General features: G+C 73.7%; 31 protein-coding genes (1 of these 31 running past the window's edge). 5 read left to right on the top strand and 26 right to left on the bottom strand.

The features are described from left to right. On the top strand, positions 1 to 6 hold the final stretch of the coding sequence (locus ACIO1C_RS33700) for an alpha/beta fold hydrolase (RefSeq protein ID WP_401871029.1). The gene continues 993 nt to the left of window position 1, outside the view; the window shows 6 of its 999 coding nt (coding positions 994-999); the start codon falls outside the window, past its left edge; its stop codon occupies positions 4 to 6. A gap of 118 nt (positions 7 to 124) precedes the next feature. On the opposite strand, the gene ACIO1C_RS33695 is transcribed toward ACIO1C_RS33700, so the two are convergent. The 3 genes from ACIO1C_RS33695 to ACIO1C_RS33685 form a co-directional block, all read right to left on the bottom strand. Beyond that, positions 125 to 853, bottom strand: a complete 729-nt coding sequence (locus tag ACIO1C_RS33695; protein WP_401871088.1) for a DUF305 domain-containing protein — start codon at positions 851 to 853, stop codon at positions 125 to 127. Next, positions 853 to 1,773, bottom strand: a complete 921-nt coding sequence (locus ACIO1C_RS33690; protein ID WP_401871026.1) for a DUF1996 domain-containing protein — start codon at positions 1,771 to 1,773, stop codon at positions 853 to 855. The genes ACIO1C_RS33695 and ACIO1C_RS33690 overlap by 1 nt, the downstream gene beginning before the upstream one ends. A 657-nt stretch (positions 1,774 to 2,430) precedes the next feature. Then, entirely contained in the window at positions 2,431 to 4,245 is a 1,815-nt protein-coding gene (locus ACIO1C_RS33685; RefSeq protein ID WP_401871023.1) for a SpoIIE family protein phosphatase, read from the bottom strand. Positions 4,246 to 4,638: 393 nt separating this feature from the next. Between ACIO1C_RS33685 and ACIO1C_RS33680 the strand changes: the two genes are divergently transcribed. Beyond that, complete coding sequence (locus tag ACIO1C_RS33680) at positions 4,639 to 5,058, top strand: nuclear transport factor 2 family protein (protein WP_401871021.1); 420 nt, start codon at positions 4,639 to 4,641, stop codon at positions 5,056 to 5,058. Positions 5,059 to 5,135: 77 nt separating this feature from the next. Here ACIO1C_RS33680 and ACIO1C_RS33675 read toward each other — a convergent pair whose 3' ends face one another. From ACIO1C_RS33675 to ACIO1C_RS33600, 16 genes are all read right to left on the bottom strand, one after another. Next, positions 5,136 to 12,773, bottom strand: coding sequence for an amino acid adenylation domain-containing protein (locus tag ACIO1C_RS33675; RefSeq protein ID WP_401871018.1), 7,638 nt, complete (start codon positions 12,771 to 12,773; stop codon positions 5,136 to 5,138). Continuing rightward, positions 12,770 to 27,409, bottom strand: coding sequence for an amino acid adenylation domain-containing protein (locus ACIO1C_RS33670; protein ID WP_401871015.1), 14,640 nt, complete (start codon positions 27,407 to 27,409; stop codon positions 12,770 to 12,772). The genes ACIO1C_RS33675 and ACIO1C_RS33670 overlap by 4 nt, the downstream gene beginning before the upstream one ends. A gap of 444 nt (positions 27,410 to 27,853) precedes the next feature. Continuing rightward, a complete protein-coding gene (locus tag ACIO1C_RS33665; protein ID WP_401871085.1) occupies positions 27,854 to 28,072 on the bottom strand; it encodes an MbtH family protein in 219 nt (72 codons plus the stop codon). Positions 28,073 to 28,625: 553 nt separating this feature from the next. Further along, a complete protein-coding gene (locus tag ACIO1C_RS33660; RefSeq protein ID WP_401871013.1) occupies positions 28,626 to 29,162 on the bottom strand; it encodes a flavin reductase family protein in 537 nt (178 codons plus the stop codon). A gap of 28 nt (positions 29,163 to 29,190) precedes the next feature. Next, positions 29,191 to 30,129 carry an alpha/beta hydrolase gene (locus ACIO1C_RS33655; protein ID WP_401871012.1) on the bottom strand — a complete coding sequence of 313 codons (939 nt, stop codon included), beginning with the start codon at positions 30,127 to 30,129 and terminating at the stop codon, positions 29,191 to 29,193. Further along, positions 30,126 to 31,331: an LLM class flavin-dependent oxidoreductase gene (locus ACIO1C_RS33650; protein ID WP_401871010.1), complete on the bottom strand. Its 1,206-nt coding sequence runs from the start codon at positions 31,329 to 31,331 to the stop codon at positions 30,126 to 30,128. The genes ACIO1C_RS33655 and ACIO1C_RS33650 overlap by 4 nt, the downstream gene beginning before the upstream one ends. A 3-nt stretch (positions 31,332 to 31,334) precedes the next feature. Continuing rightward, complete coding sequence (locus ACIO1C_RS33645; protein WP_401871008.1) at positions 31,335 to 32,603, bottom strand: acyl-CoA dehydrogenase family protein; 1,269 nt, start codon at positions 32,601 to 32,603, stop codon at positions 31,335 to 31,337. Beyond that, positions 32,600 to 35,059 (bottom strand): molybdopterin-dependent oxidoreductase, encoded by a 2,460-nt coding sequence (locus ACIO1C_RS33640; RefSeq protein ID WP_401871006.1) that lies wholly within the window; start codon positions 35,057 to 35,059, stop codon positions 32,600 to 32,602. Before ACIO1C_RS33640 ends, ACIO1C_RS33645 begins: the two co-directional genes overlap by 4 nt. After that, a complete protein-coding gene (locus tag ACIO1C_RS33635; RefSeq protein WP_401871003.1) occupies positions 35,056 to 36,195 on the bottom strand; it encodes an LLM class flavin-dependent oxidoreductase in 1,140 nt (379 codons plus the stop codon). The genes ACIO1C_RS33640 and ACIO1C_RS33635 overlap by 4 nt, the downstream gene beginning before the upstream one ends. An 18-nt stretch (positions 36,196 to 36,213) precedes the next feature. After that, positions 36,214 to 37,419 (bottom strand): ABC transporter ATP-binding protein, encoded by a 1,206-nt coding sequence (locus ACIO1C_RS33630; RefSeq protein ID WP_401871001.1) that lies wholly within the window; start codon positions 37,417 to 37,419, stop codon positions 36,214 to 36,216. Then, the gene (locus ACIO1C_RS33625; protein ID WP_401870998.1) at positions 37,416 to 38,444 is read right to left on the bottom strand and encodes an ABC transporter ATP-binding protein; all 1,029 of its coding nucleotides are present in this window, start codon (positions 38,442 to 38,444) and stop codon (positions 37,416 to 37,418) included. The genes ACIO1C_RS33630 and ACIO1C_RS33625 overlap by 4 nt, the downstream gene beginning before the upstream one ends. Beyond that, positions 38,428 to 40,194, bottom strand: a complete 1,767-nt coding sequence (locus ACIO1C_RS33620; protein WP_401870995.1) for an ABC transporter permease subunit — start codon at positions 40,192 to 40,194, stop codon at positions 38,428 to 38,430. The genes ACIO1C_RS33625 and ACIO1C_RS33620 overlap by 17 nt, the downstream gene beginning before the upstream one ends. Next, positions 40,191 to 41,273 (bottom strand): ABC transporter permease, encoded by a 1,083-nt coding sequence (locus ACIO1C_RS33615; protein WP_401870993.1) that lies wholly within the window; start codon positions 41,271 to 41,273, stop codon positions 40,191 to 40,193. The genes ACIO1C_RS33620 and ACIO1C_RS33615 overlap by 4 nt, the downstream gene beginning before the upstream one ends. Next, the gene (locus ACIO1C_RS33610) at positions 41,270 to 42,856 is read right to left on the bottom strand and encodes an ABC transporter substrate-binding protein (RefSeq protein ID WP_401870991.1); all 1,587 of its coding nucleotides are present in this window, start codon (positions 42,854 to 42,856) and stop codon (positions 41,270 to 41,272) included. Before ACIO1C_RS33610 ends, ACIO1C_RS33615 begins: the two co-directional genes overlap by 4 nt. A gap of 679 nt (positions 42,857 to 43,535) precedes the next feature. Next, on the bottom strand, positions 43,536 to 44,447 hold the full coding sequence (locus tag ACIO1C_RS33605) for a DsbA family protein (RefSeq protein WP_401870988.1): 912 nt from the start codon (positions 44,445 to 44,447) through the stop codon (positions 43,536 to 43,538). Further along, positions 44,444 to 44,980: an RrF2 family transcriptional regulator gene (locus ACIO1C_RS33600; RefSeq protein ID WP_401871082.1), complete on the bottom strand. Its 537-nt coding sequence runs from the start codon at positions 44,978 to 44,980 to the stop codon at positions 44,444 to 44,446. The genes ACIO1C_RS33605 and ACIO1C_RS33600 overlap by 4 nt, the downstream gene beginning before the upstream one ends. 171 nt (positions 44,981 to 45,151) lie before the next feature. Between ACIO1C_RS33600 and ACIO1C_RS33595 the strand changes: the two genes are divergently transcribed. Beyond that, complete coding sequence (locus ACIO1C_RS33595) at positions 45,152 to 45,652, top strand: cupin domain-containing protein (protein ID WP_401870986.1); 501 nt, start codon at positions 45,152 to 45,154, stop codon at positions 45,650 to 45,652. Here ACIO1C_RS33595 and ACIO1C_RS33590 read toward each other — a convergent pair. Together ACIO1C_RS33590 and ACIO1C_RS33585 are read right to left on the bottom strand one after the other, a co-directional pair. Next, a complete protein-coding gene (locus ACIO1C_RS33590; RefSeq protein WP_401870983.1) occupies positions 45,649 to 46,065 on the bottom strand; it encodes a hypothetical protein in 417 nt (138 codons plus the stop codon). The genes ACIO1C_RS33595 and ACIO1C_RS33590 overlap by 4 nt on opposite strands. Positions 46,066 to 46,132: 67 nt before the next feature. Further along, positions 46,133 to 46,585 carry a DUF5707 domain-containing protein gene (locus ACIO1C_RS33585; RefSeq protein WP_401870981.1) on the bottom strand — a complete coding sequence of 151 codons (453 nt, stop codon included), beginning with the start codon at positions 46,583 to 46,585 and terminating at the stop codon, positions 46,133 to 46,135. A 253-nt stretch (positions 46,586 to 46,838) separates the two neighbouring features. Here ACIO1C_RS33585 and ACIO1C_RS33580 point away from each other — a divergent pair, with 253 nt between their 5' ends. Beyond that, positions 46,839 to 48,233, top strand: a complete 1,395-nt coding sequence (locus ACIO1C_RS33580; protein WP_401870978.1) for an FG-GAP repeat domain-containing protein — start codon at positions 46,839 to 46,841, stop codon at positions 48,231 to 48,233. 35 nt (positions 48,234 to 48,268) lie between these two features. On the opposite strand, the gene ACIO1C_RS33575 is transcribed toward ACIO1C_RS33580, so the two are convergent. The 4 genes from ACIO1C_RS33575 to ACIO1C_RS33560 form a co-directional block, all read right to left on the bottom strand. Further along, the gene (locus tag ACIO1C_RS33575; RefSeq protein ID WP_401870976.1) at positions 48,269 to 49,747 is read right to left on the bottom strand and encodes a UDP-N-acetylmuramoyl-L-alanyl-D-glutamate--2,6-diaminopimelate ligase; all 1,479 of its coding nucleotides are present in this window, start codon (positions 49,745 to 49,747) and stop codon (positions 48,269 to 48,271) included. Positions 49,748 to 50,388: 641 nt separating this feature from the next. Beyond that, positions 50,389 to 51,726 carry a DUF2510 domain-containing protein gene (locus ACIO1C_RS33570; protein ID WP_401870973.1) on the bottom strand — a complete coding sequence of 446 codons (1,338 nt, stop codon included), beginning with the start codon at positions 51,724 to 51,726 and terminating at the stop codon, positions 50,389 to 50,391. Between the two features lie 72 nt (positions 51,727 to 51,798). Further along, a complete protein-coding gene (locus ACIO1C_RS33565) occupies positions 51,799 to 53,133 on the bottom strand; it encodes a carboxyl transferase domain-containing protein (RefSeq protein WP_401870970.1) in 1,335 nt (444 codons plus the stop codon). After that, positions 53,126 to 54,649 (bottom strand): acyl-CoA synthetase, encoded by a 1,524-nt coding sequence (locus tag ACIO1C_RS33560; RefSeq protein WP_401870967.1) that lies wholly within the window; start codon positions 54,647 to 54,649, stop codon positions 53,126 to 53,128. The genes ACIO1C_RS33565 and ACIO1C_RS33560 overlap by 8 nt, the downstream gene beginning before the upstream one ends. 223 nt (positions 54,650 to 54,872) lie before the next feature. Between ACIO1C_RS33560 and ACIO1C_RS33555 the strand changes: the two genes are divergently transcribed. Continuing rightward, positions 54,873 to 55,985, top strand: coding sequence for a DNA alkylation repair protein (locus tag ACIO1C_RS33555; protein WP_401870965.1), 1,113 nt, complete (start codon positions 54,873 to 54,875; stop codon positions 55,983 to 55,985). A 136-nt stretch (positions 55,986 to 56,121) separates the two neighbouring features. On the opposite strand, the gene ACIO1C_RS33550 is transcribed toward ACIO1C_RS33555, so the two are convergent. Then, positions 56,122 to 57,348: an MFS transporter gene (locus ACIO1C_RS33550; RefSeq protein ID WP_401870962.1), complete on the bottom strand. Its 1,227-nt coding sequence runs from the start codon at positions 57,346 to 57,348 to the stop codon at positions 56,122 to 56,124. Positions 57,349 to 57,671 lie beyond the last annotated feature (323 nt).

The following is a 57,671-nucleotide window of genomic DNA, read 5'->3' as shown; positions in this document are numbered from 1 at the left end:
CCGTGAACCGGGCCGAGCCCGGCGCGCGCTCCTGGCGGGCCGCTCCCGGGCGGGGGCCTGATCTCTGTGGCAGGCCCTGGGGGCGTGGGGTTCCCGGCCCGGGAGCGGCGGTCCTCCGTGGAGGTCAGCCGCCGAGCGGCCGCAGCGCCGCCAGCTGTTCCGTGCGCCGCTTCGTCACTTCTCCGGCGAGTTTTTTCGCCTCCGCGGCAGCGCCCGCGCTCTGTTCGCCCCGCGAGACGAGCACGCTCTGCTCCAGGTGCTCACGGAGGTAGGTCATGGAGAGGTCGTCGAACGCCGTACCGCGCTTCGCGGTGATCGTCCGCAGTTCGTCGTCGGTCACCATCCCCTTCATGTCGTGGCCCTCGTGCGGATTGGCCCCGTCCGCCCCCGTCTTCCTGAGGATCGTGCGGAGCCGGGTGAGTTCCGCCCGGTGGGTCACCGTCGTGCTGCGGGCGAGGTCCGCCAGTTCCGCGTCGCTCGCGCGGTCGGCGACCAGGTCGAGCAGGAGCAGCGTCCGCTCGTCCATGGCCGTCATCAGCTGGGCCCACCCGCGGTCGGTGTCGTTGAACCCGCCCGCCGCGACGGCGGAGGCGGAGGCGGAGGGAGCCGGAGCGGCCTGTCCGCCCTGCTCCTTCACCGCGGCCGTGCGCGCGGGCTCGGTGCCGGACGGTGCCGGCGAGGCACCGCAGCCGAGCGGTCCGAGGACCGCCAGGGCCAGAAGGATCCCCGGCAGTACGGTCCTGCCGGTCCCCCGCGCCGTTCCGCTCGTACGCCCCCGGCCGGGCCCGTCCGGCCGGGAGCCGGGACGGGACGGCGGTCCGCCGGGGTGCGGCCGGCCGCCGCCCCGCGGCATCACGAGGGAATTCCGTTGGCGCCGCACTTGATGATCGGCCGGATGCAGTCCCGCACCCGGCGGTCCATCTCGGCGACCGGCCACGCGTTGAAGAAGTCGCCGTGCATGGTATAGCCGGGCCCGGAGGCCAGTCTGAAGCCGGCCGGGTTGCCGTTCACCGGGTAGCGCAGGACCTGACGCAGCTTAGGAACCGGCACCGGGTGGCTCGCCGGGCATGCTCCGTCGACCGGGTAGGACATGTGGCTCTTGTGGTCGGCCGAGTCGAGGTCCCTGCCGTTCCAGCACTGCGGGAAGTCGAGGTACGACTCCAGCATCGTGCCGGCGGGGCAGTTGACGAAGTCCGTCGACGGGTTGACCTGTCCGGCGTGCAGGCAGGACCAGCGCGCCCGGGTGTTGTCGTTCGGACCGGTGGCCTTGGCGTTGCCCGCCACGATCTTGAGGCCCTCGGGGATGGGCTGGGTACGGGCGATGACGTCGTCGCGTACGCCCTCACCCAGGTAGTAGAACGTCGTGCCGGTGGGCTCGACGGGCTGGTTGTTCACGAACAGGGTCGGTACCCAGTAGGACGAGAGGTCGACCTGCGGGTCGCAGGTGGTCGCCGCCGTCTTGAGGTCTCCGAGGTTCGTGTACGCGTTGGTCGCGTGGCTCCCGAAGAAGCTGTGCATGTGCGAGCCGCCGGGGATGCCGGGCACGACGATGGGGTCGTCGGGCAGGCGGTGGCTGAAATTACATTCGGCGAGGAACTCCGCCACGCGTACGACCTGGGCTCCGGCCGGCTGGGCGGCGGCCTTCTGGGGGACACCGGTGGGCCCGAGCACGAGCTGGGCGGCGACCGCCAACGCCGCGATTAATCCGGCGAGAAGGGCCTTGCGGCGTCCCCCGCGGACGGGGCGGCCGTTCTCGGACCGCGATGATCTCATGGGCGCTCCAAAGGGAGTCGTGGATCCCGCGCCCGGCACACTCCGGCGGCGGGCCGGGGCACCGGCCGGACGGGAAATCCGGTGGTGGGGGGCGAGGGGTTCCGTATCGGTGCCCCTGAGTGCCGGACGTTAGGGCTGTGTAAAGGGGGCGTCAAGGTGCTGCGTCAAGTTCCGGAACTGACGGACCGTCAGGTATTTAACACAAAGGAGACATTGGGACGCCCCGTTGCCGCGCCGACGGGGAGAGCGCTCTCCCTGTCGGGGGGCTTCCGGCGGGGGTGCGGGAGGCGTGGTGTCCGCGCAGGTGGGAGGGGTTGCCTGCGGGGCGGGCGGAGACCTCTTCCGTACGGGCGGAATCGGGGCGCGGAGCCGTCGCCGGGGGCGTTCGGCGCCCTCACGACCGGTCAGGAAAAAACTTTGCGGCCCTTCACTTGATGAACACGCCCGGACGCGGCGTCATGGGCTCACTTCGACAAGCGAATTCCGGCGTTCCGCCGGGTGCGTTCCCGGCCCCCGCTCCAGGCGGCCGATGAGATTCCGTTTCTGGGTCCGGTACCGGTTCCGGGAGCGATTCCGGCACCGGTACCGGGACCGGTCGCGGAACGGCCTCCGGGACGGTCTGCGGGACGGCCTCCCGGACGGCCTGCGGGACCGGTCTCATCTCCGGGGCGGAATGCGCGCCCCGATGAGTGTGATGTCGTCACGCGTGTCGCCCAGGTGCCTGGCCAGATCGATGCACAACCGGTCGAGCGGCTGGGTGTGATGGGCCGCGGTGTACCCGCGCAGCCGCCCCAGTCCGCTGTCGATGTCCTGCGTCCGCGACTCGATCAGCCCGTCGGTGTACAGCAGGAGCGTGGAGCCCGGGGGCAGTTCGGTCGTGACGGTGGGCCGGGCGGTGGCGGGCAGCAGACCGATGAGCATGGCGTGCGCCTCGTCGAGATAGCGGGTCGTGCCGTCCGCCGAGACGACCAGCGGCGGGGGGTGGCCCGCGGTGGACCAACTGAGCCGCCAGGCGCCGTCCTTGCCCGCCCGCAGACGGGCGAGAACGACCGTGGCGGCGTCGGCGAGCCGGAGGTGCGCCTGGGCGCGGTCCAGGCGCTGGAGGATGCTGCCCGGATCCTCCTCGGGCCGGTCGACCGCCAACGCCCGCAGCATGTTGCGCAGTTCGCTCATCCGGGCGGCGGCCTGGATGTCGTGTCCCGTGACGTCGCCGACGACCAGGGCGAGATCGCCGTCCGGCAGCAGGAAGGCGTCGTACCAGTCGCCGCCGACCTCGGCGGTGTGCTCCGCCGGCTGGTAGTGGGCGGCCAGCTCCAGCGTCTCGACGTGGGGCAGGTCGGTGAGGAGGGCACGCTGGAGGGTGGCGGCGATGTCGGCCTGCTGGGCGTGCAGCCGGGCGTTCTCCAGCCCGAGGGCGGTACGGCGGGCGACCTCCTCGGCCAGCACCCGGTCGGCGTCGTTGAACGGCGGGGTGGTGGCGGACCGGGTGAGCGTGAGCGTGCCGAAGGTGCTGTCGCGGAGGCGGAGCGGCACGATGAGCGCCTGGGCGGCGCCGAGGTCGGCCAGCATCGCGGTGGTGGCGCGTCCCAGGGCGTCGGTACGTGCCGCGGCGGCTGGCGGGGGCGGGGCGGCCGGGGGTACGGGGGCGCCGGGCGGCGGAAGGTGGCCCGTGCCGGTGGCCGGGGGCGGCGTGGCCGCGGGCGTGGGGCCGGGAGGTGCGGGGGCCACCGGTACCGGTGCGGAGGGGGACGTACCGGACAGGGTCGTGAGGAAAGGCGCGTTCAGCAGCTGGGTGGGGCCGCCCCGCAGCACCTGGGCCAGCGGGGCCGTCGAGGCGTCGCCGAACAGCGGCGGGTCCGCCTCCAGCACCCCGGCGGGCACGTGGTCCGGTTCCCGGTGGGTCCACGCGGTCCTGCGGACCCGGCCGCGGTCGGCGATCAGGTCGATCACCGCGCTGTCGGCGAGCCGGGGCACCAGCAGCCGGGCCAGGCGCGCCAGCCCCTCCTCCGCCTCCAGCGTGCTCACCAGCGCCAGGGTCAGCTCACCGAGCCAGGTCGCTTCCGCAAGGTCGAATTCGGCCTGTTCCCGGGCGATCTCGCTGTGGGCGTAGCGGTCGGAACGCCGTTCGTTGCGCTCCCCCTCGGCTCCGGTGTCGTGGAAGACCACCACCGTGCCCTGCCCGGGGAGCGGGGCGGACGTCCACCAGACGGGCAGCGGGGTGCCGTCCGCACGGAGCAGGACCGCGCGCTCGCCCGGCTTGATGTCGTCGTGCGACGCGTGCAGGACACGCTCCGCGTCGAGGCCGGTCAGGCCGCCGGGCCGGTGGCCGAGGATCCGTTCCGCCCAGGGATTGCAGGCTATGACGCGGCCGGCGCCGTCCACGGCGTACATCCCCGCGGCGGCATGGGCGAACAGTGTGGACAGCAGCTCGCCATCCGTCGTCCCGGTCAGTGCCGGGGCCCCTTCGGACATGCTCTCTCCCAGACAGTGCGCGCCGGACATCGGCGTCGAGTTCTCGATGTGGTGCGCTGTGCGGCGATCGCCGAGCTGAGCCTCACGGCCGGGGGCCGGGGCCGGGTCGCCAGAGCGGGAGCGGCTGTCATCACCGTACGCGACCCCGTACGGGACACGCGCGGAGTCCGGGGGGAAACAGCACGTACGGGTGGCGGCGAACGGTCCGCGTGTCCGAAAAGACATGGTCCGCCCGACGGGTGATGAGGAGATGTTCCGCACGACTACTCCGGCGGGAGCATCACCCCCTCCTCATCCCGGGGGACGCGCCGGGCGCGGGGGCCGGTGGAGGCTGTGGTCCGGCCGGACCCGCCGGACCGGACCGGCCGGGGCGCGGGAGACGGCAGGACACGGGTGGGACTCCGACAGGGGGAGAAGGACGTGGACGGGACGAAGGACACGCACGCGGACCTGGCGGAGTTCGGCCGGTGCTGGGCGCGTGCGGAGCTGCGCGGTGATGTCGGCTCGCTCGACGGCCTCCTCACGGACGACTTCCGCGGGGTGGGGCCGCGCGGTTTTGTCCTCGACAAACCGCAGTGGCTGGATCGTTACGCGTCGGGGTGTCTCATCCATGACTCGTTCGACTGGGAGGACGTCGAGGTACGCGTCCACGGGGACGCGGCCGTCGCGATCGGTCTGCAACGCCAGCAGAGCGTCAACGACGGCCGCGACGCGGACGGTTACTTCCGCCTGACCCAGCTCCTGACAAAACACGACGGCCGCTGGAAACTCGCCGCCCTCCACATGGGCCAGGTCGCCGAGCCGCTGCCGTAGGAAGCGGCTCGGCCCTGGGGCGTGTCCGCGAAGTGGCGTCTGGCTCGCGACGCCACTTCGCGGACACGCCCTTGGTTCTAAGGGGTGGGCAGGAAGCCTGTGGTGTGGAAGTAGGTCAGGTAGCGGGTGAGGACCTCGTCCGTCAGGGGTGGCTGGTGGGCGCCCAGGGACGCTGCCGCCTTGGTCGTCTGGCCGGAGTCGAAGCGGCGGTGGTCCCTTGCCTCGGGGCGGGGGCGGGTCTCTTCGCCGAGGAAGAGCTGGGCCGCGTTGTCGGGTTGTGCCGCGACCAGGGACTGCCAGTCGGGGGCGGGGATCGTTCGCAGTGCGTGGCCGAGGCGGGTGGCGGCCTCGAAGACGCGGTCCAGGCCCGGTGCGTCCGGGTTGGTGAGGTGGTACGTCTCCGCGCCGGTCTGGCCCGCCGTGGAGAGCGCCACCACCGCCGCGCTGACGTGGTCCACGGGCACCCAGTCGGTCGATCCGTACGGCAGGTCCGGTACGGCTCCCGCCTGGAGGCATCCCTTGATGAGCCGCCACAGCAGGTCCCGGTCCTGGCAGGCGCCGGTGGTGGTGTCGCCGCTGATGCGACCGGGGCGGTAGACGGTCACCGGCAGGCCGCGTTCGCGGGCCAGGCCGACGAGTCCCTCCGCGACCCACTTGCTGCGCGCGTACCCGTCGGGCAGGCCGGACGCGGGGCCCGCCGGGGTCGACTCCGTGATGGTGAGGGGGTCGGGGCCGGGCGCCGGCGCGTAGACGCCGGTGGTCGAGATGTAGTGCATGCCGGGTGAGGCGGAGTCGGCGAGCAGGCGCAGCAGTTCCTCGGTGCCGCCGACGTTGGGGGCGCGCAGATCACCGTACGGGGCGGCGAAGTTGACGCGTGCGCCGTTGTGCAGGACGGGGCCGAGGCGGCGGACCAGGGCGGTCCTCTCCTCGGGCGACAGGCCGAGGCCGGGGGCGGCGAGGTCACCGGGGACGGGGCGGATCAGGGCCTCGTACCGGGGGCGCCACAGGCCGTAGCGCTCCAGGTTGACCCGCAGCCGGTCCCCCGCGCTCCGCTCGTCCGCGGCCCGTACGAGGCAGTCGACCGGGCCGTCGGTGGTCTCGATGAGGTCCCGCAGGAGGAACGCGCCGAGGAAGCCCGAGGCGCCGGTCAGCAGGGGCCGGGCGGTGGGGCGCGAGAGCCCGCGGGCGGCGGGCGCAGGGGCCGGGCGGAGAACGTTCCGGCCCGCGCCCGTGATGTCCGTGGCCAACCGCACCTCGGCGGTGAGGTCCGGCCCCGCGGTGGTCTCGTCGCTCGTGTCGGGCGTCTCGCTCCCGTCGTCCTCCGTACGCCCCAGGAGACGGTCGACGCCCTCGACCGTGGGCGCCGCGAACAGGGCGCGCAGGGAGACGCGGTGGCCGCATCTCTCCTCGATCCGCTGGACCAGGGTCACGGCCAGCAGGGAGTGGCCGCCCAGGGCGAAGAAGTCGTCCGTGACCCCGACCTCGGGCACGCCGAGCGTCTCCGCGAACGCCTCGCACAGGGTGCGCTCGCGGGCGGTGCGCGGGGCGCGGCCACCGGCCGTCACCACCAGGTCGGGCGCGGGCAGGGCGCGCCGGTCGGTCTTGCCGTTGGGGGTGACGGGCAGGACGTCGAGCCGTACGAAGGCGGCGGGGACCAGGTGGGCGGGCAGGGTGGCGGCGAGGTGGGCGCGCGGATCGGCCTCCGTCCCGCCCACCGTGTACGCGACGAGGCGCCGGTCCCCCGGCCGGTCCTCGCGGACCACCGCGCACGCGGCGGCGACACCGGGCAGGGCGGTGAGGGCGGCCTCGATCTCGCCGAGTTCGATGCGGAAGCCGCGCAGTTTGACCTGGTCGTCGGCGCGGGACACGTAGACGAGCTCCCCGCCGGCCGTCCAGCGCACCAGATCGCCGGTGCGGTACATACGGCCCCCCGCCGGGTCGAACGGGTCGGCCACAAATCGGGACGCGGTCAGGGCGGCCCGGCCGTGATAGCCGCGGGCCAGCCCCGCGCCGGACACGTAGAGCTCGCCGACGACGCCGGCCGGCACGGGCTCCAGCCGGTGGTCCAGGACATGGACCCGGGTGCCGTCGACGGGTACGCCGATGGGCACGGTACGGCCGGGCGCGCCCGGCCCGTCCGCCTGCTGGAAGACGCTCATGGTGGCGCAGACGGTGGTCTCCGTGGGGCCGTACGCGTTGGTCAGGAACCGCTCCCCCGCCCAGGCGTGCACCAGGGCCGGCGGGCACGCCTCACCGGCGAGGACCATCGTGGTCCCGGCGGGCAGCGAGCCGGGCGGCATCACCGCGAGGGCGGCGGGCGGCAGGGTGAGGTGGGTGACGCCCCGTTCGCGGACGAGGGCGGCGAGGGTGGGACCGGGGAGCAGGGCGTCGCGTTCGGCGATCTCCAGGCAGGCCCCGGAGAGCAGTCCCATGCACAGCTCCCAGAACGCGGCGTCGAAGCTGACCGACGCCATGTGCAGCACCCGGCTGCCCGGGCCGACGCGCAGGCGTTCGCTCTGGGTCCTCGCCATGGCGCCGACACCCCGGTGGGTAACGACGACGCCCTTGGGGCGGCCGGTGGAGCCGGACGTGTAGATGACGTACGCGGGATGCGCCGGGAGCGGGGACGGGCCGGGGCCGGTAGGGGCGCCGGGGTGCGCGGACGGCGGGGTGCCGTCCCGGAGGTCGTCGGCGTACAGGCTGGGCACCGGGGAGTCCGGGAGGCCTCGGTGGACGGCCGGTGTGGTGAGGAGCAGCCGGGGCCGGGCGTCGTCCAGCATGTAGGAGAGGCGCGGCGCCGGGTACGCGGGGTCGAGCGGCACGTACGCCGCCCCGGCCTTGAGGACACCGAGGAGGGCCACCACGAGGTCGTGGGTACGGGGCAGGGCGACGGCCACCCGGTCCTCGGGGCCGATGCCCCGGGCGATGAGCCGGCGGGCGAGCGCCTCGGCGCGGCTGTCCAGCTCGCCGTACGTGAGGGTGGTGCCGGCGTCACGGACCGCCGGGGCGTCCGGGGTGCGCCGGGCCCACTGCGCGAAGAGCGCGGGGACCGTGGACGCGGGCCGGTCCTCGGCGGGTCCCGTGCCCCAGGCAGTGAGGCGGGTGCGCTCGGCGCCGGTGAGCACGCCGTACGCGCGCAGCGGGCGGTCGGGGTCGGTGGTGACGGCGGTGAGCAGCAGGACGAGCCGTTCGGCGAGGCCGCGGACGGTGGCCGGGTCGAAGAGTTCCGTCGCGTAGTCGACGGTGGCCCGCATGCCGCTGGGCGTGCCGCCGGTGTCGTACGTCTCGGTGAAGGTGAACGACAGGTCGAACTTGCTGACTCCGAGGTCGACCGGTACCCCGGCGACGGTGAGGCCGGGCAGGTCGACGGGGGCGGTGGGGGTGTGGTTCTGGAGGATGAGCATGGTCTGGAAGAGCGGGTGATGGTTCTGCGAGCGTGCGGGGTTGAGCAGTTCCACGAGTCGCTCGAAGGGGACGTCCTGGTGGGCGTACGCGGAGAGGTCGAACTCCTTGACGCGGTCGAGGAGTTCGAGGAACGTCGGGTCGCCCGTGAGGTCCGTGCGCAGCACGAGAGTGTTCACGAAGAAGCCGACGAGGTCCGAGGTGGCCTCGTCGGTGCGCCCGGCGACGACCGTGCCCAGCGGGATGTCGTCGCCCGCGCCGTGCCGGGAGAGGACCGTCGACAGGGCGGCCTGGAGCACCATGAAGACGCTGCACCCGGCGGCGCGGGCGAGGTCCGCGATCCTTCGGGCGGTGGCGCCGTCGAGGGTGAAGTCGTGGGTGGCGCCGGTGTGCCGGGGCACGGCGGGGCGCGGCCGGTCCCACGGCAGGTCGATCACCTCCGGCAGTCCGTGCAACGCGCCTTTCCAGTGCACGAGTTGACGTGCGACGAGGCTCTCCGGGTCCTTCTCGTCGCCGAGCAGGCGGCGCTGCCACAGGGTGTAGTCGGCGTAGTCGGCGGGGAGCGCGGTCCAGCCGGGTTCCCCGTCGCGGGTCCTGGCGCGGTAGGCGGCGCCGAGGTCCCGGGTGAGGGGGGCGAGGGAGGAGCCGTCGGCGGCGATGTGGTGGATCACGAGGACCAGGACGTGCGCGTCGTCGGCCAGGCGCAGCAGGGTCGCCCGGAGCGGGAGGCGGTGCTCGATGTCGATCGGTTCGGTCGCGGCGGCTCTGACGCGGTCGGGAAGTCCGGTCGCGTCGATGTCCTCGACGGCGAAGGGGAGTTGGACGTCGTCCGGGGCGGTGAGGTGCTGGCGCGGTCCGCCGTCGTCCCCGGGGAAGACGGTGCGCAGGGCGGCGTGCCGGGTGACGAGATCCCGGAGGGCCTGGCGCAGGGCGTCCGTGTCGAGCGGGCCGTCCATGCGGATCGCGAAGGGGATGTTGTACGTGGCGGACGGGCCTTCGAGCCGGTGCAGGAACCACAGGCGCTGCTGCGCGTAGGACAGCGGGAGCACGGCGGGCCGTTCGCGCGGGACGAGGGCGGGGCGGGCGGGCCGGGCCGCGTCCTCCAGGGCGGTGGCGAACGTGGCGACGGTGGGGTTCTGGAAGAGGGTACGGATCTCGCTCTCGGTGCCCAGGGCGGTGCGGACGCGGCCCACGAGGCGGGTGGCGAGCAGGGAGTGGCCGCCCAGGGCGAAGAAATTGTCGTCGGCGCCGACGCGGTCCACGCCGAGGACGTCGGCGAACAGCCCCGCGAGGATCTCCTCGTGGGCGCCGCGCGGCGGCCGGCCCGCCGCGCCGGGCGCGGGGGCGGGGGCGGGCAGGGCCGCGCGGTCGAGCTTGCCGTTGGGGGTCAGGGGCAGCGCGTCGAGCGGCTGGATCGCGGTGGGCACCATGTACGCGGGCAGGTGGCGGCCGATGTGCGCGGCGAGCAGGTCGGGGTCCGGGGTGTGTCCGGGTGCGGGGACGACGTACGCGGTGAGGGTGCGGTCGCCGGGCAGGTCCTCGCGGACCAGGACGCAGGCGCCGCGCACGGACGGGTCGGTACGGAGGACCGCCTCGATCTCGCCGGGTTCGATGCGGTGGCCGCGCAGTTTGATCTGCTGGTCGGCCCGGGCCACGTGGTGCAGGGTGCCGTCGGCGTCCCGGCGCACGAGGTCGCCGGTGCGGTACATACGGCTGCCGTCGCCGGCGAACGGGTCGGCGACGAAGCGGGTGGCGGTGAGGCCGGGCCGCCCCAGGTAGCCGCGCGCCACGCCGGGGCCGGCGACGTACAACTCGCCCTCGGCTCCAGGTGGTACGAGCCGCATCGCCGCGTCCAGGACGTACCCGCGCATGCCGTCGAGCGGCCGGCCGATCGGGGGCACGCGGCCGGGGGTGTCGTCGGGGCGGACGCGGCGCAGGGTGGCGAAGGTGGTCGTCTCGGTGGGCCCGTACGCGTTGAGGACGGCGGTGCCGGGGTGGGCGGCGGCGAGGCGCTGGAGGACGCCGGGCGCGGCGGCCTCCCCGCCGGCGGCGGCCAGCCGCAGCAGGCCGAGGGCGCCGGGGTCGGTCTCGGCGATGACGTTGAACAGGGCCGTGGTCAGGAAGGCCGCCGTGACGCCGTACAGGGCGACGAGGTCGCGGAGCACGGCGGGCTGGAGGGTGCCGTCGGGGGCCACGACCACGCGGCCGCCGTTGAGGAGAGGGGCCCAGATCTCGAAGGTGGAGGCGTCGAAGGCGTACGCGGAGTGCAGCAGGACGGCGTCGGCCGCGCCGTCCCCCCAGGTCCGCTCGGCCGCGAGGGCGGTGATGTCGGCGTGGGTGACGCCGACGCCCTTGGGCAGGCCGGTGGAGCCGGAGGTGAACATCACGTAGGCGAGCCGTGCGCCGCCCGGGACGGCGGGGAGGGTCCGGGGGGTGGCGGGGACGGTCCCGGGGGTGGCGTGGCCGCCGTGCCGGACCCGGCCCGCGGCGTCGACGGTCACCACAGCGACGTCCGGGCCCAGTCGGCCCATCCACGGGTGCGAGCGGGTGGATTCGTCGACGATCAGGGCGCGTACGGCGGCCACCCCGGCGACGCGGACGAGCCGTTCGACGGGCCAGCGCGGGTCGAGGGGTATGTAGGCGGCGCCCGCGCGCAGGGCCCCGAGGGAGCCGGTGACCAGGGCGGCAGAACGGCCGAGGAGAATGCCGACACCGTCCTCGGCGCCGATCCCGAGGCCTGTGAGGGCCCGGGCCAACTCGTCCGACACATCGGTCAGTTGGCGGTACGTCAGTTCCTCGGCGGCCCCGGTCACGGCGACCGCGTCCGGGTGGCGGGCGGCGTGCCGGGCGACGGCGTCCGGGACGCTCATGTCCAGGTCGGCGCCGGTGATTTCGGCGCCGCGCCCCTGGGAGAGCAGGGTGTCACGCTCCCCGTCCAGGAGGACGGGGACGGTGTCGGCGCGGCCGTCGAGCCCTTCCGCCATCACGGTCAGCAGGCGCCGCATGCGGGCGACCGTACGGGCCACCTCGTCGCGGTCGAGGACGGCGGCCCGGTAACCGAAGGTGATCCGCAGGGCGTCGCCCGGTGCGATGGTGAGGGTGAGCGGGTAGTGGGCGGCGTCGGTGCCGCTGAACCCGGTGACCGCGAGATCGGGCAGTCCTTGCTGGGCCGTACGGAGCGCCTCGGCATCCAGCGGGTAGTTCTCGAACACGGCCAGGGTGTCGAAGAGTTCGTCGAGCCCGGTGACGCCGCGCAACTCGGTGAGGCCCACGTACTGGCTGCCGAGGAGACGGCCCTGCTCCTCCTGGAGCCGGGTCAGGAGCGCGGCCAGGGTCTCGCCGGGCGCCGGGCGGAGCCGGACCGGCACGGTGTTGATGAACAGGCCGACCATCGACTCGACGCCCGGGATCTCCGGCGGACGGCCGGAGACGGTGGTGCCGAACATGACGTCACGGCGTCCGGTGAGGTGGGCGAGCAGCAGCCCCCAGGCGCCCTGGACCAGGGTGTTGAGGGTCAGCCGGTGGGCGCGGGCCGTCTCCCGCAGCCGGAGCGTGGTCGTCTCGTCCAGGTCGAGGACGAGGGTCTCCGGCAGGTCGCCGGCTTTCGCCACGTCCGCGCCTCCGCGCCCGGCGAGCAGGGTCGGCGCCTCGACCCCGGCCAGGGCGGTGCGCCAGGTGTCGAGAGCGGCGGTACGGTCCTGTGCGGCCAGCCAGGCGAGGTAGGTCCGGTACGGAGCGACGCGCGGCAGGGCGCTGTCGTCGCCCCGGCTCGCGTACAACTCGAACAACTCCCGTACCAGCACGGGCATCGACCAGCCGTCGAGCAGGATGTGATGGCTCGTCATGACGAGGCGGTGGCGTCGCGGCGCGGTGTGCACCAGGGTGAACCGCATCAGCGGCGGGGTGGCGAGGTCGAAGCGGCGCGTGCGGTCGGCGGCGAGGAACGCGGTGAGGCGTTCCGCTGTCGTGCCGGTCCCGTCCGTGCCCGTCCCGTCCGTGCCGGTGCCCACCGCACCCGTCAAGTCCGTGCCGGTCAGGTCCACTTCCTCCAGCGGCACGGCCACTTCGGCGGCGACGGCCTGCACCGGCTCGTCCAAGTCCTCGTGAAGGAAACCGACCCGCAGGTTGGCGTGCCGCCGCAGCAGGCCGGCGATCGCGGCGCGCAGCGTGGGGACGCTGACGGAGCCTTCGAGGTCGAAGACGAACTGCGCGGTGTAGACGTCCACGGCGTGGGAGTCGTACAGCGCGTGAAAGTGCATGCCTGCCTGCAACGGCGTCAGCGGCAGTACGTCTTCCAGCTGGAACCCGGTCACTTGCGTCCACCCCACTTGTTCTGAAGTCGGTCGATCTGGGCCTGGTTGAGCGAGACCAGGGGAAGGTCGGACGGCGTCCAGCCGCCCGCGTCGGGTCGTTCGGTGTGTTCGGCGAGGGCGCGCAGGGCGCGGCCGAACGTGTCGGACAGGGCCTCCACGTCCTCCTCCTTGAGGAGGTCGCTGGGCCACGTCCAGCGGATCACCAGGCGCGGTCCTTCCGGCAGGTCCTCGGTGTGCGCGTTGATGTCGAGGACGTGGTGGACGGGCATGTCCGGGTCCTGGCTGCGCGGGCCGCCGCCGTCGAGCAGCACGTCCCAGTCGGCTTCCGTTCCCGGCCCCCCGCCGTCGTCCGCGTCGGCCGGAGCGGCGTACCGGCCCAGGTAGTTGAAGCCGATCTGGGGCGTGGGCGCGGCGGCCAGCCGGGGGCGGGTGGCCGGATTGAGGTGGCGCAGCATGCCGTAGCCGACCCCGTGGTCGGGGACGGTCCGCAGCTGTTCCTTGACGCGTTTGAGGGCGCGTTCGACCAGCGCGGCGTCGAAGTTCCGGGGGTCGCGGGTGTCGCCGGGGCCGGGGTCGAGCCGGACCGGGTAGAGGCTGGTGAACCAGCCGACCGTACGGGACAGGTCGAGGTGGTCGGCGAGTTGCTCGCGGCCGTGGCTCTCCAGGTCCAGGAGGACGCCGGTGCCGGCCGGCCGGTGTTCGCCGCGGGCGGCGGCCCGTTCCGCGCGCCAGGAGCGGACGGCAAGGGCGAAGCCGGTGAGCAGGACGTCGTCCACGCCGGCGTGGAAGGCGGCGGGGACGGTGGTGAGCAGGGGTGTCGTCCACGTGGCGGGCAGATGGGTGGTCAGGGTGCGGGTGCGGTCGGCGGTGTCCAGGTGGGGGTCGAGCGGCCGGTATCCCAGCTGTGGGTCGGGGGCGCTCACCACCTCTTCCCACCGGGGCAGTTCGGCCTCGCGGCCGGCGCCGCGCGCCTGGGAGGCGAGGAGTTGGGCCCAGCGCCGGTAGGAGGTGGTGACGGGGGGCAGGGTCGCGGGGCCCCCGCTGCTGACGGTGTGCCAGGCGGTGGCCAGATCGGCGGCGAGGACGCGCCAGGAGACCGCGTCGACGGCCAGGTGGTGCACGACGAGGAGCAGCCGCCCGCGCGCGTGCGGTCCGGCGTCGGCCCAGACTGCCTGGACCACGTTCCCCTCCGCGGGCCGCAGCCGCCTGCGGGCCTGTTCGCCGGCCTCCGTGACAGCGGCGCGGGTGGCACCGGCGCCGAGGCCCGTGACGTCGACGCGGGTGAAGCGGTCGCGGGCGGACACGGCGTCGGGCGGCATCGCTTCGAGGACGGGTCCGCCCCCGGCCGGGCGGGTGACCCGCAGCCGCAGCATCGCGTGGAGGTCGAGGAGGAGTTGGAGGGCCGCGACGAGGGAGTCCTCGCCGGCGCCGGCGGGTGTGCGCAGCACCCCGGACTGGTTGTAGCCGTCGATGGCGCCGGGCCGCTCCAGGAGCCAGGCGATGATGGGAGTCGGTGGCAGCTCGCCGGTGCCCGGATCGGCGGGGGCCGCGATCCGCTGGTCGAGTGCGGTGGCTGCCGCCGCGATGGCTTCGGGCGTGCGGTGGGCGAAGACGTCGCGCGGGGTGACCCCGAGGCCGGCCTCGCGGAGGCGGCTGACGAGCTGGATGGAGAGGATGCTGTCACCGCCGAGCGCGAAGAAGTCGTCGTCGGTGCGGACCATTTGGGCGCGCAGGACGAAGGCGAACACGTCACAGAGGACCTGCTCGCGTTCGGTACGCGGCTCTCCGCCCGGCCGGGTGGCCGCCGGGCGCGCCGGGACGGGCAGGGACCGGCGGTCGGTCTTGCCGTTGGGGAGCAGCGGCAGCGCGTCGAGGGGCACAAACACGGTGGGCACCATGTACGGCGGCAGGACCGAGGTGAGCCGCGCGCGCAACTCCCCGTCGGCGAGAGGTGCGTGGCCGCTCCGCGGGTCGGGAACGGTGTAGGCGACCAGACGCCGCTCGCCCGGCCGGTCCTCGCGCACGAGGGCGCAGGCGGCGGCGATGGAGTCGACGGCGGTGAGCGCGGCCTCGATCTCGCCGAGCTCGATACGGAAGCCGTGCAGCTTGACCTGGTCGTCGGCGCGGGAGACGTAGGTCAGCAGCCCGTCGGCGTCCTGCCGGACGAGGTCGCCCGTACGGTACATGCGGCTCCCGGCGGGGCCGTACGGATCGGCGACGAAGCGCGCGGCCGTCAGGCCGGGGCGCCCCAGGTAGCCGCGCGCGAGCCCGTCGCCCGCCACGTACAGCTCGCCGGTGACACCCGGTGGCACCGGCCGCAGACCGGCGTCCAGGACATGGGCGCGGGTGTTGTCGACGGGGCGGCCGAGCGGCACGCCCCCGTCCCGCGCGGCGGTGTCCGGCCCCCCGCCCCGGTGGTGGTGGGCGGTGGCGTCGATGGTCGTCTCGGTGGGCCCGTACAGGTTGTGCACCTCGGCCCGCCAGGCGCGCCCGACCCGCTCCGCCAGGGACCGGGACAGCGGTTCGCCGCCGCACAGGACGGCCCGCAGGGTCGCGGGCGCGTCGTCGGGACCGGTCTCGGTGAGGATGAGCGAGAGGTGCGAGGGAACGAACTGGGCGACGGTCACGCCCGTGTCGCGCATCCGGGCCAGCAGTCCTGCGGGGTCGTGGTTGGCGACGGGCGGCACGGGGCAGGTGGAGCCGCCGTGCAGGAGCGGCAGCCAGGTCTCCCACACCGAGGCGTCGAAGCTCGGCGAGGTGCGGGCGAGGACCCGGTCGTCGTCGGTGAGGCCGAGGTGTCCCGCCATCCACGCCATGTGGTTGGTCAGGGAGGCGTGGGTGACCACAACGCCCTTGGGGCGGCCGGTGGAGCCCGAGGTGTAGATGACGTACGCCGCGTCGCGCGGGTCCGGCGCGGCGGCCGGCGGCGCGGCGCGCCCGGTGGACCAGGCGGCGCGGTCGTCCAGCGCCAGGCTCGGCAGGGACAGGCCGCGGCGGGCGGCGCGGTCGGCGCCGTGGGTGAGGAGCAGCGCGGGACGGGCGTCGGCGAGCATGTGGGCGATCCGTGCCGCGGGGTACTCCAGGTCGACCGGCAGGTAGGCGGCCCCGGCCTTGGTGACCGCCAGCATCGCCACGACCTGGTCGGCGGTGCCTTCCAGGGCGAGCGCGACGAGGTCGCCGCGGCCGATGCCCCGGTCGTGCAGGTGGTGCGCCAAGTCGTCGGAGAGCTGGTCGAGTTCACGGAAGGTGAGGCGGTACGCGCCGTCCCGCACGGCGATCGCGGCGGGTGTACGGGCGCACTGCGCGCGGAACGCCTCGGGCGCCGTGGCCGCCGCCCGGGGCCGGACGGGTCCGTGGGCGGCGTGTGCGAGGCTCCGCCGCTCGGCCGCGTCCAGGACGTCGACGGTGTGGACGCGGCGGCCGGGGTCGGCGGCGAGCGAGGCGAGCACGCGGGTGAGCCGGGCGGCCAGGGTGTGCGCGGTGGTGGGGGTGAAGAGTTCGGTGGAGAACTCCAGGACGCCGTCGAGGCCGGCGGGCCGGCCCGTGCCGTCGTGTCTCTCGGCGAAGGTGAAGGTCAGGTCGAACTTGCTGATCCCGGTCCGCACGGGCTGCTGCGTCACCGTGAGACCCGGCAGGTCGACGATGGCGTCCGCCTGGTTCTGGAGGACGAGCATGGTCTGGAAGAGCGGGTGGTGGTTCTGGGCCCTGACCGGGCTGAGGGAGTCCACCAGCCGTTCGAAGGGCACGTCCTGGTGGGCGTAGGCGGCGAGGTCGAACTCCCGTACCCGGTCCAGCACTTCGGCGAAGGTGGGGTCCCCGGTCAGGTCGGTGCGCAGGACCAGGGTGTTGACGAAGAAGCCCACCAGATCGTCGAGGGCTTCGTCGGTGCGTCCGGCGACGGCGGTGCCGAGCGGGATGTCCTCACCGGCGCCGTGCCGGGACAGCAGCACCGACAGGGCCGCCTGGAGCACCATGAAGAGGCTGCATCCCCGGGACCGCGCGAGGTCCGCGAGGGCCCGGTGGGTGTCCGCGTCGACCGGGAAGGTGAACGCGTCGCCGCCGTACGCCGTGACAGCGGGTCTCGGTTGGTCGCAGGGCAGTTCGAGCAGGTCGGGGGCTCCGGCGAGGGCCGTACGCCAGAAGTCCAGCTGGCGGGCGGCCCGGCTGGCCGGGTCGTCCTCGTCGCCGAGCAGCGCGCGCTGCCACAGGGCGTAGTCGGCGTACTGGACGCCCAGTTCCGTCCAGGCGGGCTCCTCCCCCTCGGTGCGCGCCCGGTACGCCGTGCCCAGGTCGCGGGCGAGCGGGGCGAGGGACCAGCCGTCGCCCGCGATGTGGTGGACGACCAGCACGAGGATGTGCGCCTCGGCGCCGAGCCGTACCAGCCGGGCCCGTACGGGGAGTTCGGCGCTCACGTCGAAGGCGTGCGCCACCTCGGCGGACAGCACCTCGTCCAGGCGGGCGGGATCGGTGTCGGGGCCAGTGTCGGGGTCGGGGTCGGGGTCGGGGTCGGCGTCGGCGTCGGCGTCGGGGTCGGGGTCAGTGCCGGGGTCGATGGAGCGGGGTGTCAGGTCGATGTCGGCGTCATGGGCGTCCAGGACGAGCTGGCGCGCCACCCCGTCGGCGTCGGGGAAGACGGTACGCAGGCTCTCGTGGCGCTCCACGACGTCCACCAGGGCGCTCTCCAGGGCGTCCGTGTCGAGGGGACCGTCCAGCCGCAGCACGAGCGGCACGTTGTACGTGGCGCTGGGCCCCTCGAACCGGTTGAGGAACCACAGGCGCTGTTGCGCGAAGGACAGGGGCAGCGGGTCGGGGCGGTCCGCGACGCGCTCCAGGCGGCTCCTGGCCTTCGCGGCGCCGTCCAGCGCGGCGGCGAGCGCGGCCGGGGTGGGGTGCTCGAAGAGGGTCTTCACCTCGGCCTCCACGCCGAGTGCGGTACGGATGCGCGCGGTGAGACGGGTGGCGAGCAGTGAATGGCCGCCCAGGGCGAAGAAGTTGTCGTCCACTCCCGCGCCGTCGAGGCCGAGCACGTCGGCGAAGAGTCCGCACACGATCTCCTCGCGGGCGGTACGGGCCGCGCGCCCGCGGACCGGGCTGTGCTGGGCGGGCGCCGGGAGGGCGCGCCGGTCCACCTTGCCGTTGACGGTCAGCGGCAGCGCGTCGAGCGGGACAAACGCGGAGGGCACCATGTAGGCGGGCAGGGACCGGCCGACGGCCCGGGCCAGGTCGCCGGGTTCCGGGCTCGACCCGGTGGCGGGCACCACGTACGCGACGAGCCGCCGGTCGCCCGGGGTGTCCTCGCGGACGACGGCGAAGGAGTCGGCGACTCCCTCGCAGGAGGCCAGCACGCCCTCGATCTCGCCGAGTTCGATGCGGTAGCCGCGCAGCTTCACCTGGCCGTCGGCACGGGTGACGTACGCGATCTGCCCGTCGCGGGTCCAGCGGACCAGGTCGCCGGTGCGGTACATGCGCCCGCCCGCCGGGTCGAACGGGTCGGCCACGAACCGCGCGGCGGTCAGGGCGGGCAGCCCGGTGTACCCGCGGGCGACGCCGCGTCCCGCGAGGTACAACTCCCCCACGACACCCGGCGGTACGGGCCCCAGGGAGGCGTCCAGGACGTAGAGGCGCATGCCGTCCAGGGGCCGCCCGATGGGCGGCGGGCCCGACGGCAGGCCGGCCGCCACCTCGTAGCGCGTCGCGAAGGTGGTGGTCTCGGTGGGTCCGTACACATGGAGGACCCGTACGCCTGGCGCGGTGGCGGCGACCCGCTGCATCGCGTCCGGAGAGGCCAACTCCCCACCGGCGCAGACGAGTCGGAGGCCGGCGAAGGTGCCGGGGTCGGTCTCGGCGATCACGTTGAACAGGGCTGTCGTCAGGAAGACGGCGGTCACTCCGTGCTCCTGGACGGCGATGTCGAGGGTGCGCGCCTCCAGGACGCCGTCCGGTGCGACGACCACCCGGCCGCCGTGCAGGAGCGGCGCCCAGATCTCGAACGTGGAGGCGTCGAAGACGTACGCCGAGTGCATCAGGACCGCGTCGGCGGCGCCGTCCCGCCAGGCCGAGTCGGCGGTGAGCGCGACCACGTCGGCGTGGGTGACGCCGACCCCCTTGGGCAGGCCGGTGGAGCCGGAGGTGAACATCACGTACGCGAGGGCGCCGGGGCCCGGCACGTCGGGGGGGTGTCCCGGCCGTTCGGGCGCGCCCCGCAGGACCCGGCCGAGCCGGTCCACCACAACAACCGGCAGTTGACGGGCTCTTGCGGTCACCCAGGGGGCGGCGGCGGTGTCCTCGCCGACGACCAGGACCCGTACGTCCGCCACTTCGGCGACCTGGTCGAGCCGTTCCTCGGGCCAGCGGGCGTCCAGCGGGACGTAGGCGCCGGCCGCGCGGACCGCGCCGAGGGACGCCGTCACCACGGCGGCCGACCGGCCGAGCACCACCCCGACCCCGTCCTCCGGGCCGACGCCGAGGCCCACCAGGGTGCGGGCGAGGCCGGCGGAGATCCGGTCGAGCTCGGCGTACGTGAGGGTGGTGTCCTCGCCGGTGACGGCCACGGCGTCCGGGGTGCGGAGCGCCTGGGCCGCGAAGAGGGCGGGCAGGGTGGCCGCGTCCGGGGTGCCCGGCGTGTCCGGGGTGCCCGCGGGCAGGCCGCGACCGGTGCCCCAGCGCGTCACCCGGGTGCGTTCGTCCGGTGTCATCAGGTCGTAGCCCGCCACGGACCGGCCGGGGTCGGCCGCCACCTGCTCCAGGAGGCCGACCAGACGGGCCGCGAAGGCCTCCACGGTGGTCCGGTCGAAGAGAGCGGTGGCGTACTCGATCCCGGCGGTGAGGCCGCCCCCGCCCCGCTCCTCGGTGAAGGCGAAGGTGAGGTCGAACTTGCTCAGGCCGTTGTGGACGAGCCGGTCCTCGACGGTGAGCCCCGGCAGGTCGGGGCGGACGGTCTCCTGGTTCTGGAGGACCAGCATGGTCTGGAACAGCGGATGGTGGTCACGTGCCCGGACGGGGTTCAGGCTCTCGACAAGACGCTCGAACGGCACGTCCTGGTGCCCGTAGGCGGCCAGGTCGAACTCCCTGACCCGTACGAGCAGTTCACGGAAGGTCGGGTTGCCCGACAGGTCCGTGCGCAGGACGAGCGTGTTGACGAAGAACCCGACCAGGTCCTCCAGCGCCTCGTCCGTACGCCCGGCGACGGGCGAGCCGAGCGGGATGTCGTCGCCCGCGCCGTGCCGGTGCAGCAGGGTCGCCACCGCCGCCTGGAGCACCATGAACAGGCTGCTGCCCGACTCCCTTGCCAAAAGGAGGAGTTGGGTGTGCAGGGACGGTGGTACGTCGAAGGTGTGGACGGCCCCTCTGGGGTCGGTGGTGACCGGGCGCGGACGGTCCAGCGGCAGATCGATCAGCCCGGGCAGACCGGCCAGGGCGCTGTGCCAGTGGTCGAGCCGGCGCCGCAGCACGTTCGGCGGCGCGTCTTGGCCTTCGTTGCTGCTCTCGTTGCTGCCGTCATCGCTGCCGTCAGTGCCGTCGCCGAGGGCGGCCCGCTGCCAGAGGGTGTAGTCGGCGTACTGGAGCGGCGTACCGGCCGGTGGCTCCGGTGCCCGGCCCGCGAGACGGGCCCGGTAGGCGTCGCCGAGATGGCGGGCGAGGGGCGCGAGGGACCAGCCGTCGCCCGCGATGTGGTGCAGGACGAGCACCAGGACGTGGTGAGCGGGTGACGAGCGCAGGAGCAGGGCGCGCAGCGGCAGGTCCGTGACGACGTCGAACGGCTCGCGCACGGCGGCCAGGACGGCCGCCTCCAGATCGGCGGGCGCCGTGCTCACCACCGGCAGGGGAGGCGTGGCGGTGTCGGCGGGGAGGATCAACTGGTGCGGTACGCCGTCCCGTTCGGGGAACAGCGTGCGCAGCGCCTCGTGCCGCTCCACGACGTCGGCGAGGGCGGCGCGCAGGGCCTCCGGGTCGAGCCGGCCGCCGAGTTCCAGGACGAGCGGGATGTTGTAGGCGGAGCTGGGGCCTTCGAGGCGGTTGAGGAACCACAACCGCTGCTGCGCGAAGGACAGCGGCAGCGGATCGGGCCGCGACGCGGCGGGTGCCACCGGCGGGCGGGCGTGGCCCGGTGTGTCGAGGACGCGGGCCAGGCCCGCGACGGTGGGGTGCTCGAAGAGGGTACGTACGGCGGTCTCGGCGCCCAGGACGGAACGGACGCGGCTGACCACACGCATGGCGAGGAGCGAGTGGCCGCCGAGGTCGAAGAAGCTGTCGTGCGGGCCGACCGAGGGCACGTGCAGGACGTCGGCGAAGATCCCGGCGAGCAGGTCCTCCTGGAGAGTGCGCCGCCCCGCGCCGGCGGACGTGTCGGGGCCCGGGGCGGGTGCGGGCAGGGCGCGTCGGTCCACCTTGCCGTTGGGCAGGAGCGGGAGGTCGTCCAGGAGGACGACAGTGCCGGGCACCATGTAGTGGGGCAGGCTCTCGGCGAGGCCGTCACGGAGGGCGGCGGGGCGCGGGGCCGGGTCGCCGGCGACGGCGTAGGCGACAAGGTGGCGCCGGCCGGGTTCGTCCTCGCGGATCACGGCGCAGGCGGCCGTGACGCCGGGGCGCGCCAGGAGCGCGGCCTCGACCTCGCCCAACTCGACGCGGAAACCGCGGAGTTTGACCTGGTCGTCGGCGCGGGACACGTAGTCGAGCAGCCCTTGCCCGTTCCACCGTACGAGATCGCCCGTCCGGTACATGCGGGCGCCGGTGGCGTCGAAGGGGTCGGCGACGAACCGTTCGGCGGTCAGACCACGGCGGTGCAGGTAGCCGCGGGCGAGGTTGGGGCCCGACAGGTACAACTCCCCTGTGACACCCGGCGGTACGGGCCGCAGCCGGCCGTCGAGGACGTAGGCGCGCGTGGTGTCGACGGGGCGGCCGATGGGCACGGTCTCGGACGGTGTGCCGGGGTCCGCGTGCTCGGCGGTGCCTGGGCTGCCCGTCCCCGGACCGCCGAAGTCCGGATCTCCGACCCGGTGGGCGGTCGCGTCGACGGTCGCCTCGGTCGGTCCGTACAGGTTGTGCGCCTCGGCCCGCCACAGTCCGGTGATGTCGGCGGCGAGGGCGCGCGGCAGCGGTTCGCCGCCGCACAGGACGGCGCGCAGGTGGGGCAGCGGCGCGGCGTGCGCCGCTTCGGCGAGGACGAGGGTCAGGTGCGCGGGCACGAACTGGGCGACGGTGACGTCGAATCGGCTCATCCAGGAGACCAGGGCGTGCGGGTCCCGGTTGGCGTCGTCGGGCAGGACACAGACCTGGGCGCCGTTCATCAGCGGGAGCCACAGCTCCCACACGGAGGCGTCGAAGCTGGTGGAGGTGCGGGCGAGGACCCGGTCGTCCGGGGTGAGGGACAGGTACCGCGCCATCCACGCCATGTGATTGGCCAGGGCGCCGTGCGGCACGACCACGCCCTTGGGGCGGCCGGTGGAGCCGGAGGTGTGGATGACGTACGCGGGATCCGCCGGGTGGGGGGTGTCCTGGGCGGGCGCGGTGGGTCCCGTGGGCAGGGCGGCGGGGTCGTCGAGGGCGAGCCACGGCACGTCGTGGGCGGGCAGGTCCGCCTGGGCGCGGGTGGTGGTGAGCAGCAGGACGGGCCGGGCGTCGTCCAGCATGTGCCGGATGCGCGCGGCCGGATACCGCGGGTCGACGGGCAGGTAGGCGGCGCCCGCCCGCAGCACGGCCAGCATGGCGACGAGGGTGTCGACGGACGGGGGCACGGCGAGGGCCACCAGGTCCTCGCGGCCCGCGCCCCGCTCGCGCAGGACGTGGGCGACGGCGTCGGCGCGGGCGTCGAGTTCGGCGTAGGTGAGGCTCCTACGCGCGTCGCGCACGGCGACGGCGTGGGGAGTGCGTACGGCCCACGCGCGGATCGCCTCGGGAGCGGTACGGGTCGGCAGCGGGCGCTCCGTACCGCGTCCCTGGCCGAGGAGGACGTCCCGCTCGCCCGGTAGGAGCGGGTCGAGGCCGGCGACGGGGCGGTCGGGGTCGGTCACGGCCTGGGTGAGGACGTGGGCGAAGCGGGCGCTGAGGGCGCGGGCGGTGGGGGCGTCGAAGAGGTCGGTGGCGTATTCCAGGTGTCCGGCGATGCCAGCCGTGCTGTGTGCGGTGTGTTCTGTGTGTTCTGTCTGCGCTGTGACCTCGGTGAGCGAGAACGTCAGGTCGAACTTGCTGATCCCGGTGTGCCGGGACCGGTCGTGGACGGTGACGCCGGGCAGGTCGAGCCCCGCCCGCTCCTGGTTCTGGAGGACCAGCATGGTCTGGAAGAGCGGGTGGTGGTCGCCGGACCGCTCGGGGTTGACCGCCTCCACGAGCCGTTCGAAGGGCACGTCACCGTGGCTGAAGGCCGCGATGTCGAACTCCTTGACGCGGTCCAGCAGTTCACGGAAGGTCGGGTCGCCGGACAGGTCCGTGCGCAGGACGAGCGTGTTGACGAAGAAGCCGACCAGATCGTCCAGGGCCTCATCGGTCCGTCCGGCCACGGCGGTGCCCAGCGGGATGTCGTCACCGGCGCCGTGGGCGCGCAGGGTCACGGCGAGGGCCGCCTGGAGCACCATGAAGGGGGTGCAGCCGGCGGCGCGGGCGAGCCGGGTGAGCGCGGCGTGCGCGGGGGCGGGCAGCTCGAAGGGGACGGTGTCGCCCCGGTGGCTGGGCACGGCGGGGCGCGGCCGGTCGACCGGCAGGTCGAGCAGGTCGGGGGCGCCGCGCAGCGCCTCCTGCCAGAAGGCGAGCTGACGGGCGGCCAGGCTGTCCGGGTCGCTGTCGTCGCCGAGCAGCCGGCGCTGCCAGAGGGCGTAGTCGGCGTACTGCACGCGCGGCGCCGGCAGGCCGGACGTGCCGCCCGTACCCGTGCCCTCGGTCCTGGCGCGGTAGGCGGCGCCCAGGTCACGGCTCAGCGGGGCGAGGGACCAGCCGTCGGCGACGACGTGGTGGAGCACGAGGACCAGGAGGTGACGGGCGGGGGCCAGGCGGAGCAGGTGGGCGCGGACGGCGACGTCACCGGCCAGGTCGAAGGGCACGGCGGTCAGCCGGTCCACCGTTTCCCCGGCCCAGGCGTCCGCGGGCTCCCCCGGCGGGGGCAGCTCCACGACGAGAGGGACGAGCGACGCGGCGGCCCCCGCGTCCAGGACTTCCTGGCGGGCGACCCCGTCGTCCTCGGCGAAGACGGTGCGCAGGCTCTCGTGCCGTACGACCACGTCGGCCAGCGCGCCGCGCAGGGCGTCCGGGTCCAGCGGACCGTCGAGTTCCAGCACGAGCGGCACGTTGTAGGTGGCGCTGGGGCCTTCGAGGCGGTTGAGGAACCACAGGCGCTGCTGCGCGAAGGACAGCGGCACCGCGTCGGGCCGGTCCTGCGGAACGAGGGGCGGCCTGGCCACCCCGGAGGTGTCGAGGACGGCGGCGAGAGAGGCGACCGTGGGGTGGTCGAAGAGGGTACGGAGGTCGAGTTCGGCGCCCAGGGCGGCCCGGGTCCTGCCGATGAGACGGGTGGCGAGCAGCGAATGGCCGCCCAGGGAGAAGAAGTTGTCGTCCACCCCGACGGCGGCCATGCCCAGGACGTCGGCGAACAGGCCGGCCAGGACCTCTTCGCAGGCCGTGCGCGGGACGCCGCCCGTGGTGACGGCGGCGCGGGGCACGGGCAGCGCGCGGCGGTCGACCTTGCCGTTGCCGTTGAGGGGCAGCGCGTCGAGCGGGACAAACGCGGAGGGCACCATGTACGCGGGCAGGCTGCGCGCCAGTCTGCGGGCCAGGGTGGCCTCGTCCGGCCGGGCGCCGGGGGCCGGCACGACGTAGGCGACGAGCCTGCGGTCACCCGGTATGTCCTCGCGGACCAGGACGCACGCGGCGCGCACCTCCGGGTCGGTGACCAGGGTGTTCTCGACTTCGCCCAACTCGATGCGGAACCCTCGGAGTTTGACCTGTCCGTCCGCGCGCCCGACGTACTCGATGGCGCCGCTCTCGGTCCAGCGCACGAGGTCGCCGGTGCGGTACATGCGCCCGCCGCCCCCGTCGTACGGGTCGGCGACAAACCGGGTGGCGGTCAGCGCGGCGCGGCCCTGGTAGCCACGGGCGACGCCCCGGCCGCTCACGTACAGCTCCCCCACGACGCCGGGCGGCACCAGGCCGAGGGAGCCGTCGAGCACGTACAGGACCGTCCCGTCGAGGGGCCGGCCGATGGGCGGCACGCCCGCCGTGCCGGCGTCGACCGGGTGGCGGGTGGCGAAGGTCGTGGTCTCCGTGGGGCCGTACACGTGCAGGACGCGGGTGCCGGGAGCGGCGGCGGCCACGCGCCGCATCACGTCCGGGGTGGCCGTCTCGCCCCCGGCGGCGACCAGCCGCAGCCCGGCGAACGCCGCGGGGTCGGTCTCGGCGACGACGTTGAACAGGGCTGTCGTCAGGAACAGCGCGGTGACCCCGTGCCGGTCCACCAGCTCTGCGAGGACCCGCGCCTCCAGGACGCCCGGCGGCGCGACCACCACGCGGCCGCCGTTCAGGAGCGGCACCCAGATCTCGAACGTGGAGGCGTCGAACACGTAGGCCGAGTGCATCAGCACCGCGTCGGACACGCCGTCCTTCCAGGTGGTGTCGGCGGTCAGCGCGAGGACGTCGGCGTGGCTGACGCCGACGCCTTTGGGCAGGCCGGTGGAGCCGGAGGTGAACATGACGTAGGCGAGCCGGCCGCCGAGGGCCACGGTCGGCCGCACTCCCCGCCGCGGGGGAACCCCGCGTAGAAGGCCGCCGTGATCGTCCACGACGATCACCGGTAGGGTGGCCGCCGTCTCCCGTACCCAGGGCCGGTCGGCATGGGCCGCGTCCACCACCAGGGCCCGGACCCGGGCGACGTCGGCGACCTGGTCGAGCCGTTCGGCCGGCCAGGCCGCGTCCATCGGTACGTACGCGGCTCCGGCGCCCACCACGCCCAGCGTGGCGGACACCAGGGCCGCCGAACGGTCCACCAGGACACCGACACCGTCCTCGGTTCCGACGCCCCAGCCGCACAAGGCCTCTGACAGGGCGTCAGCGAATTCCGCCAGCTCCCGGTACGAGAGCGTGACGGCACCGTCCACCACCGCGGGGGCGTCCGGCGTCCCGCGTACCTGTGCGCGGAACACCTCCGGCAGGGTGGATCCGACGGTCTCCGCGGGCAGGTCCGCCCCCCGGCCCTGGGCGAGCAGCGTCCCGGCGCCGGTCGCGTCGAGGAACGGCAGGTCGCGGAGGGGGACGTCGGCGTCCGCGCCGGCCAGCGCCGAGAGGAAGGAGACGACGGCCCGCTGGTGCAGCCGCACGTCCTCGGGCCGGTACAGCTCCGGGTTGGTGTCGAAGCCGATCAACGGGTCCTTGCCCTCGGCCCGTTCGGAGACGAAGAGGGACAGGTCGTCCACCGGACCGAGGGACAGCAGCCGCGAGGGGGCGGGGGTGCCGGCGAGGTCGAGGTCGTAGTTGTAGCCCATGATGTTGACGACGATGTCGCTCAGGCGCCCGGCGGCGTCCGTCATCCGCAGTTCACGGGCGAGCTGTTCGCGGGAGAAGCGGCGGTGGCGCAGGGCTCCGCGCATCTCGGCGGCGACGGTGCGCACGAGGCCGCCGACGGTCATGTCCCCGGTGACGGTCAGGCGCAGCGGCAGGACGTTGGAGGTCATGCCGACGATGTGCCGCAGCCCGCCGTGGCGGCCGTTGGAGGCGAGGCCCACGGTGACGTCCTGGTTCCCGGTGACCCGGGCGACGTAGGCGGCGACCGCGCTCACGAAGACCGCGGACCAGGTGGTGCGGTGGCCGGCGGCCAGTCGGCGCAGGTCGTCGAAGACGGCGAAGGGCAGCGTCTCGCGGGTGTGCAGCCCGCCGGGCGTGCCGGACAGCTCGTCGGCCGCCGGGGCGTCGGCGCGGCGGCGGATGAGCGCCGTACCGTCACGTCCGTCCTGTAAGTCTCCGGCGCCGGCCGGGTCCGTGAGGTGGCCGGCGGCCAGGCCGGCGAACTTGCCGGTCCAGTACGCGCGGTCCGCCTCGTACTGGTCCGAACCGCGGTAGGCCACTTCACCGGCCACGAGGTCGCGCAGGGGCGCGGCGGGCAGCTCGATGGCGTCCAGGTCCTCGCCCCGCACGGCGCGTGTGTACAGATCGGCGACGGTACGGGTGAAGACGGCGCCGCTGAGGCCGTCGATCGCGATGTGGTGGAAGCGGAGATACCAGTAGTACAGCCGGGGGGCGAGGCGCAGCAGCGCGTAGTGGTGGTGCGGTGCGTCGAGCCGGTCGACGGTGGCCATGTCGGCGGCCATGTAGCGCTCGGCGGCGGCGACGGGGTTGTCGGCGCCCGACAGGTCGACCGGGCGGAGGAGGCCGGTCCGGGGCGGGGAGGGGCGGGCGACACGCTGGCGAACCGTTCCGTCCCGGGTGACGATCTCGAGGTTGAGGCTGTCACACAGGGCGACGGCCCGGTCGAGAGCGGCCGCTAATAACCCTTCGTCGAGGTCACCACGGATCTCGATGCATTCCCCGATATTGCATTTCGGGCTGTCCGGGTCGACCAGTTGCCCGTACCACATGCCCTGCTGGGCCGTGGTCAGTTCGAAAGTATCTTCTGTCTCTTCGGGAGACACTTCTGTGGAGAGGGGACTGTTTTCTTGCATGCCGATCGACACCTTCGGGAAGATTTTAAGGGACAGCGAGAAGGCATGGCGAAACCACCCTCGCCGTTGCGCCCGCTTTTGGGAACGGACCGGTGAAAGCCGAAAGGAAGCCGCCGCGCCTTTGCGCCCGGCGCCGCGGCAGGCTCGAACCAGCGACGGTCATTCGGGCCGTCGTCCGGTGCGAGACCGCGCTTCCTTAGCACATTACGGACGGCGGCAGAGCGGGCCGCCGATGTTTTATGGACAGCGCATGAAGGGGACCTGACTTATGGATCGGACACGACCGATCTCCGACCATCCCTGATCGATTTTGCTCGGACGAGAGCAAGCTCGAAGGAGTCGGAGCTTCGGAGCCGCGCCGGCCGGGCCGGCCGGCCATCCTCGATGGCCCGACCACCTGGGCGGTCCGGCCACCTGGGCGGTCCGGCCGTCCGGCCGCCCGACCTACCCGGCGCTGTCCTCCATCGCCCGCACCAGACTGACGGGCCGCATGTCGCTCCAGGCGTCCTCGATCGCGTCCAGGCATTCCTGTCGCGAGCTTTCCGGTCCCTCGGCGCGCCAGCCGCCCGGAATGTCGAGACGCGCGGGCCACAGCGAATACTGTCCCTCGCTGTTCACCAACGCCACGAACCGCTCGGATTCGTCGTCGAAAGGATTAGTCACGGTCTTTCCCCCCACCTGTTCTCTGTCTTTCCACGGCGTGTTCATCAGCCTTGTCCCCCGTATGCCGTTCCGGACGCCACTTCTCAGCGACACCGTTCGGCACTCGACTCCCTCGCGGCACGATCTCAGCCACGCGGAGCGGCGATAACACCCCCAATACCGGCATGCACGGTAGACCGGGTACAAGTACCCCGCCTTCACCCGTTCACGCCAGTCACCTTAGAGGATCGCGACACTCAAAGACGAACATTTGCGCCGTTACTGACAAGTACTTGACCGGGGGCAATAAACGAGGTAGCCGAGGTCATATGCCAATCGGCACCAGGTGGCAGGTTCCAGCCAATCGATGCACCTTTTGACTGAATATCAACGAATGTAAATCAGTCATTTCGGCCACCCCGCGCATTCGCGAGTCCGCGGCGGGCCCCAATGCGCCTGGCGCGCGCCCCTCTCCTTTCGTGCCTCCGTTAAACGCGGTCAGTAACCGGACGAAGCACGCCCTGGGGCGTGCTTCGTCGGTCGCGGGGCGGGCTCGGGCGCTGTCGTCGTCGCGTCACTCCCCCGTCTGCGAGGGCAGGCGTACGGGCACGGCGAACGCGCCGTTGTGATGGACCAGGGCGTCCCCCTCGCCGTGCCCGCCGCCCGCGTCGATCTCGCCGACGACCAGGATGTGGTCGCCCACCCGCTGACGCAGCGTCACCCGGGCGGTGAGCCAGGCCGGTACGCCGTCCAGCAGCGGCAGCCCGTCGGCCTCCTCCGTCCAGGGGATCCCGTCGAAGCGGTCGATGCCGCTGCGCGCGAACTGCCGGGCCAGCGTGGTGTTCTCGGTGCCCAGTACGTGGACGGCGAAGCGGTCGGCGCGCTGCACGGCCGGGAACGTGGACGCCGTGAGACCGAGGCAGAAGGAGACGAGGGCGGGCTCCAGGGAGACGGAGGTGAAGGAGGTCGCGGTGAAACCGGCCGGGCCCGGGACCGTGATCACGGTGACCCCGGCCGCGTGCCGCCGCAGGGTGCGCCGGAGTATCTCGTCGCCGGTGGCGGGCACCGGCCCCTGGGCGACTCCGGCAGGGCGTTCGATGGACACGGTCATGCCGCTTCCCTTCCTACGAGGTGGTGGCTCACGAACGCGCGCCTTCCGCGCCTTCTTCGCCCTGTTCGGCTGCCGCGGCTTCGTTGCCCGCTTCTGCCTCTTCTGCTTCTGCTGCTTCTGCCTCTTCTGCGTCTGCTGCCTCTTCTGCTTCTGCTGCTTCTGCCGCGTCTGCTGCGTCCGCCGCGTCTTCCGCCTCTTCGACCGTGAGGATCGGGCGCCCGGTGGGATCCGCCCGCAGCCGCTCCAGCCACAGGACAACAACCGCCGCCGTGGTCCGGTGCGAGGCGTCGTTGAGCACGTCGTGCAGCCCGTCGTGCACCACCCCGAGCGTGGCGCGCGGCAGCCGGGCCGCCAGCTCCCGCGCCTGGCCCAGGGGCGTGATCGGGTCGGCCCCGCCGTGCAGGACGAGGGCGGGGACGGCGGGCCGCGCCTCGGAACGCAGCCGGTCCGGTACGGGAGCGTCGAGGCGTCCCCGTACGAACTCCTCGTCGTCGGTGAGCCGTTTGCGGTGCGCGGGGCAGGCGGTACGGGCCGCCAGCTCGGTCTCCCAGGGGCCCGCCGCGTCCCGCGCCACGCCGGCCGCCGGAACGGGCACGGTCGGTGCGGCCCCGGCGACAACGATGCCCGCCACCGGCAGCCGGGGGTCGGCGTCGGCCGCCGTGTGAAGCGCCTGGAGGGCGCCCGTGTCACTGCCGACAAGGATCACCGGGGCGACGGGATCGGGCCCCGCGGCCTCCGCCGCCCGTGCCAGGACGTCCTCGGCCCGGTCGCCGGGTGCGGTGGGGAGCGCGTGGACCCGGTAGCCGTCGGCGGCGAGCCGGCGCCCGAACCGCTCGTACACCAGGGGGTGTTCGCCCCGGCCCGGCAGCACGAGCAGCGTGCCGCGCGGGGCGATCCCTTCGGGCTGGTGCCAACTGCGCGCCGTGACGGGGGTGCTGAGAGCCGGGGCGCTGAACAGGTCGGTCATCGGGCGCTTCCGGCGGGGGCGAGAGCGGGCTCGGCCGACGCGGCGGCGGCTGCGGCCGCCTTGCGGTGGGCGAGTTCCTGGCGGACGAGCGGGAGCAGGTGGCGGCCGTAGTCGACGGCGTCGTCCAACGGGTCGTACCCCCGGATGAGCAGGGTCGTCACCCCGATGTCCACATAGTCGAGCAGGGCTTGGGCGACGGTCTCCGGAGTGCCCACCAGCGCCGTGGTGTTGCCTCCCGCGCCGGTCGCGGAGGCCGTCGGCGTCCACAGCGCGCGGTCGTGCAGATCACCCTTCGCGGCGGCGGCGAGGAGCCGCCGCGAGCCGGTGTTCTGCGGGCCGTCGGGGCCCTGGTGGCGGCGCGCCTGGGCGAAGAAGGGTTTGCCCGCACCGGACTTGATGGTGTCCAGGATGTGATGGGCGCGTTCCCAGGCGAGTTCCTCGGTGGGCGCGAGGATCGGGCGGAACGAGACGCTGATGCCCGGGAGTTCGGTACGGCCCGCCGCGACGGCCGCCGCGCGGACGGACGCGATCTGCTCGGCCGTCTCCGCGAGCGGCTCGCCCCACAGCGCGAAGGTGTCGGCGTGCTTGCCGCCCACGCGGTACGCGGCCTCGGAGGAACCGCCGAAGTAAAGGGGAATGCCGGACGCGTGGACGGGCAGGACCTCGGAGCCGTAGTCCTCGAAACGGTAGTGGTGGCCCTCGTGGCTGAAGGGCTCGCCGGAGGACCAGGCCCGGCGCAGGACGGAAAGGTACTCGTCGGTGCGGTCGTACCGCTCCTCCTTGTCCAGGTAGTCGCCGTCCCTGCGCTGCTCGACGTCGTTGCCGCCGGTGATGGTGTGCACGGCGACCCGCCCGCCGGTGAACTGGTCGAGGGTGGCGAAGCTGCGGGCGGCGAGCGTCGGCGCGATGAAGCCGGGGCGGTGGGCGACCAGCAGGCCGAGCCGTTCCGTGTGCGCGGCGACGTACGCGGCGACCTGGGCGCCGTCGGGCCTGCCCGAGCTGTAGCCGATGAGGATCCGGTCGAATCCGGCGTCCTCGTGGGCGCGGGCGAAGCGGGCGGTGTACGCCCGGTCGATCTGGGGGCCGCTGGGCGGCCTCGTCTCCGAGGCGTCCTGCGTACCGATCATGCCGATGAACTCGACGGAGTGCGGGGCGCGGGCGACGGGGGCGGGGGCCGGGACGGAGGAGCTCTGGTCGGTCATGGATCAGTTGCCTTTCGGTGCGGACCGGCGGTCGTGCGACCGCTGGTCGGACGGGCCGGGAACGTGGACACGGGCGAGTGCCTCACGGCCCGTGGTGAGGAGTACGGAGTCGTCCTGCGGGGTGTGGACCCGGCTGCACAGGACGTCCCGGTAGTGCCGCTGGAGCGGATTGGCCCGGGTCAGCCCGTGGTTGCCGGTCAGGGCGACGGCCTGTTCGACGGCGGTGATGGCGGCCCGGGTGGCGAGGACCTTGACGACGCCCGCCTGTCCGGCCGCCGTACGGTCGCCGTTGTCGACCCGGGCGGCGAGCGTGTCGACCAGGGTGTCCGCCCCGAACAGCGCGGTCTCGATCTCGCCCACGGCGCTCTGGAAGCGGGGCAGGGTGGCCAGCGGCGCCCCGAGGGACGTCGGGACACGTTCGTGGAGGAAGCGGGTGAGCCAGTCGCGGGCCGCTCCCGCCACGCCGAGGTACAGCGCGCTCAGCCCGAGCGCGTTCCACGCACCCGTCTCGGGATCGGGACGGGCGCCCGGCGTCTCGCCCGCCTCGGCGAGGCCGAGGACGTCGCCGAGCGGTACGGACACGGAGTCGAGGACCACGTCGTCGCTGCGGCTCGCGCGCAGGCCGACATGGTCCCAGGTCGGCTCGATCTCCAGTCCCGGGCTGCCCGCGCGCACGACGAACGAGCCGACGCGCACGGGGCTTTCGTCGGTCCGTGCGAAGACGAGCAGCCGGCTGAGGCCGACGGCTCCGGTGGAGTAGATCTTCCGTCCGGTCAGCAGCCACCGGTCGCCGTCGCGGCGCGCGGTGGTGGCGGGCAGGCCGCCCCGAACCGGACTGCCCAACTCGGGCTCCACGCGCAGAGAGTTGACGAGGGCGGGGCCCTCGGCCGACTCGCCGAGGAGGGCCGCGTACAGGGCGGGCGGCCAGCCACCGGGCGTACGGGCCTCGGCCGCGTGGGTGAACAGCGTCATCGCCGTGACCAGCGCGACGGCCGGGTCGCCCGCGCCCAGCGCGCGCAGGATGCGGGCGGTGTCGGCGAGCCCCGCGCCGGGGCCGCCGTGCCGGGCGGCGACGGTGGCGGTGAGCAGGCCGGCCCCGTGCAGGAGGGGGAAGGCCTCGGCGGGGAAGGACGCGTCGCGGTCGTGCTCGGCCGCGCGGGCGGCGAGGCTCTCGGTGACGGCGGGCAGCAGGTCGAGGCGCAGCGCTGGCAGCGCGGGGGCGCGGCCCTGGTCCGGGGTCCTGTTCGTACGGGTCACGGGGTCGCGGGTCACGGGGTCTCCGGCTGGTCGGGGTGCGGGTGGGCGGTGGGGCGGCGCGCGGCGCGCCGGTGGCGGGGTACGGCTCCGCCGTCGAGCAGGGGCGGCGGGCGCCGGACCGTCACCGGCGGGGGGTCGCCGGTGTACTTCTCCGCCTCGACCAGCGCGTGCTGGCCGGTGCAGCCCTGGGTGAGGCGGGAGGTGGGCACGTCGGCCGTCAGGGTGTTGGGGTTGCCGTGCGCGCACAACGGCGGCTGATGCGGGTCCTGTTGCGGTACGGGGTCGAACCACGCGCCCGTCGGCAGGCGCAGCACCCCGGGCCGTACGCCGTCGGTGAGGACGGCCCCGGCGAGTACGGCCCCGCGGTCGTTGAAGATCCGTACGACGTCGCCGTCCCGGATCGCGCGGGCCGCCGCGTCGGCGGGGTGCAGCTGGACGGCCTCGCGTCCGCTGACCTTGGCGCCCAGGCTCAGCGCGCCGACGTCGAACTGGCTGTGCAGCCGGGTGGCGGGCTGGTTGGCGATCAGCAGGAGAGGGTGGCGGCCGGCCGCGGGGCCGCCGGTCCACTCGTCCGGTTCGAGCCACACGGGGTGGCCGGGGCAGTCGGCCAGGCCCAGGGCGGCGACGGCCTCGGACGTGATCTCGATGCGTCCGCTCGGGGTGTCCAGAGGGTGGCGCACGGGGTCGCGCCTGAAGTCCTCGAAGAGCGTGAACTCAGCCGTCCCAGTGGGTAGTTCGTAGTCCCCCGCCGTCCAGAACTCCTTGAACTCCGGTACGTCGGTGCCGGTGGCGCGCAGTTCCTCGCGCCAGGAGCCGTACAGGTGCTCCAGCCACGCGCGCGGGGTCCGGCCCTCGGTGAAGCGCTCGCCGAAGCCGAGCCGGCCGGCGAGTCCGGCGAGGATGGCGTGGTCGTCCCTGGCCTCGCCGACCGGGTCGACGGCGCGGTGCATAGCGATGAGATGGGTGTCGCGCCGTCCGCCGCCGAGGTCTTCGCGCTCCAGCGTGGTGGTGGTCGGGAGGACGATGTCGGCGTGCCGGGCGGTGGCGGTCCAGTGCGGTTCGTGGACGATCACGGTGTCGGGCCGGCCGAAGGCGCGGCGGAGCCGTCCCAGGTCCTGGTGGTGGTGGAACGGGTTGCCGCCGGCCCAGTGGACGAGCCTGATGTCGGGGTACGTACGGGTCTCGCCGTCGTAGTCGTAGGTGTCACCGGGGCGGAGCAGCAGGTCGGCGATCCTGGCGCAGGGGATGAACTCCCCGACCGGGTTGGGGCCTTGGGGAAGATGGGGGAGCCGCAGCGGGGGTCCGTGGTCACCGACGTCACCCATCGAGCCGTAGCCGTGCCCGAACCCGCCGCCGGGCAGGCCGATCTGGCCGAGCATCGCGGCGAGCGCCAGGGCCGCCCAGACGGGTTGTTCGCCGTGCTGGATCCGCTGGAGGGACCAGGTGACGGTGACCAGGGTGCGGGAGGCGGCCATGCGGCGGGCGAGCGCGCGGATACGGGAGGCGTCGAGGCCGCAGATCGCGGCGGCCCAGTCGGCGCTCCTGGCGGTGCCGTCGGCGCGTCCGTCGAGGTAACGGGCGAAGGTGTCGAAGCCGGTGGTGCAGCGGTCGAGGAAGGCGCGGTCGTGCAGGCCCTCGGTGAGGAGCGTGTGGGCGAGGCCGAGCATCAGGGCCGTGTCGGTGGCGGGCACGATGGCGTGCCAGTCGGTGTCGAGTCCTTCGGGCAGGTCGGCGCGGAGCGGGCTGATCAGCGCGACCCTGGTGCCGGCCGCGGCGAGTGCGTCGAGGTGGCCGGGGGTGCGGTGGCGGGTGACACCGCCCGGGGTGACGTGGACGTTCTTGGCGGGGATGCCGCCGAACGCGACGATCAGCTCGGTGTGCGCGATCAGGGTGGGCCAGCTGGACGCGGCGCGCAGCACGGCCTGTGCCCCGGCCGCGCCGACGAGGTGGGGCAGCAGGACGAGCGAGGCGCCGAGGCTGTAGGAGTTGCGGGACGCGGTGTAGCCGCCGAACTGGGCCAGGAAGCGGTGGAGTTGGCTCTGGGCGTGGTGGAACCTCCCGGCCGAGGCCCAGCCGTACGAGCCGCCGAAGACGGCCGCCGGGCCGTGCTCGTCCCTGACCCGGGCGAGTTCGGCGGCCGTCAGGTCCAGCGCCTCGTCCCAGCCGATCTCGACGAAGGGCTCCTGGCCCCGCCGGTCGGTGGGTCCCGGCCCGTGTTCGAGCCAGCCGCGGCGCACGGCGGGGCGGCGCACCCGGGTGGGGTGGCGCAGCGCCCCGTCGATGTTGCCCAGCAGCGGGGACGGCGAGGGGTCGGCCGGGTGCGGCCGGATGCCGAGGTCACCGTGGGGCGTGCCGCCGGGGCCGCCCCCGGCGCCCGTGCCGGGGCGCACGCTGTACGCGCCCCAGTGCGAGGTCGTCGGGAGGGAACCGGCCGGCGGCGCGGCGGGACCCGGCGCGGGAGGGGAGGTCATGCGGGGACCTTGACCCGGCCCGCTCCGGTGCGCTCGGCGCCCGCGCGGACGAGGTCGATGAGTGTGCCGTAGTCGCGGGCGTCCGCGAGGGGGGAGAAGCCCCGGATGAGAAGGGTGGACACCCCGAGGGAGACGTAGTCGAGGAGGGATTCGGCGACCTGCTCGTAACTGCCCACCAGGGCGGTGGAGTTGCCCGCGGCTCCGGTGGTCCTCGCGATGGCGGTCCACAGCCGCTTGTCGTGGACGTCGCCCTGGGCGGCGTACTTCAGCAGTCGTTGGGAGCCGCGCTGCGCGGAGTGGTCGAGGTTGAAGGCCCTGGCCGTCTCGCCGACCCGTTCCTCGGTGAGCCGCAGGATCTCCCTGGCCCGCTCCCAGGCCTGCTCCTCGGTGGCGGCGGGGATGGGGCGCAGGCTCACGCTGAAGCGCGGTTCACGGCCGTACGGCGCGGCGGCGGCCCGTACCTCGCGGATCCGCTCGGCGATCCCGGCCAGCGGTTCGCCCCAGAAGGCGTAGACGTCGGCGTGCTTGCCGCCGACGCGGACGGCGTCCCCGGAGGCGCCGCCGAAGTAGACGGGGATCGGGGCGGCGGGGCGTACGGCGGAGAAGCCGCCCTTCACGCGGTAGAACTCCCCCTCGTGGTCGAAGGGTTCGGCGGAGTCCCACTCCTTGCGGACGACGTCGAGGAAGTCGTCGGTGCGTCGGTAGCGGGTGGGCTTGTCGCTGAAGTCGCCGTCGCGCGCCTGGTCGGCGTCGTCGCCGCCGGTGATGACGTGCAGGGCGATCCGGCCGGGGTGGAAGGCGTCGAGGGTGGCGTACTTGCGGGCGGCGAGGGTCGGCGAGACGAAGCCGGGGCGGTGGGCGAGCAGGACGCCGAGCCGTTCGGTGTGGGTGAGGATCTGGTCGGCGACGGTGAAGCCGTCGGGGCTCGCGGAGGAGTGGGCGACCAGGACCCGGTCGAAGCCCGACTCCTCGTGGGCGCGGGCCAGTTCCCGGAGGTAGCCGGGCTGGACGACCGGCCCCGCGGCCTGTTCGGTCTCCGTCTGGGTGGAGACGCCGTCGCGGCCGGTGACGGGGGTGCGGGAGCCGCTCTCGCTGGTCTCCTGGGTGGCGGCGATGCCGATGAATTCGATGGCCATGGCGGTGGGTTCTCCTGTTCAGCCGATACCGCCGCGCCAGGTGGCGGCGTGGTGGCAGGCGACGGTGTGGGACGGCCTGGACGGGTCGGATTCCCCTGCGGGGGAAGGTAGTTGTGTCGTGGTGGGTCGAGCGGTGGCTTGAGCGGCGGTTTTGAGGGCGGTTTCCGCGGCAGCTTGCGGGGCGGAGTGCGGGGCGGATTCCCGTGCGTCTCCGGCGGCTTGGGCGGTACGGGTGTCCTGGGCTCCGGCGGCCACGGGGGCGGAGCCGGGCTCCTCCCGGCACGCGGGACCCGCGAAGCGGCAGCGGGGCGCGAAGACACAGCCCTCGTCGTCGGGCCAGGGCGCACGGCCGGCGGCCCCGGCCGGGTCCGGGCGCAACTGCGCGGGCAGGAGACGGTGTTCGCGGCGCACGCTGGGCGCGGAGGCGGTGAGCAGGGCGGTGTACGGGTGCCTGGGGTGTTCCAGGACCTCGCCGATGGGGCCCTGTTCCACGAGCCGGCCGCGGTAGAGGACGGCGACCCGGTCGGCGATGCCCGCGAGCGAGCTGAGGTCGTGCGAGATGACGACGACGGCGAGGCCCAGTTCGCGGCGGAGCCGGTCGAGCAGGCTCAGGACGAGGTTGCGGTTGGAGGCGTCCAGGGCGCTGACCGGCTCGTCGCTGAGCAACAGCCGGGGGCGGGTGACGATGGCGCGGGCCAGCGAGACGCGCTGGCGCTGGCCGCCGGAGAGCTGGGCCGGGGTGCGCGGGCCGAGCGCCTCGGCGTCGAGGCCGACGAGGGTCAGGGCCTCGTCGGCCCGCCGCGCGCGTTCCTGGCGGGTGGCGGCGCCGACCGACGCGAGCGGCTCCGCGACGACCTGACGTACCGTCAACTCCGGGTCCTGGGAGCGGAGCGGGTCCTGGAACATGTACTGGACGCGGCCGGTGCGGCGGAAGTCCCGGAGGTCCCGGCGGTTCAGCCGGGTGACGTCGCGGCCTTCAAAACCGATCTCGCCCGCGTCGGGGCGCACCAGGCCGACGGTGGCGCGGGCCAGGGTCGTCTTGCCCGAGCCGGTCTCGCCGATGATCCCGAGGATCTCCCCCGCCCGTACCGTGAGGTCGACGCCCGAGAGCACCCGGGTGCTGCCCGCCCGGCGCAGGGCGGTGGCGCGGCGGCCGTACGAGACGGTCAGTCCGCTGATCTCCAGGAGCGGGGCGGGACTCTCCTGGGTGAGGACGGCGTTCATAGGGCGGCTCCGGAGGCGGCGGGACGCAGGCAGCGGGCGCGGCGCCCGTCACCCAGCTCGTACAGGGCGACGGGTCCGGCCGTGCACTGCGCGGTGGTGTGGGCGCAGCGGTCGGCGAAGCGGCAGCCGGGCAGGTCGGCGCCGGCCTCGGGCGGCCGGCCGGGGATGATGTCGAGTTCGCGGCGGCCCCACACCCCGATGGACGCGACGCGCAGCAGCGCTTCGGTGTAGGGGTGGGAGGGCGCGGCGAGCACCTCGGCGGTGGGGCCGTCCTCGACGATCTCGCCGGCGTACATGACGAGGATGCGGTCGCAGCTCTCGGCGACGACGGCGAGGTCGTGGGTGACGAGGAGCAGCGCGAGTCCCCGCTCCGCCCTGAGCCGGGCGAGCAGTTCGAGGATCTCGGCCTGGATGACGACGTCGAGGGCGGTGGTGGCCTCGTCGGCGATGAGCAGTTCGGGCTCGCAGGAGACGGCGATCGCGATGAGGACCCGCTGGAGCATGCCGCCGGACAGTTCGTGCGGGAACTGGTGGAAGACCTCGTCGGGCCGGTGCAGTCCGACGGCGCCGAACAGCTCGACGGCGCGGATGTGGGCGGCGGCCCTGGGCAGTCCGCGTCCGACGCGGAGCTGTTCCGCGAGCTGGCGGCCGACGGTCAGGGAGGGGTTGAGGTACGAGGCGGGGTCCTGGAACACGGCGCCGACGCGGCTGCCCCGGACGGCGTTCCACTGCTTGCGGGTGAGCGCGCTCAGCTCGGTGGGCGCGCCGGAGCCGGTGGCGCCCAGGGTGATACGGCCGCCGGTGACCTCGCAGCCGGCGGGCAGGACGCCGAGCGCGGAGCGGCAGGTCAGGCTCTTGCCGCTGCCGGACTCCCCGACCAGGCCGACGGCCTCGCCGCGGCCGAGCGTGAACGACACGCCCTGCACGGCGCGCGCGCCGCCCGACACGGTGACGTCGAGCCCGTCGACGGTCAGGACGGGGCCGGCGACGGCCGGCCGCCCCAGGGTCTCAGCCGGTGCTGACATGACGCTCCACCTCCTCACGCTGTTCGCCGCCGGACGTGACGGCACGGGACTCGTCGTACGACTCTCCGGCCCGGTCTTGAGCGGCGGCTCCGCCTCCATCAGCCACGGCCACGGCGGGCGCGGCCCCGTCGACCGAGGACGCCGACGGATCGAGAACCCGGCCCTCGCCCAGCTCCGGGACTCGGCCCGGGACTTGGTCCTCGGCCTGAACCCGCCCCCGGGCGACGGCCCGGGCTCGGTCTGCGGCCGGAGGGCGCACCTGGGCCTCGGCCCGCTCGGGGACCAGCTCCTCGGCCGGAACCCGGGCCTGAGATACGGCCGCGGGCCGCACCTGGACCTCAGCCCGGTCCGGGGCCTGGGCCCGCTCCTGAACCGAGGCCTGGCCCGAGGCCTGGCCCGGTGCCTGGGCCTGGGCCCGCTCCGGGCCCGAGGTCCGAGCCGGTGCCTGCGCCGACGCGGGTACGGACGCCGGCACCGGGGCCGAGTCACCCTCTGGGGCCACGTTCCGAACCGGAGCCAACGTCAAGGCCAGGGCCTGCGCCGGGGCCGATGCAGCAGGCCGGTCCGAGTCCTGGGCCCGCTCCAGAGCCGAGGCCTGGGCCTGGGTCCCGTCCGGGACCTGAGCCTCCTTCAGAACCGAACCACGCGCCCGCACCCATGTCGATGCCGGTTCCGACGCCGCTGCCCGGAACCCGTCAGGGGTTGAAGCACCTTCCCGGGCCGGGGCGGAGGCCTGGGCCTGGGCCTGGACCTGGACCGGGATGGAGGCCTGGGCCTTGGCAGTGGCCTGGTGGAAGGCCGAGGCCGGAGCCGGAGGCAACGCCGTCCGCTCCGCCCGGTCCCCGGCCGGAGGCCGTCCCGCCGCACCGGGCCTCGCCCCGCGAGGCACGCGCGGCGCCCGCAAACGCCTCGGACTCTTCGCGCGGACGGCGGCAGCCGCACCGCCGCTGTCGCGTACCGCGTCCGCCAGGATGTTCAGGGCGCCGACCGTGAGCATGATGGCCGCGCCCGGGATCAGAGGGGCCCAGGGCTGCTGGGACAGGTAGCCCAGGTCCGAGGCGAGCATGCCGCCCCACGTCGGGGCCGGCGGCTGGACGCCGAGGCCCAGGAAGGTCAGGGACGCGACCACCAGGAGCGCCTGGCCCACCGCCTGGGCCGTCGTCACCGCGACCGTCGGCAGGATCTTGCCCCAGACGTGGACCCGCAGGATCCACCACCGCGACGCGCCCATCAGCTCGGCGGCCTCGACGTACTGCGCCTGCTTGAGGCCCAGCGCGGCGGCCCGCGTCACCCGGAAGTACAACGGTGCGAAGAGCACGCCCAGCGCGAGCATGGCCTGGTGCATGCCGTTGCCCAGCGCGCCGACCACCGCGATCGCGAAGACCGTGAAGGGCATGATCATCAAAGTGTCGGCGGCCCGCTGCGCCGTCCATTCGACGGTACGGCCGAGCCACACCGAGGCGATGCCGGGCACGATGCCGAGCAGCATCGCGGCCCCGACGGCCTCCAGCGCGCCCACCACCGACCGCCCGGTACCGGCCAGGACCCGGCTGAGGACGTCGCGTCCCAGGTAGTCCGTACCGAGCAGATGCCCGGCGCTCGGACCGTGGAGCATGTCCGCGGGGCTCTGCGCCAGCGGATCGTGCGGGGCCACGGCTCCCCCGGCGATCGCCAGCAGGGCCACGACGGCCAGCACGGCCAGGGCGATCCGCGCGGACCGCAGCCGCCACGTACGGCGAAGGGTCCTCATGACGCGCCCCCGTCCGCGGCGGCCCGCCGCCCGGCCGCCGCGCCTCTGCGCGCCGCCGGATTCAGCGCCGCGAGCGCCGCGTTGACCGCGATGTTGGCGATCAGCACCACCACCACCGTGACCAGCAGCGTCCCCTGGATGACCGGGATGTCGTGCTGCTCGGCCGACTGGAGGGACAGCTGCGCGATGCCCGGCAGATTGAAGATCTTCTCGGTGACCACCGCGCCGCCCAGGATCACCGGCACGCTCAGCCCGAGGACACTCAGCGCAGGCCCCGCCGCGTTGCGCAGGACATGCCCGAACAGCACCCGCCGCGACGAGAACCCCCGCATCTCCGCCCCCGTCACATAGTTCTCGCGCAACGCGCCGACCAGCGACGTCCGCAACTGCCGTGCGAGGGAGGCCGCGGCGTCCAGGCTGAGCGCGAACGCGGGCAGGATCGCGTACCGCAGCCACTCCCCCGGGCTCTCGCCCAGCGGTACGTACCCTCCCGTCGGCAGCGCCCCGAGCTGCACCGCGAAGACGACGATCAGCACGATGCCGATGAGGAACGGCGGCAGTGTGGCCAGCACCGAGCAGACGAGCGTGACCGCCCGGTCGAACCGCCCGCCGTTGTCCAGCGCGGCCCCGATCCCGGCCCCGCCGCCGAGCAGGACGGCCAGCAGGAGCGCGAGACCGGCGATGGACAGGTCCACCGGCAGCGCCTGGGAGATGCTGTCGGCCACCGGCGCGCTGGTGAACCAGGACACCCCGAGGTCTCCGGTGAGCGCGTGCCCGAGCCAGCTCAGGTACTGCGCGTACAGCGGCCGGTCGAGGCCGAACTCCGCCTGCATCCGGGCGATGTCGGCCGGGGTGGCCTGGTCCCCGAGCACGGCGGCCGCCGGGTTCGCGTCCGACAGGGCGCCGAGCGCGAAGGTCAGGAGCGACGCCAGGACGAACACGGTGGCGGTGACGGCGAGCACCCGGCCCAGCGAGCGCGGCGCTCCGGACAGCCGGCGCCGCAGCGGCGGGAGCCAGGAGGGCCGGGCCCCCTCGGGCGGTGACGGCCTGGCCGCCCCGGTCAGTACGGGGGCGGTCACGCGACGGTCACCCCCTCGAACCGCTGGACGACGGTGTACGCGGGGATCTCCGACACCTTGGTGTTGCGGGCGAGGATCCGCGGCACGGTGTAGAGGAAGACGTTCGGCATGGTCCGTACCGCGATACCGGTGGCCTTCTGGAGCACGGCCGGGTACTCGGCGGCGTCGAGCGGCGTGCGGCGCACCACGTCGAGGGCCTTCTCCAGCTCGGGCGAGACGGTACGCCCCGGGTTCATCAGGCCCTCCTTGCCGAAGAGCACCTGGAAGGCCTGGGTCGCGGAGTCCCGCCCCGCGAACTGGTCGACGAAGAGCGCCTTGCTCCGCTGGATGTAGACGAGTTGGGTCGCCTGGGTCTGGGGGACGGTGTCGATCGTGACGTTGATGCCGACCTTCTTGAGCTGCGCCTGGATCAGTTCCGGCACCCCCTCGGGGATGGAAGTGGAGAGGGTCAGGTCGAGCCCGTCGGCGTGACCGGCCTTCGCCAGCAGCCGCTTGGCCTTCTCGGGGTCGTACGGGAAGAGCTTGTCGAGCGCGTCGTCGTGACCCGCGTACCCCTGGGGGAAGGGCTGGACGGTGACCTCGCCGTGCCCGAAGGCCGCGGTCTTGAGCAACTCCTGCCGGTCGATGGCGTATTTGATGGCCAGCGCGACGTCGGGGTCGTCGTTGAAGGGCGCCTTGCCGAGGTTGAGGTCGAGGACGGCGACCACCATGGAGGGGATGACCTGGACCTCCAGGCCCGCGGCCTTGGCGGCCTCGACCTGACTGCCGGGAATCTGGGCGACGTTGTACTGCCCGGAGGTGAGCGCGGCGACGACCGTGGACGCCTCGGGAAGCGGATAGATCTCGAAGTTCTCGACCTTGATCCGGCCCGCGTCCCAGTAGGCCGGGTTGCGCCGCAGCACGGCCTTGGCGTTCTGGACGTAAGAGACCAGGGTGTAAGGACCGGAGCCCGCGGGCTTGGTGGCGATCCCGGCGGCGTCGCTCTCGAAGACCTTGGGGTTGACGATCATGCCGGTCTTGCCGGCGAGGAGGGCCGGTATCTGGAAGTCCGGTGCGGCGAGGGTCAGCCGTACGGTGCCGGGGTCGACGGCGGTGACGTCCTTGACGCCGATGAGCTGGGAGGCGATCAGCGACTTCGCGTAGTCACGGCCGCGTTCGATGCTCTTCTTCACGGCGGTGGCGTCGACGGGGGTCCCGTCGCTGAACTTCTGGCCCTCGCGCAGGGTGAAGGTGACGACCGTGCCCTCCGCGTTGTACTTCCAGGAGGTGGCGAGCGCCGGGACGGCCTTGCCCGTGAGGTCGAGCTTGGTCAGGCCCGCGTAGACGAGGGAGAGGGAGTGCACGTCCCAGCCGGCGGACGAGGTGACCGGGTCCCACGAAGTGGGCAGTGACCAGCCCCACTTGAGGGTGGCGGTCCGGCCGCCCGCGGTCGAGGCGGACCCTCCGCCGCAGGCGGTGAGGGCCAGCGCCGCGCCGGCGCCGAGCGAGAGCCCGAGGAAGGACCGCCGCCCGGGACCGGGGCGGGACGGAGTTCCGGGCAGCGAAGGGGCGGGGCTGCTGGTGGAGGGGCGGAGGATCGGCATGGGAGCGCCACCTTTCTCGGCCGTACCGGAGCGTTCGGGTACGCGGGCGGGCCTGGACGCCCGGTCGGGCGGCCCGGACAGAACGGGACAAGGACACAAAAGAACGCAGAACGAAGAAGTCGGGAGCAAGCGGCGAGGAGGCCGGGGCCTGCCGGAGACACGCGTCAACAACGGTGTGGGCGCGGGGCGTTGGCGTGAGGTGTCGGCGCGGACGCCGGAATCGGGAGCGGGGCGGCCCGGCCCTGGGCGCGGGAGGGTTCGCGGGTGTACGGCGCCGGCCGCCGCGGCACTGGGACGGGGCGGCGCCGGGAACTCCGGTCGCGGGGACGCAGCGCGTGGGAAGAGATCGCCCCCGGCCGGGTACGCCCCGGGGGCACCGCCGTCGCGGTGCGGGGAACGAGCCACGGCCAGTCCGGCCGATCCCCCGCGGATCAGCTCACGGCTGGTCCGCCGGAAGGGCCCGGGACAGGGCCGGAGTGCCGAAGGCCTCAATCAGCGGGCCGGTTCGGCGGTCGGGTCAGCGACAGAGGGCGCTGGAAGTGCGCCGGTAATCCACGTAGCGGCAGACCACACCGGGGTGCATCGAATGCATGCCCGTATCCTCACGGCCCGGCGCCCGACTGTCAATGGACACCTCTAGGTGTCTCATTGGACGAGACCTTGACGACCTGCGGTTTCGTCAGCCATGAGGGTGCATTTCCGTAGGGTGCAGCCACAGCGGACCGTTGCCCGTGTCGGTGCGTACGGCGTCCTCCGGAGGCTCCGACTCGCGGGTGAGCAGGGCGAGTTCGGGGCCGGTCAGGGTGCGCCACCGCTCCAGTGCCTCCCGGGCGGGGAGTTGTACGGGAGGGGCCGGCGCAGCCGTGCCCGCGGCGGTGCGGGCCGCTTCCAGATAGGTCTCCACCGGACGCCATCCCGGGACGCACACCCGGCCCCCGGGGCCGTCGAAGACCAGCGTCGGCAGGGCGTAACGGCGGTGGTCCCCCACCTCCTTGGCCCGGCCGGGGTGCGGGCCCGGCGCGTCCAGATCCACCACCTCGGGCAGCGGACGCCGGGTCTCCGCCCAGTCGGCGCGGACCGCGTCCCGGGTCCCCGGGGCGGCCGCGTCGTCCCGCAGCCGGTCCGCGTCGAGTCCGGGAACGCCCTGCACGGCGGCGAGGACGCCGTCCGGCGTGTCGGCGGGGGCGCCGAGGACGAACATGGTCTCGCGCAGCCGCCGCAGGACCCGTTCGGCCACCTCGGACCCCTGCGCCTGCGCCGCCTTGGCGGCGAGCGACGCCGGCCAGCTGCTGCGGGCCACCCGGCGCAGCCGTGGCGCGTACGGCGCCCCGGTGTGGGCGCCGACCTCGTGGGTGAACCGTTCGTACCACCGCGCCTCGGCGTCCGGATCGGGCGCGGGGTCGTCATCGTCGTCGAAGAGGATGCCGAAGACCCGGCGCCACCGCACGCCGTCGCCCAGCTGGTGCCCGAGGCGCAGCCTGAGCAGGCGGAAGACGGGCTCGGAGCCCCAGGCCCAGGGGCAGACCGGATCGGTGAACTCGGTGATGTCCAGGGCCGGCCGGTACGCGCCCCCGGGCTCGGCCGGGGTCATGCGGGAACGGCCGCGGGCCGAACCGCCGCGGGTCGGTCCGACGCCACGTCGCGTACGTCCTCGGCGTCGGACCGGGACGACGGCATGTCACGTACATCCTCAGGCGCGAGCCGGGCCGATGCCACGTCGCGCGCCGCCCCGGCCGCGAGCCGGGCGATGCTCGTACCGCCCAGCACCGCCCGCGCGGCGGCCTCGACCGCGCGCCACACGTCCGGCAGCGTCCCGGCGGCGCCCGGGTACCCGAGGTCGCCGGGGCGCTCGCCACGTACGGTGAGGAACTCCCCGTCGACCGCCGTCATCACCTCGGCCACGCTGATCTCGGCCGCGTCCCTGCCGATCCAGTAACCGCCCTCGCAGCCCCGCTGGCTGCGCACCAGACCCGCCTGCCGCAGGTCGCGGAAGACGGACTTGAGGAAGCGGAACGGGATGTCCTGGGAGGACGCGATGGACTCACAAGTGAGGGGCCGCCCGCTGTCGGCGGCCAGCTCCACGAGCGCCCGCACCGCGTAGTCCGCCTTCGCCGATATCTGCATCCGTACCGTCTCCCCGTAGCGTGCCGAGTCCGCCGAGCACCGTCCGAGAAGCGTCCGGCAACCGGTGAGGACCAGCTCGGCGGCAATGGACACATCTTGACATCCATTCGCCGCCCTCTCTACGTTCGGTCCCGGCCACTCGCACCCGCAGCCCTCAAGAGCAGGAACTCCATGGACGCGTTCCACCCCGACCTCTCCGGTGACGACCACGGTCCTGACCCCGCCGGGGAGAGCACGCTGCCGCTCCGGGCCCGTCTCCACCACATCCGCGCCGACGCGCTCGACGGCGACACCGCGCAGACCGGCGGGATGCGCAGGTTCGCCGCGATCAGCGGCGCCAGTGTCGGCTCGGAGCGGATCTGGATGGGACAGACCCATGTCGCTGCCGGAACGGCGTCCTCGAACCACCACCACGGCGAGTCGGAGACGGCGATCCATGTGGTGAAGGGACACCCGGAGTTCGTGTTCCTCGACAACTCGGGCGGTACGCCCGAGGAGATCCGCATCCGCACCTCGCCGGGCGACTACATCTTCGTGCCGCCGTACGTCCCGCACCGCGAGGAGAACCCCAGCCCGGACGACGAGGCCGTCGTGGTGATCGCCCGCAGCACGCAGGAGGCGATCGTGGTCAACCTCCCCGAGCTGTACGTCCTCGGTAGCGACACGCCCTAGGCGCAGCCCGGCGGTTTCCTCTTGGCCGGCACAAATTGCATCGTGGGCATCCCGGCGGCGTCGAAGTTGGCGGTGTCGGGGCCGATCAGGGTCATGTAGCCGGCGAGTCTCCCGCCATCCTGCGACGGCGGCGTCCCCCTGACCTGCTCGACACCGGGGAACACATGGTCGAGGATCCACCAACGACCACCGAAATAAAGCCACTTGATCCCGCAGTGTGTGTTGACGTCGTACGGATACGGCTTGTGCTGCCCGGGCTTGGCCGGCCCCTCCTGCCACTTGTCCTTGGCGAAGGTGCGGGCGGGCAGGGTGGGGCCGGCGTACCCCTCGTCGCCGGGGTCGCCGGACGAGGACGAGCAACCGGAGAGCAACAGCCCGGCGCTCAGGAACAGGACGGCGGTTTGGCGCGGCATTCTCATGCACCTCGGACGCGGCGGACACGCCTTCCGTTCCGGACCCCGCCGTCCTTCCGCGATACGGCTACGCGACGGTGAAGTCGGCCGCCCTGGTCTCCAGCTTCGTGGTGCCGTCCTTGGCACTGACCTGAACGGCGAGGTGCCAGACACCGCGAGGCGACACCTCCGCGTCGGCGCGGGTGACAACAGCCTTGTAGGTGCAGCGCACGGTGTCCTCACCGAGAGGCTCGCAGTCGGCCGACTCGACAGCGGCCATGTCCTTGGTGGTCAACCCCCGCTCCGCGAAGGACGACTTGGCGGGCCAGGCCAGGACCTTCACGTCCTTGACGCCGGAGGACGACGTGACGTCGGTGGTGAAGGTCAAGGACCCGTCGCGCTCGCCGTCGGGGGCCGCGTAGCGGGCCGTGCTGTGTGCCAGAGAAAGCGACGGCTCCCCGGCCCGGGCGAGCACGAAGGCCCCGGTGCCCCCGATGACAACGACGGCGGCGGTCAGCGACAGAACGATACGACGGGACATCAGGAGTTCTCCATAATCGTTTCAGCGGGATCCAACCGGCACTCTCGGCCGCGCCGCTGCACCGATACTCGCCCTCCGGAAAGCTCCGGGCATGAGCACGCGCACTCAGGCCGGTCTGAGTAGAGGCGGCGGACCGAAGCCGGACGGCGACGCGCTACAACCCTCTTCCGCGGTCGTGCGTCTTCTCCTGTATTCGCTTCACAAGATCACCCGGGACCGGTCCCGACCGGTCCCGCGCGCACGCAGGAGACGCATGTTCACGCACAGGACGTCCCGCCCGCTCCGGCTCGCTCTCGCGACCGCCACCGCCCTGTCCCTCACGGGCGGCGGGCTGCTGGCCCTCGCGGGGTCGGCCGCGGCCGCGCCCGCGAAGTACGCCGACGACTTCAACGGTGACGGCTACCGGGACTACGCCGAGGCCTCCCTCGGCGGCTCCTTCGCCGTGACCTACGGGACCGCGACCGGCCCCGGCACGGTGAGGAAGACGTTCACCCAGAACAGCCCGAACATTCCCGGGGCCGCCGGGGACGCCGGCGGCACCGGGGACGCCTTCGGTGACGACCTGGCCGCCGCCGACCTGGACCGGGACGGCTACGCCGACCTCGCGGTCACCGACTTCACCGAGAAGGTGAGCGGCAAGACCGGCTCGGGAGCGGTGGTCATCATGTGGGGCGCGAAGTCCGGCCTCGGCGCCAAGGCCACCCGGCTCCCCGTCGGCGCCGTCACCCACCGGGGCTTCGGCAAGGCGGTCGAGACCGGTGACTTCGACGGCGACGGCAAGCCGGACCTGGCGGTCGTCGACTCCCTCGACACCGCCTACATCTTCCGGGGAGGCTTCTCCAAGACAGGGACGACCGGCAAGGTCACCAAGCACACGTTGCCCCTCAGCTCACCCGACATCCTCGAACCCACCGGACTCGTCGCCGGGCAGGTCACCAAGGACAAGGCCACCGACCTGTACGTCCTCGGCCAGGGCTACCGCAAGGACAAGATGACGCAGGACGCCTGGTTCCTGCGGGGCGGCACCACCGTCAAGCCCGCCGCCAAGGTCACACCGATCAACAACACCGCCCCCGACTACAGCCCCACGGGCGTCATCGCGGACTTCGACAAGAACGGCTACGGCGACCTGGCCGTCAGCGACACCGCCCACAACAAGGGCGCCGGCTCGGTCGTCGTCGTACGCGGCGGCGCGTCCGGCCCCACCACCACGTACCGCCTCACCCAGTCCACGGCGGGCGTCGCCACGGGCGCCACCAAGAACGACGGCTTCGGCGTCGCTCTCTCCGCCGGCGACACCAACCGCGACGGCTACCCGGACCTCGCGGTGAACTCGGCGGAGGAGAAGGTCGGCTCGGCCGCGGCGGCGGGCGGCGTCCACCTCCTGCGCGGCGGCAAGAAGGGCCTGACCGGTACCGGTTCGCAGTGGTTCACCCGCTCCACCGCCGGAGTACCCGGGAGCCCCACGGCCGACGAGAGGTTCGGGCTGAACCTCCGGCTGCGCGACACCGACCGGGACGGCGACGCCGACCTGCTGATCGGCGACAAGGACTACGAGCAGACGAGCCTGCTCCTCCCGGGCGGCGCCTCCGGCATCACCACCGCCGCCGTGACGAAGCTGGGGGTGTGGCCGAGCTTCCCCCAGTGACACCGGGGGAGGCGGTCACTCCTCCGGAACGTCCCTTACAGGGCGAGTTCGCGGACCGTCGCCATGTCGCTGAACGGTACGAGTTCCTCGCCGACGATCTGGTACGGCTCGCTGCCCTTGCCGGCGATCAGCACGACGTCGTCCGGGCCCGCGGCGGCCAGCGCGTGGGCGATGGCGGCGCGGCGGTCGGCGAGCCGCTCGAAGGGCGTCCCCGTGGCGGTGAGGCCCGGCGCGATCTGGTCCAGGATCGCCTCGGGGTCCTCGTCGCGGGGATTGTCCGAGGTGAGGACGCACAGGTCGGAGTAGGTGCCGGCGATCTCGCCCATCTCGGCCCGCTTGGTGATGTCGCGGTCGCCGCCGCAGCCGAAGACGGTGATGATCCGGCCCTTGGCGTACCCGCGGATGGTGGTGAGCACCTTCTCCAGCGAGTCGGGCGAGTGCGCGTAGTCCACGATGACCGAGGTGCCGGCCGGAGTCTCGAAGCGCTCGAAGCGGCCCGGGATCGGCGGCATCCGGTCGAGGGCGGCGACCAGTCCGCGCAGGTCGTGTCCGAGGAGGTGGCACGCGGCCACGGTGGCGAGGGCGTTGGCGACCGAGTAGCGGCCGGGCACGGGGATGGCCGCCGGGTACTTGCGTCCTTCGTGGTGCAGTGTGAAGCGGGTGCCGAAGGCGTCGACGGTGAGGTCGGTGGCGCGGTAGTCCGCGTCGGTGTCGAGGGCGTACGTCGTCACGGCCCCGGGCATCAGCGCGACGATCCCGGCGCCCACGGCGTCGTCGGCGTTCACGACCGCGCGGCGGCAGAGCCCCTGGAACAGCCGGAGTTTGGCGTCCCGGTAGTTCTCCATCGTGCCGTGGTCGTCCAGGTGATCCTGCGTCAGGTTGGTGAAGATGCCGACGTCGATGAAGGAGTGGTCGACGCGGTGCGTCAACAGCCCCATGGACGTGGCCTCCAGGACGACCGTACCGACCTCGCGGTCCCGCATGCGCCCCAGCAGGTACTGGAAGTCCGGCGACTCGGGGGTGGTCAGCACCGACCTCGGCATGGGGATCAGCTCGTCGCCGATCCGGCTTCCCGCGGTCCCGATGACCCCGACCGTGGCCCCCTCGGCGAGCCGCAGCACCGACTCGACCATGTACGACACCGACGTTTTGCCGTTGGTGCCGGTGATGGCGACCATGTCCATCGAGCGCCCGGGCTCGCCGTAGTAGCGGGAGGCGACCACCGCGGCCGTCGTGCGGGTGTCCTGGACGCGGACCACACAGACGTCGGTGTCCGCCCAGACGGAGGCGGGGAGGTCCGGGGCCCCGGCGTCGACCAGCACGGCGACCGCGCCCCGGGCGAGCGCGGGGCCGACGGACTCGGGGCCGCCCTCACGGTGTCCGGGCACCGCGATGAACAGCGATCCGGGTGACACCCGGTGGGCGTCGAAGGCGGTTCCCGCGGTGATCACCGTCTCCGGATCGCCCTGAAGAATCTCGTGGTCGTGCCCGGCGAGCAGTTCGCTCAACTTCACAGGGGTCCTCTCGAAGGCGCGACACGGGCCCGCTCGCCGCGGGCGCCGGGAAGGCGCCGACGGGTCGCGGTGGCGTCGCGTGACGGGGGTGGTGCGGGCGGTGACGGTGTCCGGGTCGGACCGGACACCACAGGGCCGGCCCGGCGGGCGGCGCTCTGCGGTGGGATGTGCTGCGGTGGGGGGCGTGCTGGTACGGCGGCGGTGGAGGCGGGTGCGGGTGCGGTGAAGTCCCGTGCGGCGGGGGCGAGAAGAGTGCGCGGCCGGCCGGCGACGGCCGGACGGGGGTGCGGGCGGGTCGGCGGTGCAGGCGGGGTGTTAGCCGTGACCGTGCAGGGCGCGACAACCGGCTTCCGGTGCGGACACCGGGCCGGGGCCCGAGGACACCGCGTCGGCGGCGGCCGAGCACAGTGCGCAGGCGGCCTGTCGCAGGCACTCCCTCACCACACGTGTGCAACCCATGGGGCGAGTGTACGGCCAGAGGGGCGCTCCCGGCTCCGTCGTGCGCGGACACGCCCGCGGCCCGGCCGCCCCCGGACACGACGACGCCGGGCGGACCTGTTCAGGTCCGCCCGGCGATCGCCTGCGGGAGTACGGGGTGCCCCTTGGGTCTCGCGGGGCCCGAGGCGGTCTGCGGGTGGGGCTCAGACGCCCTGTCCGGTGCCGGTGCCGCCGCCGGCCGCCTTCTTGATCCCCTTCGTGATGTCGTCCATGACGGTGAGCTTCGGCGCCTTGACGTTGACGTCGAACCCGGACCGTACGACCACGATCAGCTCCGGGTTGGCGGGGGACGGGAAGGCCAGCGACTGGACGTAACCGTCGTCGCCCTTGCTCGTGACGACCTTCCACCGCACCAGGTAGCCCTTCTGGCCCGCGACGGTCACCGCCTCGGCCTTGAGCTGCTGGTGCGAGGAGATCTCGCCGTACGTGGCGCCGCCGTAGGAGTCCTTGGCGTTGGCCTCGATGTCCTTCTCGGCCGCGTCCTTGGCCGTCTTCGCGTTGATCTCCAGCGCGGCGGCCGGGGCCGAGAACACCCCGCCGAGGACACAGGTCTGCGACGTCTCCCCGGGGCACGGGTAGTCCCCGGTCGTCACCCCGGCGCCGATCGGGCCCGACTCGCCCTTCCAGCCCGTCGGCACCGGAATGCTGATGCCGCTCGCCCCGTCGGTGGCGAAGCCGTCCTCGGTCTGCGGCTGGGGCAGTTGGGGAGCGCCGTCCTCGCCGCCTCCCCCGCCGCCGCCCTCGCCCTGGCCGGGCGGGGCGTCGGGCGCGGGGCTCTGGCCGCGCTGCCCGGGGTCCGGCACGCCGGGCAGCGAGGGTGCCGCGGAGGAACCCCCGTCGCCCGCCGCGGAGGCGTGGTCGCTGTCGTCGTCGGTGCCGCGCCCGAGGAGGAAGGAGCCACCCGCGACGGCCAGCACCACAACGGCGGCGATCGCCCCGAACGCGATCCGCCGTTTGCGGTTCGGCGTGCCGGGGGCCGTCCCGGGTGCCGTGCCCAGCGGATACGGCGGGTACGGCGGCTGGCCCCAACCCGCCCCGGCGGGCTGCGCGGCCGGTACGGGACCGGGGACCGGCGCCGTGACCGTGGCGGGGTGACCGTGGGCCGGGTCCGGAACGGGTGCGGGAGGCGGGCCCTTGAACAGGTCCGGGCCCTGGGGCCGGTCGACCGCGCCCTGGACCAGGGTCTGATCGGGCCGCTCCGGGTCCTGGGCCTGAGCCGGGTCCTGGGCCGGGCCCGCGTCCTGCGTCAGGACCGCGTCCCGGGCCTGGGCCTGATCCGGTTCCGGGGTCGGTTCCGGTTCCGGGGTCGGTTCCGGGGTCTGGACGGGGGCCGGATCCCGGTCCTGGTCCTGCTCCCGGTCCGGCGTGGCGGAACGGAGCTCGTCGGTCCAGGCCGAACCGTCCCACCATCGTTCGAGGCGGGGGCCGTCGCCTGTGTGCCCTGGATCGGGATGCCAGCCGGGGGGAGTCGAGTAAGTCACGCGCCCAAGCCTAAGCATTTCAACTGAAAAGCCGGTGAGAGGCCCATGAGAATTCATGGCTTGGCCCGCCTCTCAGGGCACGATCCCACGGATCGCCCCCAGCTCCAGCAGGTCCTGCGGCCGGAGTCCGAGCTGGTCGGCCGTCGTGCCCGCCTCGGCCGGGGCGCGTTTGAGGATCGCCGCGGCGAGTTCGGGCGCGATGACGGAGAAGTAACTGTCCTTCGTGGCCCACGTGTTGTCCGGCGCGGACAGGGCCAGCGCACCACCCGAGCCGCCCTCGCCGATCAGCAGGGTGGTGACCGGCACCCGGGAGGTCGCCATCGCCGCGAAGACGTCGGCGACGGCCGCCCCCACCCCCGCGCGTTCCGCCTCGGCGTCGTTGGCCGCGCCCGGGGTGTCCACCAGGGTGAGGACGGGGATGCCCAGGCGGCCGGCGAGCCGGATCAGCCGCGCCGCGGTGCGGTAGCCGGCCGGGAGCGTGGCCGTGCCGCACTGCGCCGCGTACGCGTAGGTTCGGCCCGCCCGGTGGCCGAACCCGCAGCGCATGCCGGGGTCCGTACCCCCGCAGCGGTCGCCGGTGATCTCCTCCCGGCGGCTGAAGTACGCGTCCAGGTACGCCTCGGCGCGCGGGCGCCCGGCCGACCTGGCACGGAAAACGGCCTCCCGGCCGGTGGCGGGCAGCGGGGTGCCACCGAGACCCTCGGGCGGCGGGGCGGCGTCCGCGCGGACCCCTCCGGTGAGCAGCGCCAGCCAGCTCCCGACCGTGGCGGCCAATGCCTCCAACTCCACGACGGCGTCGATCTGACCGGACGTCAACTGTGCCCCGGCCGTGTACGCGTGGGGGTCGGCGTCCACGGGTCGTACCCGTGAGCCCGCGAAGCCGATCTGGGCGTCCGGCAGGGCCAGAACGACATCGGCGCCCGCGCCCAGGGTGGCCCAGCCGCCGCCGGTGGTCGGGTCGCGCACGACGGCAACCTGGGGCAGCCCGGCCTCCCGGGTCAGCGCCGACTGCCGCGCCACCCGCTGGAGTTGGAGCAGCGCGCGCATGCCTTCCTGCATCCGGCTGCCGCCGGTGGCGATGAGCGAGACGACGGGCAGTCCCTCCTCGCGCGCCCGGGTGTGGGCGGCCTCGATCCGGTCGCCCGTCGCCTCGCCCAACGAGCCGCCGAGGAAGCCGAATTCGAAGGAGATCAGCACGGCACGGGTGGCGCCGACCCAGGCGGTGCCGCAGACGACGGACTCGGCCTCGCCGGTCGCCCGTCGCGCGCGCCGCCGCTGCTCGCCGTACCCCTCCCAGGCCAGCGGTCCGTCCGGCGCGGAGATGTCCTGGGGCGCGGGCAGTTCGGCGAAGTCCCCGCCGCCGGTCACCACGGCGACGGCCTCGCGGGCGCTCAACCGGTCAGACACCGAGCGACCTCTTCATGATCTTGCCCATGTCGTTGCGGGGCAGGGCGTCCAGATAGCGCACCACACGCGGCCGTTTGTGCGCGGCGAGCTGGCCCGCGACGTGGTCGGCCAACTCCTCGGCGGACGGCGGGGCGCCGGCGTCCCGTGGCACGATCCACGCCACGATCCGCTCGCCGAGGTCCGCGTCGGGTTCGCCGGTCACCGCGGCCTCCCGTACCCCGGGATGCTCCAGCAGTACGTTCTCGATCTCCCCGGCGCCGATCTTGTAACCGCCGCTCTTGATCAGGTCGGTGGCCTTGCGGCCGACGATGCGGACGTAGCCGTCGGGGTCGCGGACCGCCATGTCGCCCGTGCGGAACCAGCCGTCCGTGAAGGCCGCCTCCGTCGCGTCCGGCCGGTTCAGGTAGGCGGTGAAGAGGTTCGGGCCGCGCACCTGGATCTCACCGACCGTCTCACCGTCGTACGCCTCGATCGAGTCGCCCGACTCCTCGACCAGGCGCAGTTCGACACCCCGCAGCGGTACGCCGACGGTCCCCGCGCGCGGTTCGCCGTCCGCGCGCACGCTCGTGTTCATCAGGGTCTCCGTCATGCCGTACCGCTCGACGACCGCGCGCCCGGTGGCCGTGGTGATCCGCCGGTGGTCGTGCACGGGCAGCGCGGCGGAGCCGGACACCAGGAGCCGCGCCCCGGCCAGGGCCTTCACCAGCGCCGGGTCGTCGGCCAGGGCCTCGGCGAGGCGGTGGTACATCGTCGGTACGCCGAAGAACATGGTGGCCCCGGAGGACAGCTCCCGCGTGACCCCGGCGGTGTCGAACCTGCCGAGGTGGCGGACGGACCCGCCTCTGCGCAGCGGGCCGAGGACTCCGAGGATCAGTCCGTGGACGTGGAAGAGCGGCAGCGCGTGGACGAGGACGTCGTCGGCGGTCCACTGCCAGGCGTCCTCCAGCGCGTCCAGGCTGGCGGTCAGGGCCCGGCGGGGCAGGACGGCCCCCTTGGGCGGCCCGGTGGTCCCGGAGGTGTAGACGATCAGCGCGGGCGCTTCGGGGCACGGCTCGGGAGGCAGCGGCGCGGGACCGCCGCCCGTGGTCGCGGAGCCCGTGGGCACGCCGTCCGTCCCCCTCTCCCTCTCCCTCCCCCTCTCCGGAAGTGAACCCGAACGGGTCGCGCGCGTCACGATGTCCACCCGCTCCGGTGCGGCCAGTCCCGGCGGCAGTTCGACGCCCGCCTCCACCAGGACACGTTCGGGGGCGCTGTCGGCGACGATGTGCGCGAGTTCGCGTTCCCCGCTCTTCGGGTTGACGGGGACGACGGGCACCCCGGCGAGCAGGCCGGCCACCACACCCACCGCCGTGGCGAGCGTGGGCGTGGCCCAGACCGCGATCCGCCGCGCCCCGGCGATCCGCAGGGCCAGCGCGCCCGCGTCGTCGGCGAGTTCGGCGTAGGTCAGGGTGTGTCCGCCGAACTGGAGCGCGGGCCGGTCCGCACGCGCGGCGAGGGCCGGGAAGAGTGGGGTCACGCGTCGTTCTCCTTGACGTCGGCACTGCCGGGAAGGCCGGAAAAGCCAGCGCCACCAGTGTGCCCGCCCGCCGGGCACCGGGGAGTGTCAGACCCCTGCCCTAGAGTGCGGACATGGCTGCGTCACCCGTCCTCACCTGGGACGTCAGGGAGAGCAAGGGGTGCGGAACCAGCCGCCGACGAGCCACCGACGAGCCGAGCCACCGCCCCTCAGGGAGAAGTCAGTGCCCACAGCAGACGAACTCATCAGCCCCGCCGCCGCCACCGGCCTGGTCCGCTGCCTGGAGGCGGTCGCGCCTCGACCGGAGCTGCCGGCCCTGCGCCGGGCCGCCGCGTCGCTCGCGGGGGTCGGGCTGCGGGCCCGCAACGATCTGCTGCGGGACGCCCTGCTGACCGATCTGCCCGCGTCCTACGCCGACTTCGACAAGACCGTACGGTCGGCCCTGGCCGACCCGGAGTTCACGGGTTGGATGATCTGGCCGGTGACCGACGCGGTCGCGACCCGGGCGCTCGCCTCGGACGATCCGCGCGCGTTCGACGACGCCCTGGCGCTGCTGGCCGATCTCACGCCCCGGCTGACCGCCGAGTTCGCCCTGCGCCGCCTGCTCAACGCCGACCTCGACCGCGCCCTCGCGGACATCCAGGGGTGGACGGCTCATCCGGACGCGCATGTACGGCGGCTGGCCAGCGAGGGGACCCGGCCGCGCCTGCCCTGGGCGGTACGGGTCAAACCGCTGGCGGAGCGGCAGGAGGCGACGGTGCCGATCCTCGACGCGCTGTACCGGGACCCGTCGGACTATGTGCGGCGGTCGGTCGCCAACCACCTCAACGACGTGAGCCACACCAGCCCGGAGCTGGCGGTGCGTGTCGCGACGGCGTGGGCCGCGGCTCCCGACGGCAACACCGCGAAGGTCGTGCGCCACGCGCTGCGGACCCTCGTGAAGCAGGGCCATCCCGGGGCGCTCGGGCTGCTGGGATTCCCGCCGCCCGCGGCCCTCACGGTTGCGGGACCGGTCCTCGGCGCGACCTCGCTGTCCGTCGGGGACGAGCTGCCGTTCGAGGTCACGCTGACGAACGACTCGGCGGTGGAGACGCGGCTGGCGGTCGACTACGTGGTCCACTACCGCAAGGCCAACGGCGGTACGGCCCCGAAGGTCTTCAAGCTCACCACCGTGACCCTCGCCCCCGGGGAGACGGTTGTCCTCGCCCGTCGCCGGTCCTTCAAGCTCATCACCACCCGGACGTTCTACGCCGGGGAGCACGCGCTGGAGGTCCAGGTCAACGGGGTGGCGCAGGGCCGGGCCGTGTTCCAGCTCCGGGTGCCGCCGGAGGCATGAGGCAGGCCCCGGCCGGTTCGGGGGATGCCGGCCAGGGCCCACTGTCAATGAACGCTCAACCACTCCGGCGCGTTCCGCCCGTCCGCCCACCGGGCGTGTGAACTGTGCCACGCGCGTTCAGGGGGCGGCGCGGTGGTCAGTGGTGGGTCGCGTCGACCCGTTCGCCGGCTCCCTCCGGCACGGACGCGCCTTTCGCCACCACGACCCGGCCGGTGCCGGGGGCCCCGCGGTCCAGCGCGCCCGACACGAGCGCCAGGACCAGCGCGGACCCGGCCAGCGCCGCGCCCACCCAGTTGGCCGCGGTATACCCGAAGCCGCCCGCGATGACGAGGCCGCCGAGCCACGCGGCCAGCGCGTTCCCGAGGTTGAAGGCGCCGATGTTGACGGCGGAGGCCAGGGTGGGAGCCGCCGACGCCTGGTCGAGGACCCGCTTCTGGAGCGGCGGCACGGTCGCGAAGCCGAGCGCGCCGATCAGCAGGATGGTCAGCGCGGCGGCGACCTTGTTGTGGGCGGTGAGTGTGAACAACGCCAGGACGACGGCGAGGGAGCCGAGGGACACGTACAGCAGGGGCATGAGGCGGCGGTCGGCGAACTTCCCGCCGAGCAGGTTCCCGCCGACCATGCCGAGGCCGAACAGGACCAGCAGCCACGTCACCGACGAGTCGGCGAAGCCGGCCGTCTCCGTCATCATCGGGGTGATGTAGGTGATCGCGGCGAAGACGCCGCCGAAGCCGAGCACCGTCATCGCCATGGCGAGCAGGACCTGTACGTTCCGGAACGCGGCCAGTTCGTGGCGCAGCCGTACCCCTTCGGGCCTCGGCTGCTCGGGTACGAGGGCCGCCACACCGGCCAGCCCCAGAACGCCGAGTCCGGCGACGACGAGGAAGGTGGCCCGCCAGCCGGCGCTCTGGCCGATGTAGGTGCCGAGCGGGACGCCCACGACGTTGGCGACGGTCAGTCCGGTGAACATCATCGCGATGGCCCCGGCCTTCTTGTGCGGGGCGACCAGACCGGCGGCGACCACCGAGCCGATGCCGAAGAAGGCGCCGTGCGCCAGCGAGGCGATCACCCGTCCGGTGAGCATCACGCCGAAGGTGGGGGCGAGCGCGGAGACCACGTTGCCCGCCACGAAGAGCCCCATCAGCAGCATCAGCATCCGCTTGCGGGAGATCCGGGTGCCGAGGACGGTCATCAGCGGCGCGCCCAGGACCACCCCCAGCGCATAGCCGGTGACCAGGTACCCCGCGGTGGGGATGGTGACGCCGAACTCGGTGGCCACCTCCGGCAGCAGCCCCATGATCACGAACTCGGTGGTGCCGATGCCGAACGCCCCGATGGCCAGGGCGAGGAGCGCGAGAGGCATGGGTGAGGACCTTCCGTGGAAATTGCGCGAGCGCTTTACGAGCGATGACAATACTTGCGTACGCCGTATACTTGCAAACGCGCTATATTGCACACGTGGCCTATTTTGGACCCCACCAGCCGTCCACCACCACCGCCGCACGGCCCTGACGGCCCCGGCGCCACCTCTCACACAGCAGCCGGGGGGGGGGGGGCGGGGGGGGGGGGGGGGGGGGGGGGGGGGGGGGGGGGGGGTGCCGGTGGCGGTGGTGATCAGGGCGTGGCGGCTGCGGGAGCGGCGGGTGAAGGCGGAGGTGTCGGACGCGCCGGTCGCGGGGGTCGTCG

This window comes from Streptomyces sp. NPDC087420 (assembly GCF_044744165.1).
Lineage (GTDB): Bacteria > Actinomycetota > Actinomycetes > Streptomycetales > Streptomycetaceae > Streptomyces.
This window is presented reverse-complemented; position numbering and strand designations above follow the sequence as displayed.

Coding starts and splice junctions, on each gene's coding strand:
- ACIO1C_RS33590 (WP_401870983.1), bottom strand. CDS start 46,065: ATGCCGCGCCAAACCGCCGTCCTGTTCCTGAGCGCCGGGCTGTTGCTC.
- ACIO1C_RS33600 (WP_401871082.1), bottom strand. CDS start 44,980: ATGCAGATATCGGCGAAGGCGGACTACGCGGTGCGGGCGCTCGTGGAG.
- ACIO1C_RS33655 (WP_401871012.1), bottom strand. CDS start 30,129: ATGACCGACCTGTTCAGCGCCCCGGCTCTCAGCACCCCCGTCACGGCG.
- ACIO1C_RS33585 (WP_401870981.1), bottom strand. CDS start 46,585: ATGTCCCGTCGTATCGTTCTGTCGCTGACCGCCGCCGTCGTTGTCATC.
- ACIO1C_RS33605 (WP_401870988.1), bottom strand. CDS start 44,447: ATGACCCCGGCCGAGCCCGGGGGCGCGTACCGGCCGGCCCTGGACATC.
- ACIO1C_RS33650 (WP_401871010.1), bottom strand. CDS start 31,331: ATGACCGACCAGAGCTCCTCCGTCCCGGCCCCCGCCCCCGTCGCCCGC.
- ACIO1C_RS33660 (WP_401871013.1), bottom strand. CDS start 29,162: ATGACCGTGTCCATCGAACGCCCTGCCGGAGTCGCCCAGGGGCCGGTG.
- ACIO1C_RS33580 (WP_401870978.1), top strand. CDS start 46,839: ATGTTCACGCACAGGACGTCCCGCCCGCTCCGGCTCGCTCTCGCGACC.
- ACIO1C_RS33550 (WP_401870962.1), bottom strand. CDS start 57,348: ATGCCTCTCGCGCTCCTCGCCCTGGCCATCGGGGCGTTCGGCATCGGC.
- ACIO1C_RS33685 (WP_401871023.1), bottom strand. CDS start 4,245: ATGTCCGAAGGGGCCCCGGCACTGACCGGGACGACGGATGGCGAGCTG.
- ACIO1C_RS33620 (WP_401870995.1), bottom strand. CDS start 40,194: ATGAGGACCCTTCGCCGTACGTGGCGGCTGCGGTCCGCGCGGATCGCC.
- ACIO1C_RS33610 (WP_401870991.1), bottom strand. CDS start 42,856: ATGCCGATCCTCCGCCCCTCCACCAGCAGCCCCGCCCCTTCGCTGCCC.
- ACIO1C_RS33595 (WP_401870986.1), top strand. CDS start 45,152: ATGGACGCGTTCCACCCCGACCTCTCCGGTGACGACCACGGTCCTGAC.
- ACIO1C_RS33625 (WP_401870998.1), bottom strand. CDS start 38,444: ATGTCAGCACCGGCTGAGACCCTGGGGCGGCCGGCCGTCGCCGGCCCC.
- ACIO1C_RS33695 (WP_401871088.1), bottom strand. CDS start 853: ATGCCGCGGGGCGGCGGCCGGCCGCACCCCGGCGGACCGCCGTCCCGT.
- ACIO1C_RS33640 (WP_401871006.1), bottom strand. CDS start 35,059: ATGACCTCCCCTCCCGCGCCGGGTCCCGCCGCGCCGCCGGCCGGTTCC.
- ACIO1C_RS33630 (WP_401871001.1), bottom strand. CDS start 37,419: ATGAACGCCGTCCTCACCCAGGAGAGTCCCGCCCCGCTCCTGGAGATC.
- ACIO1C_RS33690 (WP_401871026.1), bottom strand. CDS start 1,773: ATGAGATCATCGCGGTCCGAGAACGGCCGCCCCGTCCGCGGGGGACGC.
- ACIO1C_RS33670 (WP_401871015.1), bottom strand. CDS start 27,409: ATGCAAGAAAACAGTCCCCTCTCCACAGAAGTGTCTCCCGAAGAGACA.
- ACIO1C_RS33635 (WP_401871003.1), bottom strand. CDS start 36,195: ATGGCCATCGAATTCATCGGCATCGCCGCCACCCAGGAGACCAGCGAG.